Below are 45688 nucleotides of genomic sequence, written 5' to 3'. Positions count from 1 at the left end.
AGATGCTACTTTAGCTGTATAAGGGTGTTTGGAAAGCATGATAGGCAATGAATCCACCAAAGATACATTATCATAGCAATCATTAAAATTCATTTGATTCATCAAATGGGAAATAATTACCTCAAAATGCCAGTATATTGCATTAATTCGTGCATTATAAGCTTGATATGACGGCAATTTTGGAAACCATGATGACCAATGATTGACCATATAATTATAAGTTGAGCGATGGCTATAATGGCCTTCGAAAATACCACATAGGTAAATCGTTATTGCCTCTTGGTCTGTAAATTCAGGACAATTATTATTGCTCTGTCTTTGGAAATGTAAACTCATGTGCGTATCATAGCACTCACAAACAAGGCTGTAAGTTTGTATTAATTGTAAAGGTCGCATTTTGCAATTTAACAAAATACTCCTTGTTTGTTTCTGATAATTTCAACCCTTGATTCACATTATTATGTCCTTTCTACAACGAAACACTTATCACATCTGTAGATTCTAAATAGACTACCATCAATTGGAGTTTTTCAGAACCCATTTGTTGGTAAAGCCTGCCAAAATCCCGGATTTCTTTCATATCTCTCTCTTTCTGAAAAAAATCATTGCTACGACCGGGTTTGTAATTGATGATATACACCATATCGTCTTTAATAACTACACGGTCAGGTTTTACTATTTCTCCATTGGGCTGTAAGATTTCTCTTTCATTTTCAATAATCAGGTCTTCGTCAAAAAGCGGAGCTATCGGAGGTAAGCTGATAATTGTTTCAATCGCTTCTCTTATTGTATTTCCTTCTTTGGGGCTGATGATTCCCTCAAACTCTAATTCCCTTAACGCATTAGGTATATCATTCCGGGTACGGATTTTGGCAAACGCTACCCTCACTTTATTGTATTTATCTTTACTCTTTTCAAGGGTTTCGGTATCAAATATTTTTTCAGAAATTCTTCTAAGCCTTAAGCGGTCACTCCGGTCTTCGCTGATAATTCTGTTTAACTGTATCTTAGCTTCGTTCAAAGGTTTATTGTCTGGTTTCTTAATGAAACTGCCTTTATGTACTTCATAACTATTTAATTCAGGGTCAAAAAGCCCTTCCATCGTCAGAAAATCTTTCATCAGTTCTCCCACTCCCTGTACTTTTTTATAATGGTTTTTCTGAGAAATGACAAAAAGCTTATCTGCAGCTCTTGTGAAGGCTACATAGAGCATATTCAGGTTTTCGAGAAAAGTTGCCTGTATTTCATCATTATATTGCCCAATCAGGTCGGTCATACTCAATTTTTCGCTGAATTTAATAGGCGAAGAAAGCAGTCTTGCAAAGCCATTCTCAGATTTAGAAGAGAGTTCTTCATAATCCAGTACTTCAAGGTCTCCCCACATTTCAGTATAATTCATTGGTTTTAATGGCCAATGAGCAAAAGGAATAATGACAACCGGGTATTCGAGCCCTTTAGAACGGTGAATTGTGGTAATGGTGATGGCATCCTGCTCGGCAGGAGACTTGACCGATAGTGTTGAACTATCTTTTTTATCTTCCCAGTAAGCCAGGAAATCCTGCAAGTGATTGCTTTCTTTCAGGCTATAATTAAGTACCACATCTAAAAATCTGAACAGATAATTTTTGTGGTCAGTACGGTTAAATAAATCAAAGGCATCAATAATTTTTTCAGCTAACTCATAAATTCCTGATTTTATCATCGTAATCGGGTCAAGATGATGCCCGTATTTAGCAAAAATCTGATAAAATATCATCGGGTCGCTTGCTTCTACCGCTTGCGCTATTTCAGTATTGGCCTCGCTGTCAGGAATACGATTGAGTATAGTCTGGTAGAATAAATAAGCTGCTTCTGACTTTACCAGTCGGTTATCAGGCTGATTGATAATCTGCATGAAAGCCACTAATAAACGAACCGATGAGGAGTTTTTCAGCAATAGAGAATCACGGGAAATAATTTGGTAGCCTTGCTCTGTCAGAAAATTAGCTACCATCGCAGATTCCTTGTTCCGACGACATAAAATAGCTATATCGCCCTGGCTATAGCCTTCTTGTAAAACTCCCTGAATAAGTTCAAGCGTACGATTAAGCATAGCCGTATTTTCTTTCTCATACTCTAAGAACTCTAACTGAATATGCCCTCCGGTAAGCGATTTAGGTGGTTTTTCCTGCCTGAAATCTTCATATACATCGGGCAGAAAATGGAAAGTATTGGTATGTATCTGTAAGATGGCATGAAAAAAACGATTGTTAAAATCAATAATTTCCTGCGCACTCCGGTAATTGATTGTGAGCGATTTAGGTGCCAGATAGTGCCCGATAGAGATAAACTGGTCTATCTGATGTGTCTGTATCAACGGATTCTCAACAAGTGCTCTTATATTGCCTTTAAACAAATGCACAATCAGTTCCATTTTACCCCCTCGCCATCGGTAAATAGCCTGCTTGGCATCGCCTACAATCAGGTTGAAATTATTGCCTGCCAATGAGTTTTCGATGAGCGGAAGCAGGTTATAAAACTGCATATCAGAAGTATCCTGAAATTCATCAATCAGCATGTGCTTGTATTTCTCACCGATTCGCTCATAAATAAAAGGCACTGGTTCTGACAGAATAATATGCAGAATCTTACGGTTAAACTCAGCAATAAAAACCTGATTTTTTTCTCCTAATATTTTGTCAAATTCGGTCTTTATCTTTTTCAATAACGCAAGTTTGCGCAGGTTGGGTCTGATAAGATTATAGAGCGTATATTTTTTAAGATGATTATCCTTAAAGTCCTGCATTTCATAAAAAATGCTTCGCAATTCGTCTTTAATGTTATCAATACTTGCCTGAATAGGGGGCGGCGTACCTTTAGCACTATACCATTTATCGTCTCTGATGGCTGCCCAATGGTAAGTATTAGGCGACAAGTCTTTTTTAGAATAATATTCATTCTCAAAGTCTTCGCGCATATTATAAAAATAAGCCCCTATACCTTTCCCTTTTTGCGTAAAATCATCAATAATCAATTCTTCACTTTCAATCAACTCGGTAGCTTTGGTAGCCAAACCTACAATCGTATCTTCAAACCATTTCAGATAGGTATGAATATTGGCAGCTATTTCATTGAAATCTTTATCAGCAAGTCCGTCAAGTTTTATTAATAGAGCATAGTACTGGTCGTTAATCAGGTGATTGCCAAATCTGGCTAATTCTTCAGTTACAAAATTCCAGCTTTGGCCGTCGCCTACTTTTTCTTCTATGAAACTCTCTAAAATGCGGGTTATCTCTTCATATTCTTCATCTCCTGCTTTTTCAATCAGCCGTTCAGCCGCTTCGGTCATTACCCTATCGGTATCTAATACAATCTCATAGTTGAAAGGTAATTGTAATTCTTCGGTAAAAGCGTTTACCAATTGATTAACAAAGCTGTCGATGGTTTTTACTGCAAAATCAGAATACTCTAAAATGATGTTTTTGAAGATAAGTCCGGCTTTTTCCTGAATGAGTTCGCCCGATAGATTAGTTTCTTCTACAATCTTCTGAAACATGTCCCAAGATTTCGACTTTTCATTAAAGTTCTCGGTATCAGCTATTTCTTTTAAGGCCTGAAGAATACGGTCTTTCATTTCGGTGGCCGCATCATTAGTAAAAGTAATAGCTAAAATCTGTTTGAAATAAAAGGGCTTATCGCTATTGAGAAATACTAATTTAAGGTATTCGGTGGTTAAGGTAAAGGTCTTGCCAGACCCCGCAGAAGAACTATATATATTAAATTTAGACATTCAACAAGTGTTTAGGAAAATCATTGTTCGGGAGCAGGTTCTACAGCTACCCACATAGTCTGTAATTCCATATTCCCAAATTGTGTAGCCAAAGCCACATCTGCCGCATCACGCCCATAAGCTAACACTACTCTATTGCCTCTTGGTTCAGTCTGGGTGGCATCAAAGGTGTACCAGCGTCCTCCTAAATAAGCTTCAAACCAGGCATGTAAATCCATTGGCTTTAGTTCGTATAAATAGCCTACTACAAAACGTGCAGGTATATTCATGCTACGGCATAAAGCAACCCCTAAATGAGAAAAATCACGGCATACCCCAATGCGACTTTGGGCTGTATCCTGCGCCGAAGTAGAAGCATTGCTATGCCCGTATTCATAACGAATATTAGTGTTAATCCATGTTCTTATGGCTTCCACCTGTTCGTATCCTGTCTCTACATGTGCTACTATAGAAGCAGCCAGATTTCCTAATTTATCAGATTCGCAATAGCGACTGGGTAAAATGTAAATCAAACAATCATCAGGTAATTCTTGCACAGGTACAAAATTAGCACTAAAATCAACATCTATCTGGTCGGCAACATCTACTATGGCAGAAGTTTTAATAGAGAAACTGCCGTCTGGGGTAAATACTCTTTGACAGAGATTACCATACAAATCGGTGTATTCGGTTACAGGTACAGATGGTTCTAATAAATATTCTTCTTTTATTACCCACTGTCCGGCACCACTGCGTGGACGAAGCATCAGAACAAGAGGAGTCTGGTATTCGATTTTATAATCAAGTTGGCAACTGATGGCGAGTTTCATTAATTAATTTATGGATTAGCTGAGTTTGTACGAAATAACCTATAAAGTTAATAAAAAATAGCATGCCAAGCCTGTTTATGAGTATAATCTAAAAAAGGATTACAGATGTTTTTTTATCCAGGCCAGCATATCATTAAAAACGTGCTGTTTTTCAAATTCATTATGAATTTCATGGTAAAGACCTTCATAGCTTTTAAAAGTTATATCGCCCGAGAGTTGAGAAGCTAAAAGTTTACTGGCTTCATAACTGGTTAGTTTGTCCTGTGTTCCGTGCATGAGCAGGAGAGGAGCCGGTGTTTGTTTCGCATGTTGCAATAGCCATTCTCCCCATTCTATCAGTGTAATACCTACCATACCCGATACCTGATTATGTACCAGAGGGTCGGCTTTGTACTTTTCAATCACTTCCCGGTCGTGCGATAGATTTTCCAAATCGAGCGAATTGGCTTGTGTAAAAGAGGGAGCAATGGCACGGGCTATTTTGCCAATAATGAGCAATGGCTTAGGTAATTCAAAACCCGGACGAACCGCAGGAGCAGTAGCAATAACTCCGCTGATAGCAGGTTTGTATCTGAATAAGTAATTCAGTACCAAAGCACCACCCATACTATGGCCGTATAAAAAAACAGGTTTGTTGGGTATAGTTTGTGTAGCTAATGCAAGCAAACGACCGATTTGTTCCATATAAGCCTCCATAGAGTCAGCATGGCCTCTTTTGCCTGTGGTTTGTCCGTGTCCGTAAGTATCAACCGCTATCATACCTAAACCCTTTGAAGTAAAAAAATCCGCTACATGCGTGTATCGGGTGCTATGCTCACCTAAGCCATGTACCAAAGCAATAATGCCAATGGCTTCCTGCTCAGGCAACCATTGCTGAAAGAAAATTTTACGTTGCTTATTATCGGTTTCGAAGAAAGATTTATGAGTCATGAATAGGGTTATTTAGTCTATCAAATGTATTCAAATTCTCTGAATAATTTATGATTTCATTTATCGATAAATGTACTCTTAAATATGCAAAATGCGTCTGCATTATACATTTGAAAATCAATCAGAAACGATATATTTGTTTTCAAATCTATTCAAACCATAAACAGCATGAAATACTTCTATACTTTCATTTTTACTATTCTGTTTCATCATTTTTCTTTTTCACAAACTTTAGGCGTGGGTACTCCTGAAAGTCAGGGGATGAGTACGCAAAGATTGCAACTCATAGATAAAGTAGTAAATGAACATATTGATAAATCTTATCTTTCAGGAGTGGTTGTTTTAGTAGCACGAAATGGTAAAATTGTGTATCATAAGGGTTATGGATATGATGATATATCAGCTAAGATAGCTATAGAAAAAGATGCCATTTTTCGCATTGCTTCTCAAACCAAAGCCATTACCAGCGTTGCCGTGATGATGTTGTATGAAGAGGGCAAATTCCTTTTAGACGACCCCATTTCCAAATATATTCCCTCATTCAAAAATCCGACAGTATTAGACAAGTTCAACTGGAAGGATAGCTCTTATACTACTGTTCCAGCTAAAAGAGAAATTACTATCAGAGATTTACTTACACATACTTCAGGCATTAGTTATTCAGGTATTGGTACGAGAGAGGCCATAGCTATGTACGCAAAAAATAATATTCCGGGTGGTGTCGATACACCCTTTTATACCTTGGAAGATGCCATTAACCGATTGGCAAAACTCCCTTTAGTACATAACCCGGGAGAGAAATGGACTTATGGATTGAGTACTGATGTATTGGGGTATTTGGTCGAGGTAATTTCAGGAATGAGCTTCGATGCGTTTTTGCGTGAGCGTATTTTTAAGCCTATAGGAATGAATGATACCTATTTTTATCTGCCAGAGGCTAAATTTAATAGATTAGCTTCTTTATATACCGAAGATAAAGATAAAAAAGTAATGAAAGTTACCTTAGACTATGGAAACTATTCTAAGAAAAAAGGTACCTATTTTTCAGGTGGCGGCGGATTGGTTTCTACCACTACTGACTACGCCATGTTTTTGCAAATGTTGCTCACTGGAGGTAAATATAATGGAGAACAATTATTAAGCCCTGTTACTGTAAACATGATGATTCATAACCAGATTGGAGATCTTAGTCTGGGAAATAAAAAGTTTGGTTTAGGCTTTGCATTGACTACAGAAGCAGAAGCAGCAAGACTGACACCTTCAGTAGGTACTTTTGATTGGGGAGGGGTCTATAGTACCGCTTATTGGGTTGACCCGAAGGAGGGAATTATAGGTATGATTATGACTCAGAAAATACCCAATAGCTACGCAAACATAGGAGATAAATTCAAAGTTTTGGTTTATCAGGCTATTACAAAACCTAATCAGAAGTAATACACTTTAAAAAACATTGTCTATTCAAACTATAAATACTATGAAATATTTTTATTCGCTTATTTTTACTATTCTATTAACTCATTTTTCCTTTTCTCAAACCCTAACACCTGCAACGCCTGAAAGTAGGGCATGAGTACAAAAAGATTACAAAGGATTGACAAAGTAGTGAATGAATACGTTGAAAAATCTTATACCGCAGGGGCAGTAGTACTGGTAGTACGTAATGGCAAAATAGTATATAACAAAGGGTTAGGCTACGATGACTTATCAACTAAAAAAGCAATGTCGAAAGATGCTATTTTTCGTATTGCGTCTCAAAGCAAAGCCATTGCCAGCGTAGCCGTAATGATGTTGTATGAAGAGGGTAAGTTTTTATTAGATGAACCTATTTCTAAATATATTCCGTCATTCAAAAATCCGACAGTATTAGATAAGTTCAACGAAAAAGATACTACCTACACGACAGTTCCTGCTAAAAGAGAAATTACTGTCAGAGACTTGCTGACACATACTTCAGGCATCAGTTATGCAGGTATTGGTACCAAAGAAGCCGTGGCAATTTATGCCAAGAATAAAATTCCAAGCGGCATAGGTACGCCTGATTATACATTGGAAGATGTGATGGCCAGGTTAGGAAAAATGCCATTGATGCATAATCCGGGCGAAAAGTGGACTTATGGTTTAAACACCGATGTATTAGGCTATCTGGTAGAAGTATTATCAGGCATGAGTTTCGACGCATTTTTGCGTGAGCGTGTTTTCAAACCTATCGGCATGAACGATATCTATTTTTATCTGCCTGAATCTAAATTTGGTCGTCTGGCGGCTTTAAATACAGAAGATAAAGATAAAAAAGTAATGAAAGTAACAGGCAATCAAGGCAATTATCCTACAAAAAAAGGTACTTACTTTTCAGGTGGTGCAGGATTGGTTTCTACAGCTACCGATTATGCTATGTTTCTGCAAATGTTGTTGAATGGAGGAAAGTACAACGGGCAACAATTATTAAGCCCGGTTACGGTAAATATGATGATTCATAACCAGATTGGGGATCTTAGTTTAGGTCATAAAAAGTTTGGTTTAGGGTTTGGATTAACTACTCCTGCTGAGGCAGCAAGAATTACTCCGTCAGAAGGAACTTTTGATTGGGGAGGGTATTACGGTACTACTTACTGGGCTGACCCCAAAGAAGGAATTATTGGTTTGATTATGACTCAGAAGGTGCCTAACAGCTATGGAGATTTAGGAGAAAAATTCAAAGTTTTAGTTTATCAGGCCATTACCAAACTCAACTGATTGGATAAATAATATTTGATATTAGAATAGTGATTTTTTGCGTGCCGAAAATCACTATTCTAAAAAAAATACAATTATTTTTGCGAAATCCTTGCCAAATTGTAAGATTTGTATTAATTTTGCAAAAGTTTTAAAAAGGCACATCCGTATGGGCCTCTGCAGTAATAAAAATTCGACACAAAGAGTTTCTCTTTCTTTCAAATTCCTTTCAGAGCAGGCAACGGATGGTTCTCATCGTTCGCTTTATTATTTTTTCGGCATTCGGGGCAGTCACGGTTATGCGTGAGAACGGCAGTGTAGGTTCCGACTTAACAAATATCTTATCCTTGATGGAAGTAGTAAAATTTTCCGAGCTCCCGCTTTCGGAGTATGTTCTTCGTGCGGTCGAAGAACTGGGTTTTGAGTATGCAACACCTATACAGTCAGCCGCAATCCCAGTAGTTATGCGTGGTGGCGATGTAATCGGTCAGGCGCAAACAGGAACAGGCAAAACTGCAGCCTTTGGCATTCCGGCCATAGAAGCAGTTGATGAAACAGATAAAAATACGCAGGTATTGATTATGTGCCCAACCCGTGAGTTGGCACTTCAGGTAAAAGAGCAAATCCAGAAATTAGCCAAGTACAAAAAAGGATTGAACGTAGCTGCCATTTTTGGTGGTGAGTCTTACGAACGTCAGTTTTTGGCACTAAAAAAAGGTTCACAGATTGTAGTAGGTACACCCGGTCGTATCATGGACCACATGGAGCGCAAAACCTTAGTATTGAGCAATATTAAATTGGCTATTCTTGATGAGGCTGATGAAATGTTGAACATGGGTTTCCGTGAAGATATTGAGAAAATCTTATCTTTTTCTCCGGCAGAAAGACAGACTATCTTGTTTTCGGCAACTATGTCGCCTGAAATTCTTTCAATTACTAAACGTTTTCAGAAAAACCCTGAAATTATCAGGACATTGAAGAAAGAAGTATCAAATGCCAACATTGAGCAGTTTTTCTTTGCGGTACGTAAAGAAGCGAAAATGGAGGTAATGACACGCTTGATAGATGTACATGATTTGAAATTGATGCTGGTGTTTGCGAACACAAAATCGAAAGTAGATGAAATCGTTAGTGATTTACAAGTACGTGGTTATGCGGCAGAAGGTCTTCATGGCGATATGCGTCAGCAGGTACGTACACAAGTAATGAGTAAATTCCGTGCAGGGGTAACCACTATTTTGGTTGCTACTGACGTTGCTGCCCGTGGTATCGACGTATCTGGTGTAGATGCAGTATTTAACTTTGATGTACCACAGGATTTAGAATATTATGTACACCGCATTGGCCGTACAGGTCGTGCAGGTAAAACCGGAAAAGCTTTTATGCTTATCTCTGGCCGTGATAAATATCGTTTACGTGACATTGAGAATTATACTAAAGTAAAAATTGAACAAGGAGTTATTCCTACCTTCAATGAATTGGTAAAAACTCGTCATCGTAAATTCTTAGAGCAAGTAAGAGAGTCACTTATTTCGGGTGTCGATAATTTCTATGAAGATATTGTGGGCGAATTGAGCGAAGAAGGTTATTCAGACGCTCAAATCATGGCAGCTTTGATTAAGATGCAGGTAGGTGCAGTGAAGAGTGAGTTCTCTGATGCACAATTATCTGACAGCTATCGTGAGCCAAGAACGCAGGATTCAAGATTCGACAGAAAAGATTCAAGAAGTAGTAGCTATGGTAGCAGAGACGGTGGACGTCGTGAGTATGGAAGTGGTAACAGAGACCCACGTGGTGGCGAACGTCGTTTTGAACCAAGAGAAAGACGTCAGGAAACTGGCGCTCGTGGGTCAGGCAGAACAGACATGGTACGTTTATTTATCAGCTTAGGCCGTAAAGATAACGTTGCCCCTAACCACATTGTAGGTGCCATTACTTCAGAAGCTCGCATTGCAGGTCGTGCTATCGGACAAATCGATATTTATGACAAATTCAGCTTTGTAGAAGTGCCTCAGCAAGATGTAAAACGTGTATTAGATGGAATGCAAGGCAAAACCATCAATGCACGTGAAGTGAATATGGAAATTGCAAAGTAATTTTTCGTATTGAATATAAAAAAAGCACGAGGTTGTAAGGCTTCGTGCTTTTTTGGTTTTTGAATATAAACTCCCTGTTATTCCTCCTCTTTGAGAATACCTGCCCAGATTCTGCCAAAGTCAAATTCATCTTTAGGCCACATATCTAAGTTTACGTTTTTAGTAACTTTGGTGGTACCATTCTGCAAAACACGTTTACTCTGCAAGGTATTACTCAATAAAGCACGTACATCAATATTAGCACGGGCGTAATGGCTCTTAGTGAATGGGTCGTCTAATCGTTTTAAAATTTCTTCTTCGTTGAGTTCTAAAGGTTTATTAGAACCTACGAGCATAAAGCCACCAAATTCGTAAGTATAAGGGAATACACTCAGAAAACTATTCTTGATACGCTCGGTTGCGCCCCAGGTAATTGCCAAGCCACCATCTTTTAGTTTTGATTGTAAGAGTTTGAAGTACTCCAGCGAATACAAATTGCCTGAATAAGACGATTTAGGTCTAAGGGCATCGGCTTCAATAATATCATACTTTTTATCATTTCTATGTAAGAAATACCTGCCATCCTGCAAAATCAGATTCACCCTTTTATCATTCATGATATAGTAGACCGAGCTGTCTCCACTACGCTCTACATATTCATAAACTGCATCGGGTTGGTTAATAATGACCTCAAAGCAATCTAAATTTTTAGTAACCTCTCTGCCTCCGGCATTGTAGAGTGTACTTGCCGAACCTAAGCCGATAATGCCTATATCCTCAGGATTAGGGTGTATCAAGGCCGGAATAGCCCCTAAAACAATATGTGTATTATCCTGATTAAAAGGAAACATACTTTGCCCCAGACCATTGGTATATACAAAAGCATTGCCACCGAAAGACTTAATGAATGACAAGGCAGTTTCGTCTTCTCTGATAATGAAATCTTTTTCGCTGGTCATACCACCCAGTTTCATCCAGAATTTTTCGTTTGAGGGTAATAAAAATACAGCTAACACAAGCCCGGCAGCCATACCTATGCGCATAAATAGCGTATTGAACTTATGCCTATGTAAAACATAAATATAAACCAGACCAATTAGACTAATGAGCTTGATAGTAAGTGAGGTACCTAAATAATTGAACCCTATTAAGGTAACAAACCATGCTCCGGCAGTTGAACCGACTATATTCATAAACTGCAACCAACCTACTTTACGACCCACTTCTTCAAACTTATCCTGAATAATTAATTGAGAAATAGTGAAACTAAAGCCCATAATAAAGGTAGGAATAGCCATCAGAAACATCGGAATGATGAACATGGTAGCAATGGCTATGTTGGTAGCAAACGAGGTTTCATAGCTTTTGAAATAATCAAATAAAAACGGAAAGGCAGGGACGCCCCATTGTAAGATAACGATTGAGCCGATGGTATAAAAATACAGCAGATACTGCGCATTAAGGAACAGTTTTAACCGATTGCCTTTATGGTTTTTAGCAAAGCGTACCCCAAAATAAGTACCTACGGCCATCATGCCTAAATAAATAGCTAAAATAATGGAAAAAGTCAGGGCTATAGATTTCATCATGGTTTCAATCATGCGGAACCACATGATTTCGAAGCAGATAGCCATAAATCCTGACATGGTGTATTGAAGAATCCAGTAGAGAAAGTTCCGGTTCCACGAGAATCCTTTTGCTTGCGAATCAGGTATAAAGATGGGTTCTTCTTTGGTCTGATTGCCTGCCTTACGCTTAGTTTCGAGATAGTAAATAATAATGGATGTAATGGCACAGGCGAAGTTAAAAAAAGCACCTAAACGAACCGCATTTTCGAAACCCATGACACGGATAAGCACAAAAGAAGTAACAAAAGTACCTATAGCTGCCCCAAGTGTATTGGTAAAATATAACAAACTGATGTAGTTAGCCTGATTTTCTGATGTTTTCTCTTCAAATGCCTTAGACAGGAGCGGTAATGATAGCCCCATCAGAAAAGTCGGGAAAAGCAGCACCAGAAAAAGCACAAGATATATCTGAAAGTCAGAACCGGCCTGTAGCGCATTAGACAGATACAACCAGTCATAAATAATGCTTTTGCTGAATAAAGCAAATAGACCAATTCCTGACTCAGCTAATACAAACAATAATAACGGACGATTTTTGCCTGCACGGTCGGCTAATTGCCCTCCGGCTAAATAGCCCAAACCCAATCCTGCCATAAAGGCTGATACAATAAGGCTGATGCTAACAGAACTGATTCCGGTATAGAATACTAACCAACGTTGCCAGATTACCTGATAAATAAGGGCCGCAAAACCAGAGAAGAAAAAGATGAATAATAAAAGCAAAGAACGGAATTTATCAGATTTCGTTTGTGAGGTCATTGGTAAATGTTAGTAAGACCACAGCGAACCACCGATAATTGACGAAAAAAAATTCGGCCAGTGAATTGACGGAAGCAGTGATAGATTATGCATAAAAGTTTTGGAAGGCTAAAATTACACGCTTTTTTTATTAAAATACTAAATTTTTTACGAAGAATAAATTATATTTGGTAATCTTACCCTTTAAATACTAACCCCTTATGAAAACATGTAGTTTAATTGCTAACATCATTATGCTCGTCATACTGATTCCTGCTGCATTTGGCGCAATTATGTCTCCTTTTGTATTTGACTCAGGTGCCAGTAGAAGAACATGGTGGATTTTCGGAACTCTTGTTGCTTTACCTATCTTAATTATCCTTTCACAAATTGTTTCGTGGATAGCATTTTTACGCCACAATTATGACTTTGCTTTTAAAGTAAGTTTATTGCCCGTGTTAGATATTTTAATGATAATCTTCCTCTTTTCGGTTAGTAGTGATTTGAAGTAGAATTGTAGAAGAATTAAAAAAGCCTGAAAACAACGAGTGTTTTCAGGCTTTTTTGATATTGAGTGATTTTGTCTGAACTGTGATTTAACTGATTGGTCTGATTTCACTGATTTGTATTGTGGTTTTTTAAAACCTTTCTATCCTTGTAATCTATCAATTCTATCCTGTAATCTATGCAATAGGCATTTTCAGTGAAATCAGGTTAATCAGTTAAATCACAGTTCTGACAAAAACACTCAATCGCTAAATCACTAAATAGATTTACTCCTCAAAATAATACCCAAAAATTATCCCCATTTCATCTTCGGTTGTCAGACCAAATCTTACGGTTTTATCGGTTGTATTATTGTAGGTGATTCTTGAGGTGAGTCCTTCGCCTTTTTTTAGTGAGATATAAGGTGTATAGTTAATCTTTTCGGGGTGTTCCCAGTTGGTGGAGGTATAAACTACTTCGCCGTCACGACTACCGCCTTTGATGAGTATTTCAAACTTTTCGCCCATTTTATGCGTATGGGAGAATAACATGGCTACTTTGATGTTTTTATCAAACGTGAATGATTTTGAAATAACCGTTTTTTGTTTGGGCGGAATCGTCAGGTTGTTATTGGCTAAATCAAGCACTTTCAGCGTGTTTTTTACATTAGCCTTATTGGTTGTATAAAGATTAATATAAACTTCACCGGGAATGGCGCTGGTACCTTTGTTAAAATAATGGGAGTTCATGTCGAAAGTGGCATTAGGGGCTATCGCTACTGCTGTTCCCTCCGGGAAAGTATAGTCCATATTCGCTTCACTTCCACCAAAATTAAAAATATGGTTACCCATTTGTTGAAAGGTAACAATATTGAGCGACCCATCAGGGTTGCGTAAATCACGAACCTGATTTAAAGGAGCCAGATTTTCAGGATTTCTGAACCCATATAATATAAAATGGTGGCTGCCCGGGCGCATTTTTATCTGAATCCTGTTTATATAGGCTGTTTCAGTATTTCCCAGAGGCTTTCTCACAAAAAGCTCCCTTTCAAAATTTGGGGCAACATCAAACTTATCTAATTTCATCTGGTAGCCATTTCCGGCTGCTGGTGCGGCTAATGCTTCAAACGGTTTGGTATTACTTGGGGTAGTATCATCTAACAGGCTGGCATCTGCTACATTTCCTTTCTCAGGCGCCCCTGCTTCAATCCATCTTCTGATAAACTCTATTTGCCCGGCATATAGTGGCTCGTTGCCTAATGGCATTACACTGCCATAATTTTTGCCACCGTGGTGGCTGTTGTCTGAATTGAGTTTATGAAAAAATAAACTTTGCAGCGAATTAAAGGCTTTTATCAATTTTAAACCATCTGCTCTGGCTTCATTATTTTTTGGTTCAATTTCGTACAGATTATTGTAGGCTTTGCCTTTGGTTAATACTAAACCATGTTGGGCAAAAGAACCATCGTTTTCAGAAAAATGGCACCCCTGCACTGCACACGATTTGGTCAATATTTTATCCTGTATTAAGTCAAAGCTTGATATGACTGAATCAACTGGGTCTTGTTTGCTGCAAGCATTCATCAGCGAAAGGCAAAAAACCGTAGCGATAGCAAGGGTAGTAAAAATAGTATATCTCATAAATTAAGTCGAATAGCTTATCTCTTAACGAAAATATCAGATTTTAAAATGTAAAAACCTCATAAATACTTTTATGCAAACTACTTGCCACTTTTTTGCGTTGCTTTCTCACGCTGCCCTACATATAGCCCTATAATTACCAGAGCAGTACCTAAAAAAGTATGATACGTAATAGGTTCATCAAGCAATAAATAAGAATAAATAAAGCCAAAGATAGGGCAGAGGAATAAGAAAAAAGAAGCTTTCACAGGGTCAACTTCTAACAGATATAACCATAATTGTACGGCTAATATAGAAACAGGAAATATCAGCCAGAGAACTGATAATGTGAAGTTAAGGTCGAAAAGATTAGGTTCTTTATGTAATAGAATTGTGAGAGGAAGCATCAGCATGCCACCTAAAAACACCTGCCAGCCATTGATAGCTGTTCGTGATAGCTTCCAGTCTATTTTAGAATAATAAAGCGTACCTACTGAGTACGAAATCATACTCAGAAACATATAAAAGAGTCCCAAAGGCGTAGCATAACTTTTTTGAAGAAGAGGGTAGGTTGCAATGCCTACGCCTGTTAAACCCAATAATACAGCCATCCACTCAGCTCCTTTTACATGACGCCCAATCCAGAAGGCTGAAATAATGCTGATAAATAGTGGATTAGTTGCTGTAGAAAGGCTGCCAATACCAGCAGCCACCTCTTTGATACCTAATACAAAAAAACTCAGGTAAAGCGTAACGTTTAATAAACCAAACAAGGTTAGCTCTCTCCATTCTTTCCCTTTAGGCCAGCGGTCTTTCTGAATGATAAACGAATAGCCAAGCATAATAAGCCCTGCTGCCAGAAAGCGTACCTGAAAAAGCACTAATGGCTCTACAGAACGAAGTCCGAATTTTGCTGCTGCCGAAGCCGAAGCCCATGAGGCAGCAAATAAAATGCCCAGTAAGAGGAGTTTCAGGTTCAATGTTCAGGTATTATTTGTGTATCAAATGTAAAGCATTTTCAGTAGTTTGTTGCACTACTTCCTGAAAAGATACCTGCTTTAGTTCGGCTATTCTCTGGGCTACTAATTCTATATAGGCTACCTCATTTCTTTTACCTCTGTGAGGCACGGGTGCTAAATAAGGCGCATCAGTTTCGAGTACGATATGCTTTAAGTCAATCGAAGGAAGTACTTTATCCATGCCTCCGTTTTTAAAAGTAGCTACTCCGCCAATGCCTAACAAAAAGTTAAGACCGATTACTCTTTGGGCTTCTTCTAAATTGCCTGAAAAGCAGTGAAAAATACCTCTTAAATCGCTCCAGCCAAATTGTTCAATCAGTTCAATACATCGCACAATAGCGTTTAATTGCCCATCTTTCGAGTTACGTGAATGGATACAGATAGGTAAATTGTATTGCTGTGCCAGGCGTAGTTGTGCAATAAAGGCTTCTTCCTGCTGTGGTACGTAGTTTAAATCCCAGTAGAAATCTATCCCTATTTCTCCAATCATCGGGAAAGGCCTTTTGCTAAGTAAAGCTTCAACTATATATAGCTCCTGCTCGTAGTTTTCTTTAATATAACATGGGTGAACCCCTATCATGGGAATACATACACCTGGATATTGATTTTCCAGTGCTAACATTCCGTTAATGGTTTCATGGTCGCAGTTGGGCATCCAGATTTGTTTTACGCCTGCATCAAAGGCTCTTCTGAGCATGGCATCTCGGTCTTCTTCAAATTGTTCGTCGTAAATATGTGCGTGGGTTTCTATCATTATGAATCATTTTTTTGCAAAATTACGATGTTAGCACTGCAAACAATATTACTTTTGGAATTAAAAACACAGCCAATGCCTCTTTCAGTAGTTATTCTTACTTTCAATAATACCCGAACAATCAGACAAGTACTGGAAGCAGTAGCAGGCTGGGCCAATGAAATAGTAATAGTGGATAGTGGCAGTACAGACGAAACGCTATCTATTGCCCAGGAGTTTGGCTGTAAGATTTACCACCACACATTTGCAGGCTTTGGCAAACAGAAACACTTTGCAGTAGAACAAGCTACCAACAACTGGGTATTTGTAGTGGATTCTGATGAGGTAGTTACAGAGGCATTAAAGCAGGAAATAGATGCAAAGGTTGTAGAAGGTACCGAGTATCGGGGGTTTATGGTACCCAGAATATTGATATTTTTAGGTAAGAAACTAAAATATGGCCGAGAGTCAAAGCTCCCGACCCTGAGAATATTCAACAGAAAATTCGGGAATTATAATGATAAAGATGTGCATGAAGATGTAGTTTTAGATGGGAAAACGCTTATTTTAGAAAACGAAATGCTGCATTATAGTTTTTCTGATATGGCTGAGTTTTTCCAGAAAATGAATGATTACTCTTCCAGAAGCGCTATTGAACTTTATAAAAAAGGCAAACGAACCTCTGTACTGAAAGTAGTTACCAAGTTTCCGGTTACGTTTTTTGTGGAATATTTTATCAGGCTTAACTTTCTTAATGGATACCCGGGTTTTGTATGGGCTTTTACACAGGCAGTTTATGCGAGCCTGAAGTATATTAAACTGAGGGAACTACAAAGAAAAGCTATGCTTCAATCTTAAAATAACACTTGTAATGACCCATATCGGCCTTATATCAGATACACACGGGTATTTAGATGAACAAGTTTTTGAGCATTTCAAAGATTGTGACGAACTATGGCATGCTGGCGATGTGGGTTCAGTGAAAATTATAGAGCAATTACAGACCTTTAAGCCAACCCGATTTGTGTTTGGCAATATTGACTCAAAAGAAATACAGTGGCAGTTACCCGAACACCAGTTTTTTACCCTTGAAGGTTTCAGTATCTGGATGACACATATCGGGGGCGCACCGCCGAATTATAATCCGGCAGTAAAGAAAAAATTGAAAGAACAAATACCTGATATTTTTGTCTGCGGACATTCGCATATTCTGCGTGTAATACGTGATGAAAAAATGAATAATATGATGTATCTGAATCCGGGAGCGGCAGGGAATGAGGGCTTTCACAAAGTAAAAACTTTATTAAAATTTACCTTAGATAATCGAAAAATGTCTAACTTAGGGGTTATAGAGTTAGGGAAACGAGGTGCAATACCCCGAGGAGACATAACCCGTCGATTTTAAGATTAGCTATTATGAAAAGCATAGATAAACGTTATTTACTGATTTTTACTTTTTTGCTACTACTACCTTTTTCAATCTCTGCACAATTGGTTCAAGGTAAAAGGATAGAGTTTGAGCGGAACAACAATACCGAAGAAGACCATCAACTGTTTTCTCTGAAAGAAAATGGTGTTTTGCTATTTCATTCAGCAGAAGATTTGTACCGCCGGAAAATAACGTTAGATTTTCATAAATACGATAGTACCCTTACCGAATTGTGGAAAGCTGATTTTGTTCCGGAAGAGGAATTTCTTTTAAACAAAACCTTTCAGAACGACCGCTTTTTATTTATTCTTTTCAAGAAAAGAGAGAGAACAGATATTGGTGTATTAAGACTGGATTTAGAAACAGGGGATAAAACCTATGTGGAAGGCAATTTGCTGACCAATATGGATATAGACCATTTTACGGTTCTGCAAAGTAAGGCTTTTATAGGAGGTAAATACAACGACCGCCCCGTAGTAGTGATGTTCAGTTTTTTCGATAAAACTTCTAAAGTATTACCGGAAATACATGCTAACCACCTGATGATTAGCGAAATGGATGTAAGTGCGCAAAATGAGGTAATATATGTGATGCTGAAAAATGAAAGAAATTGCCAGTATATCGTAAAAACTTATTCTTATGAAGGCAAACCCCTCAAAACAATGGGTTTAGGAGATAAGCAAAGAACTCCTATTTCGGGCAAAATATTGAATACAGATAATGGTGCGCCATTACTATTAGGAAATTATGCCGAGGGTTGCTCGCCGCTTTCAATTGGTATTTATTTGCAAAATCTATCAAATGATTCTAAAATACAGTACATTGATTTTTCTGAACTACAGAATTTCTTCAGCTTTATGGCTCCGAAAAGAGAAGAAAAAATAAAGGAAAAAATAAGACTTAAAAAAGAAAGAGGTAAAGAAGTAAAGCTACGTAACCGATTATTGCTTCATGATATAGTTTCTACGTCTGAGGGGTGGATAGTCATTGCCGAAGTATTTTATCCTGAATATAAGACACCTGCCAACAATGGTTTTAATAACTGGCGCAGCTATCGCATAGGCAACGATTCGTATAACAATTTTCGCTATACGCATGCTATTCTGTGTGGTTTCGACTACAATGGTAAACTACTGTGGGATAACAGTGTTGCACTCAAAGATGTTGAAGGCAGTGAACTGAATGCGAAAGTGCAGATTACCCAGCAGGATGATTTCCATATACTGGCGTATCCTAACGAAGACCTGATTAAAGCAGTAGTTGTGAAAAAAGACGAAAAAATAAAAGATTTAGAGAGTTTTGATTTAAAAGCTAATTCGGATAACGAAAAAATTACAGATACAGACCGCACTAATCTGATTGCCTGGTATGGGCATAGTTTTCTGGCTTATGGTTATCAGAGCATCAGAAAGGACAATTTATCAAACAGAGAAGTTTTTTCTATCAATAAACTGACGTATTCACTGAAAAACGGAAAGCAATAGCTATTATGGTGCTTTTGCTTTCATTTTCTTTACCAATTGTCTCCCTTTTTCTTTATCCATCAGATATACTGCTGTCGATAGCCAGTCAGCGCTTGCACCATCTTTAGCAATAATTGTTATCTGACGCAATTCGGTAACACCTATGCCTGTTTTAGGATCTACTATATGCGAGTATTTCTTTCCGTCTATTTCTACAAACTGATACATATCTCCTGAAGTAGATACCCCACAGTTTTTCAGCCAATAGTCTTTATTGTTAATGATTATCTTCCACCCTTTTTCTTTTGGTGGCGCATCTGAAACGACAATATTCCCCCCAGCTTCAATCATAGCAGATGTAATGCCGTTTTCCAGCAATGTTTTCATCATCTCATCTTCTGCATAGCCTTTTCCTATTCCGCCAAAATCAATGCGCATGCCTTGTTTTTTCAACATAATTGATTGATTCCGGCTATTCAGAGAAATATTATCAATTCCTACTTTGGCTCTTGCCTGTACAATCTGGCTATCGGTTGGCAATTGTTTCTGGCGTTTCATCCGCCGCCACAATTGTGTCATAGGCCCTATAGTAATATCAAAACTATTATCAGACTTATGGGCTGCTCTTATAGATTCCTGAGTTATTCTCCAGAGGTCATTACTTACGCTTATATATTCGCCCGTACCGGAGGTCCGGCATAAACGATTAATTTCGCTGTCTTCCCGATAATCGCTTAAAATAAGATTCAAAGTATCTAAACGACGGAAGGCTTGCTGAGAGGCGGTCATTGCCTGAGCCGAATCAAGTGCGTAAAGCATGATTCTGAACATAGTACCCATTTGTGGGTAAGTAAACTCAAAACGTTTTTGTGCGTGGGTATAATGGCAAAAAAAGAGGAATAATCCTAAAAGACTATTCCTCTTATTCAAAAAGTGTATCAACATATTACTTGATTTCAAATAAAGAATCTGCCAGATTAGTATTCGCTTCTACTTTAGAAGCTGATAAGGCTAATTGCATCATACCCAAATCCTGATTCAGTTTATGAGCAAACATTACACCATTAACAATTTTATAATCAGTATAATCAGAGGTAATAGTTTGCGAACCCATCGGCGTTTCTGCTGTAATCACCTGACGAACTTTCATGCCTGAGGCAACATCGTAAAATTCAGTCATTTTAACAGTTCCGATAGTTACATCTATTTTATGTGCATCTGCATTGTTTACTTTTTCTTTGCCTACATAGGTTAATTTAGCACCCATAGTACCGTACTCTGACTCCGGTACAATTACTGCCTGCATTGCTACAGCTTTTACTTTTTCAGCGTCAGTAATATCCTCTGAGCCTTGCATGCCACTTGCACGAACTTTGGTACCATCACATACTTGTTTTTGTACTTCGCCCATACCTGTTACACTTACAGACTGTAAGAATTTATTAGGTGCTTTTTTCTGGATGAGAATTTCCAGGTTGGCTCCTTGTGCTTCTCCAGTAAAGGTCATGCTTAAATCTTTTATTTTTGATATGGCATCTTTGCCACCAATAGCCGTCACATAATTATTAATTACTTCTTCAGCAGTTTGCGCAAATGAGAGTGTGCTTATAAACAAAGCAGCTACAAAAAGAACTGTTTTTTTCATCGGTTAATAAAGTTAATGTTTTAAAACTGTTGTAAAGGTGTGAAAGGATTTGAAAGTTTCCTAATAATTTTATGATAATTGGCTTTAAGTAATGAATTATGGTAGAGTAAACGCTGAATGTGATTTAATTATTTCGGATAAGTGAAATTACTTGTTATTTTTGGAGATATGATAATTATTAAAGGCATACCATTCAGAAAAATAAACGGGATTACGCTTTTTCCATTTATTATTGTCAGGCCCAAGAAACCTAACGAGATTCTGTTGAATCATGAACGGATTCATATCTGGCAGCAGTTAGAATTGCTGGTGTTGCCATTCTATATCTGGTATATAGGCGAATGGATTTATCACTATGTAAGATGCAGGAAATGGTGGGTGGCTTATCGAAGAATCAGCTTTGAGAAAGAAGCCTATGCCAACGAAACAGACTTGAAATACCTGAATAAGAGGAAATTATGGGCTTTTTTGAAATACAGGTAGAGGCATCTGTCAGATACCTCTACCTACTATAAAATTATTCGCTGTCAAATACTTTTTTGAATTGAGAAAGCAAGCCCGACCATGAGTTATCTTCTTTTTGTTGAGAGATAACTTTTACTTTCGGAAACTCTTCTTTTACTTCTTTCTCTAAAATGCGCTTTGCCAGTTCAGGTAAGATTAAACCACCAAACGTGCCAGACGACATCATCAGTAAATTAGTCTGAAACCAGTTTTGCTCTAATAAAAAGTCAACAATCTTTTCTCTTTCTGTAAATACTAATAATTTATCATCACCAAAAGCTTGTTTAATTTCTTCCGGCGAAATAGCAGGAAGACGTTTCATTTCAAGTGTATGCGGTGAGTAAAAAACTACAGCCGTATCGGCATCGTTCATGGTGCCTTCATATTGTGGCAGGAAGTCTTTATTCAGGCTACTGAATGTATGCAGTTCATAGCAGGCAATCAGGCGGCGACTGCTGTAAAGCATTTTGGTAGCATTGGTAGTAGCTTTTAATTTAGATGGTGCATGCGCAAAGTCTCTGAATATAAGTGTATTGGCATTCTCACCTAATTTCTCCAGGCGTTTTGATGCTCCCTTGAAATGCCTGATGGCTTCGTAGAACTCTTCGTCGGTAATACCCAAGCGGTCAAGAATAAGCTTGGCACCATTCAGGTTTTTCATATTATGCTCCCCAAAAATCTCTAAAGGGACTTCTGTTTTACCTACCTGCAGAATACATTTACCATTTTCTACTTTATATGGGTGTGCTTTATACGGGAACTTGCTTACATCTGTACGGTCTTTTGCTCCTATTACCTTTACAATATCATCGGTTTCGTCATAAATAATAGCTCCTGCTTTAGGTAAACCATCGGCCAGTTCTTCAAAAGTCTGTACATAGCTGTCAAAAGTCTTGAAGATATTAAAGTGATCCCAGGCAATGCCACTAATCAGACATATATGCGGATGATAAAACAGGAATTTAGATTTTAAATGAACTTTTGATTCAGGGTACTCGTCTCCTTCAATAATAATCACCGGCGACTCATCGTCCAGATTTACCATTACATCAAAGCCCTCAATCTGAGCTCCTACCAGATAATCAAATTTGCGGTTATAATATTTCAGTACGTGCAGAATCATACTGGTGATACTTGTCTTGCCGTGGCTTCCGGCAATAACCACACGTAGTTTATTAAGGCTTTGCTCGTAGATATATTCCGGGAAAGAATACACTTTTACGCCTAATTCCTGTGCTTTGGCTAATTCAGGATTATCAGCAAATGCGTGCATGCCTAAAATAACAGCATCTAAATCTTTGGTTATTTTTTCAGGAAACCACCCTAATTCAGCAGGTAGAATACCTACATCAGCCAGACGGCTTTTTGAGGGGTCATTTATTTCATCGTCTGAACCGGTTACGATATATCCTTTTTTATGAAGTGCAAGCGCCAGGTTGTGCATCACAGCGCCCCCGATAGCAATAAAGTGAATTTTTTGGCTCATTTATAACAAGAATTTCACAAACCCAAACGTTTTTAAATGGCTTATCTTTTGGGTTTTGTATGATGATAGCAAAATTTGAATGAATAAAAATTTGTGAACCACAGCCCTAAAAACTGTGTTACAAATATCAGTTGCAAAGTTGTTAAATTTATATCACATTTGCACACTATTTTCAACAGAGATAGTCTCTATTGTATCCGGAAACTATCTGTATAAGTGGTAGGGTATTCAAATAATTCCAAAACCTTAAAAGTTTTTATGCATTTTACTTAGAGATGAAACGTTACATAGACCTTATAGAGCAAACCTTTGAGTTTCCGACTCGGGAATTCGGTGTTGATGAAGCCCACACACTGATGTTTAACAATGTTCCGCTGATGGATATTATTAAGCAGTATGGTACTCCACTAAAAATCAGCTATCTGCCTAAGATTTCAGAGCATGTAGAAAATGCCAAGCTGCTTTTCAGAAATGCCATGAAAAAATATAATTATAAAGGAAGCTACACCTACTGTTATTGTACAAAATCATCACATTTCAGGTTTGTTATTGAAACAGCATTAAATAGTAATGTTCACCTCGAAACCTCGTCGGCATTTGATATGGATATTATCAGAGCTTTGTATGAAGAAAATAAAATTAATCAGAATACTTATGTTATCTGTAATGGCTACAAACGCCCGAAATATTTAGAGGGAATTGCTGCCTTACATAATGAAGGTTTTGTGAATTGTATTCCGATTTTAGACAATCTGAAAGAGATTGATTATTATCTGCAAAATTCTACGGCTGAAACCGTAAATCTTGGCATTAGAATTGCGACAGATGAAGAGCCAAACTTTGCGTTTTATACCTCTCGTTTAGGGGTTAGGTATAATGATATCAATGAATTATACAGGGAGAAAATAAAGCCGAATCCAAGGTTTAAGCTGAAAATGCTCCATTTCTTTATCAATGCGGGTATTAAAGATAATGCTTATTACTGGTCTGAACTGACTCGTTTCATGTTTAAATACTGCGAAATGAAGAAGCTATGTCCGGACCTTGATTCGATTGATATTGGTGGCGGATTACCGATTCAGACCTCACTGGTATTTAACTATGATTATCAGGCAATGATTGATGAGATTATAGAAAATATCCAATGGATTTGTAATAAAAACAATGTGCCTGTACCTCATATTTTTACCGAGTTTGGTAGCTATACAGTAGGAGAGAGCGGTGCGGTGATTTATAAGGTGATTGATAAAAAACAACAGAATGACCGTGAGTTGTGGTATATGATTGATGGTTCGTTCATCACACAGTTACCGGATTCATGGGGTATTGGTCAGAAATATATCATGATGCCTGTGAATAATTGGGATAGCCCCTACGAAAAAGTAAATTTAGGAGGCCTGACCTGTGACTCACAGGATTTTTATAATACAGAAGCACATTCAGAAGACTTGTATCTGCCTGTGTTTGACATCGAAAATGAAGACCAGTATATCGGATTTTTTCATACAGGTGCCTATCAGGAATCTTTGGGGGGCTATGGAGGTATTCAACACTGCCTGATTCCGGCACCACAGCACGTACTGGTAAACTTAGATGCCGAAGGTAATATTATAACTGAACTTTTTGCTGAAGAACAAGACAGTAATTCGATGATGGAGATTCTAGGGTATAAGTCGCAGAAAAAGAAAGAAACGCATACTTTACCCGGAAATGGTTCGGCAAAAAAGAATAAGAAAACTACAGAAGAGGCTTTAGTATAAAATAAACCAGTTTGTAGAACGTTTTATAAAGAACCGAAAATTATATTTTAATGAGACCTAAATTACTGATTCTTTTTCTTTTGGTAGGAGCCACAATGACGGCTTGTCGTAAACAGCAATGCCCGGCTTATGGTAAAGTTTCACCAAAAAGTATAGCAGAGAAGAAACATTGTTAGTGATATAGATGGTTCATAATGTGCCTATACACATTATGAACCATTATTGTATTAACTGGTAGGATTATCAATAATAAATTTTGACGCTTCTAAAAGGCTGCCAAAACGGTAGTCGGCCAGTTCAGTATTCTCTTTTCCTGTGGCAATGTGTATTGTTTTTACACCTGCTTTCATACCTGCTCTTACGTCTCTCTCGGCATCACCAATCATATATGAGTGAGTGGTATCTATGTTATATTTAGCAATGGCTTTTTCAAGCATCAATGAATCAGGCTTACGCAAGAGTGATTCAGAAGAATGTAAAGGATGGTGTTTACAGAAATAAATGTCGTCAATGACACCGCCACATTGGCTTTGGAGAAAATCATGACAGTTCAGTACATCTTCCCGGGTATATAAACCTTTGGCAATACCTGCCTGATTGGTAACTACAATTAATAAATAACCTGCTTTTTTTAGTAAATTCAGGCCATCTACTACTCCTTCTGGAATGATATAGTCTTCTATTTTATAAACATAATCAACTCGATCTTCATTGAGTACTCCGTCACGATCAAGGAAAATGCACTTTTGCATATATTAAAAATCAGGTTAGTAATGTGTGAATATTTAATATTACAATATTAAGAAAAAATATAATAAATTGTAGCTAAAATTTTGTGAAAATTTTATTTATGACTAACTTTTGTTCTCAAAATTCATAACATCTAAGACCTTACACAAAAAAAGTACTATGGATCAAATTGTTGAATATTTCAGAACTATACCCTCTTCGCACAGAAGTGTTATTCTGGTAGGAGGAATAGCTTTTTTCTGGATAATTGAAAGTGCTGTTCCTTTATTCCATTTTAAGTATAGCAAAGTCAGGCATGCAAGGATTAATATCTTTTTTACGCTTACAACCATTATTATCAATTTTGCTTTAGCTTTTGTTCTGTTAAAGTCATCTGACTGGGCTGTCGCTAATCATTTTGGCATTTTACAATGGCTGCCTGAAATGCCCTTATGGCTTTTTGCTATTGTAGGTTTGCTGTTATTAGACCTGATAGGGGCATGGCTCGTGCATTGGGCAGAACACAAAATAAAATGGATGTGGCGTTTTCATTTAGTGCATCATACCGATACGCACGTGGATACTACTTCGGCTAACCGCCATCACCCAGGTGAAAGTGTTTTTCGCTTTGTATTTACTACTGCTGGCGTAGTATTGGCAGGTGCGCCCATGTGGTTGGTTTTTATGTACCAGTCAATATCTGTACTGCTTTCGCAGTTTAATCATGCGAATATCGTGATTCCTAAATGGTTGGATAATGCCATGAGTTGGATATTGGTTTCACCTGATATGCACAAGGTGCATCATCATTATGTTCAGCCTTATACAGATTCTAATTACGGCAATATCTTCTCTGTTTGGGATAGATTATTTGGTACTTTTATGACAATTGAGCGTGATAAACTGATCTATGGGATAGATACACATATGAAACCCGAAGAAAATGACCGTTTAGGTAATTTACTGAAAGTTCCTTTTCAAAACTATCGGCCTCCGGTGGGGGCAAAGTTTGGTGAGGAAAAAGTTCATTAAAGCGTAAGTACAAGAATCTAACCGTGGCAGGGCTATATTAGGACGAGTATAGCCGTGGCACGGTTCAGTTAAACATTAAAAAAAATCCTGCCTCGTGAGAAGCAGGATTTTTTGTTATGATAACTATACACAATCTTAGTTGAAGATATAACGAAGCGTTAATTGACCATTCCAAACATCAGTTGCTGAACTTCTTGTCTGGAAAGTATCTTTCAACAACTCTGTTTTAGAAGTAACAGTTTTACCATCAGTGGTTCTTGAAGTTTGTGTATTCAATCTATACTGTGGAACACCGTCAGCCGTAACACTTACATAAGCTAAAGGCGATGTATTGCTTACAAATCGGCCAATACCCCAGTTCCCATTCAATAGGTTACCGAAGTTTTGAATATCAGCTCTTATCTGAAGCGTATGGCGTTTGCCTTTTACATTTACATAGAACTCCTGAATAAATGATAAGTCAAACTGGTGTAGCCAAGGTAAGATAGCGCCGTTACGTTCGGCATATTTACCACGCATGGTACTTAGATATGGGTCCTGGTCGATGAACTTATCAAAAGCGGCTGCTTGTTCTGCCGGAGAATAAGTAACACCACTTACAGTTGTGTTAACAAATGTCAAATCGGTGGCTTTGTTTGGTACAAATAATAATTCGTTACCGGCAATACCGTCACCATTCATATCACCTGCAATGGTGTAAGAGTATCTGGCAACACCAGTTCCACCAACATAACCTAATGAGATTTGCGAAGAACCACCGAACATTCCACCATATTCTATTCTGTAGCTGGCTGCACCAACTAAACGATGAGGAATGTCATTATCGCTATAAGTAAGACCTAATTTATTGTTACCGTTTACACTTCTTGCACCTGTGAATGAACCGGAAGCGATTGAACCTGCACTCATCAAGTCACGGGTTCTGGCATAAGTATAAGCAAACATGCCATAGAAACCTTTAGTCCAAGGTTTTTCTAATTTGAATGTTAACATTACGTTTTCACCTGCGCTTTTGCTGGTAAGTACTGCCGCACGAGATACGTTATCGTTGATACGAATAGCGCTGTTCAGGTTAGAACCTGTTAATCCTGAGCCAGGGAAACGGTCACGTGTATCAGGGCCTGAGAATTTACCTGTGGCAGTTTCTAAATTTGCATCAAAGTAATAGGCCGAATTAAGAAACTTGTTATACAAGAAGTCAATTGAACCAACTAAGCCCAACGGAAGTTTTTGGTCAATAGCGATATTAGATTTCCAAACCTGAGGGAATTTATAGCTTGCATCAGTTCCTGCTATATCAAAAGTAGAGGGTAGAGTAGGAGTGGCAGGTGTATAAACACTGGCATCTTGTACAAATGGGAAGGCTGTTGTGTTTCGTTGTTCGATAAAACCTGTCAGGATACCGTTATTACCAATCTGGTTAGAGATAAAAACATAAGGAGGGCGGCCTGTGAAAACACCAGAACCTCCACGCACCTGAGTACTTCTTGTTCCTGTTACATCCCAGTTAAAACCTACACGAGGTTCCCATAAGATTTTGGCATCTGGTAACGTACCTGTGTTTATTTTGTACGGAGCTCCGTTTAAATCTTTATAAGTCTGACCAGATATTACGGTGTTTTCAAGGGCTGTATTGCCAAATGCAATCATACTTGCTCTTACACCATAAGATAATTTGAAGGTATTGGACACTTGAAAATCATCTTGTGCATATAAGTCAAACTTATTTACTTTCAATACTTGCAATGGTGCAATACCACCCGGCAAGGCAGAATAACGATATTGGAACAGATTCACTACTACGCTATTATCACCATTTACGGCTTTGGTGAAATCTTCCAAAGAGTTATATACCCATACACCATTAGAAGCAGGGAAGAACAAGTTGTTCGATTTGTAATTTTCGTAATTAGTACCAAAAGTAAGCGTATGCTTGTTCTTGAAAAGTGTAAAGTTATCCGTAATATGGAATGTTCCGTAATTTAACTTATTGTTAGGTGTGAATGGGTCGAAACCTACTGAAATATAGGTAGCGTTATTATTCAGGATATCAACCGTAGGAAACATAGCGCCTGCATAAGCACGGTCTTCATTTTGGCTATCATAACCAATAATAAAATTATTAGCAGATTTACCACCAAAAGTTGAGTTTAGCTCAGCAACAATCGAACGAGTGTTATCCTGAATTAAATAACCTGAGTTTTTGAATGATAAAGAGTTGGCAGTTACACGGTTACCAAAACCTGCTGATGAACTATTACTGATAGGTACATAGTCTTGAGAGTTATGGAAAGTATAACGGAGAGTTGCTTTGTGTTTATCGTTAATATTATAGTCTAAACGTGCTAAAAATTTATCAGACTTGGTTTCATCGTCAAAATTTTCGTATGGGCCTGTTTCATAACCGAATTTTTGTTTTACCAAGGCACTAACAGCTTCGATATCTGCTTTTTCAACACGGGTAGGGTTACCAGCATTAGAAGAACCTTTAGCTACAAAAGATGAACCCGGAACGGTTCTTCTTTGAAACTCACCATTGACGAAAATGAATAGTTTGTTTTTAATAATAGGTGCACCTAAACGGAAACCTAATACTTTTTCATCGAATGTACCTACTGTAACAGGGAAACCTGCGGCATCTCTTCCAACAAATGTTTTGCTGTTGTTACGGAAACTGTGATAAATAGAACCTGAAACCTGATTGGTTCCTGAGCGGGTTACTGCGTTTAGACCTGCTCCTACAAAACCTGATTGACGAACATCGAAAGGCGCAACGTTTATCTGAACTTCTTCTATGGCATCTAAAGAGATTGCTGTTGAGTTTGTACGTCCACCAGCCTGAGCTTCCGAACCTAACCCGAAACCATTATTAAATACAGAACCGTCAACTGTAAAATTATTTAAACGGCTGTCAGCACCACCAAACGAACGGCCATTTCCTTGCGGATTATATTTAGTGAAATCATTAATTGAACGACTACCAATGGTAGGAAGTGCCTGTAATGCTTGTTTGTTAATAGTGGTAGAAGCTCCTGTACGTTCAGAACTGAAAATGTCACTTCTGGTTGCAGTTACACTTACTTCCTGAAGAAGAGCTCCTTCTTCTTCTAATTTAATATCAACATTAGAAGCAGTACCTAAACTTGTAATGATACCTTCTCTGGAAGTATCTTTGAAGCCAACAAAAGTTACAGTAACCTTAAAAGGTCCACCGATACGAACCGCAGGAAGCACATAGCGGCCAGCAGCATTTGTAACGGTACCGTATTTGGTGCCTGATGGCTCATGCACAGCCACGATACTCGCACCGGGCAGTGCCTCGCCTTTAGCGTCAGTTACTACACCACTAATAGAAGAGGTAGTAACCTGGCCGAAGCCTTGAAAAGCAAAGAAAATCCCTACGAGAAGTGTAAAGGCTCCCCGCAAAAAAGTAAATTTTTGCATCATGTTTTTTTTGGAGTTAGAAATGTTTGAAGTTAAAATCATCAAGCAATTATATTGCTGATACAAAGGTCTTAATTTTTCATCTAAAATAAACAAGTAGCAATATAATTTATTTTCATAAGTAACTGATTTATAGTAATTTATGAAATATGTAATAAAAAATATTGTTTAAGTGCTATGATTTGAAAAATCGGTATATAACAAAAAAATCCTGCCTCGTAAGAAGCAGGATTTTTTGATATATCAGGTAGGCTAAATCTTAGTTGAAGATGTAACGAAGACCAATTTGTGCTCCCCATGTATTAGTAGCAACAGGGTTAAGTTCGAAAGTTTCAGTTGGTAGTTTACCACCTACTTCAACCATCTGGAACATTGGCTGACCACTTGCATTTAGTCTGGTATATCTTAAAACAGCACCATTATTAACTACCTGACGGTAACGGTTACCCCAGCCTGAGTTTAATAAGTTACCAATATTAAGCACATCAACACTTAATTGAAGTGTGTTTTTCTGACCTTTTACATTGACATAAAAATCTTGTAATAATCTGAAATCAAAACGATGAACCCATGGCATAAGACCAGCATTTCTTTCTACGTATTGTCCTTTGATGCTGCTCAGGTATTTATCGTTATTTACCAGATTGAAGAAGGCAGTTGCTTGTTGTTGTGCAGTATATTTAACTGCGCCACTTGCTACAACATCTTCAAAGATAATTTCTGATTCGTTGGCAGGCACATATAATAAGTCTGCACCATTGATACCATCAGCATTCAAGTCGCCATTGTAAACATAAGATACGCGGCCCTGGTGTGAACCCTGATAGAATAATGAAACAGTAGTAGCAAGGAATTTTGTATATTCAAATTTGTAAGAGGCTGAACCTACTATGCGGTGGGGAACAGCATACTCACTGAATGCCAATGGCAAATCGTTCAGGCTTCCGACAGCTCTGTTGTTAGACCATGCAGAGGCTGCTTGTGAACCAGGGTTACCTGTAAGGTCTTTTACATTATTGAAAGCATAAGCTATGCTACCAAAGAAGTTTCTGTAACGTTTTTTAGCTTCTGCCGTAATTGTCCAGCCACCACCGTTTTTAGTGTTGTCAAGTACCATTGCTTCAGAAATAGCCGAATTTACTCTTCTGGTTGATGAACTGTAAAGAGGTCTTTTATCAGGTCCGGCAAGATTTCCAATCGGATTATTTAAGTTTACGTTTCTTTGGTAAACCGTTACTAAATCTTTAGAGTAAATGGCTTCAACTGTTAAATCAATATCGCCAATAATTCTTTTATCTACTGCAAGGTTTGTTCTCCAGATTTGTGGCATTTTAAAGTCAGGAGAAACCGCCGCTATACTGCTTGGGGCAGTTTGACCTGCCACTTTAGGTAATTTATCCAGATGTGCCGCAGGGTCTTTGCTGAATGGGAAATTTGCCAAAGCTGAAGTACTAACAGTTTCATAAGTAAACTGAACCATACCACTATTGGTAGGTTGGTTAGTAAACCATACAAATGGAAGACGACCGTTGAAAATACCTGTTCCTCCACGCACCTGCCAGCCTTTGTCAGACCAGTTGAAACCTACACGAGGAGAGAAAGCTGGTTTAGATTTTGGCCACAATCCGGTATTAATTTTCTCGCCATCTTTAAAAGTAAGCGCTGTAATAGCCGGGTTCTCTACAGGAGCTACAGGGTAGAAAGGCATATCTACACGTACACCAGCCGTTAATTTTAATTTACCGTTTACTGCAAAATCATCTTGCAAATAAGCAGAACCTTGTCCGAATGTTAAGTCAGCAATCGGAGTTTTACCACCAGGTAGCAAGCTATAAGTATAGGCATAAGCCGCAGGAGTAGCACCATTGATAAAATCATCTACAGAGTTGTAACGATAGTAGCTTGTACCATAACGTAAGAAACTATTACCAAAATACATATTCTCGTAAGCAACACCAGCCAAGATAGTGTGTTTGCCAGCGTAATACGTTAAGTTATCGATGATATTAAGTGTTGGATTTTTTACATCGTTATTGTATGAGAAAAGTTCATAACCGAAGCTGATGTAAGAATCGTTATCTTTTTTAATATCAACAAAAGGGAACAAAGAGCTTTTTGAAGTACGGGTGTCTTGTACCAACGTATAAGTAGCCAACAATTGGTTTGACAACTTGCTACTGAATGTAGAGTTCAACTCAGCCGCTAATGAATTTACTTTGTTTAAGAAACCATAATTAGAGTTTGCATAAGTCAAAGAGTTCTGGCTGACACGGTTTGAAGTAGAACGTGGGTTTGGTGCACTTGTACCATTGATTAACTGGTCATCAGTATTATTAACAGTCGAATAACGGATATTGAATTTATGATTGTTACTGATGTTCCAGTCTAAACGAGCCATTATTTTGTAGTTCTGAAGCGTGAAGTTATCACCATAACCTTCATAAGGGCCAGTTTCGTAACCATAAGTATTTCTCAGGAAAGTAGAAACTCTCTCTAAATCTTCAGCTGTAGTTCTTGATACGTTTGAGCCTGTAACACCCGGGCGAGAAGCAATCCAGTTGAAACCTGGTCTTACGTTTTTCTCATATTCACCACTTACAAAGAAGAATAATTTGTTTTTGATGATTGCGCCACCGATTGTTCCACCATAAATATTGTTGGTAGTTTTGGCTGCTGCAGGTAGCTCTGTATCACCTACTTTGGTTCCGTTGAATGACTGGTCTCTGTAGTAAGTGTATAAACTTCCTTTAAACTGGTTTGTACCACTTTTGGTTACTACGTTTATACCAGCACCGGTAAAGTTTGCCTGACGTACATCATAAGGGGCAATATTTACCTGAACTTCTTCAATAGCATCTAAAGAGATTGGTTGCGCCGAACCACCCGGTAGGTTGGCATCACTCAGACCAAAGTTGTTGTTGAAGTTAGCACCATCAATAGTAATATTGTTGAAACGACCATCACGTCCGGCAAAACTTGAACCATTTGATTGTGGTGTAAGACGTGTAAAATCGTTGATACTTCTGCTGATAGTTGGTAAGCTACGCAATTGAGTACCATTGATATTGGTGGCAGCACCCGTTCTGTTTGTGCTGAAAACATCACTTCTTATAGTAGATACTGTAACCTCCTGAAGAGCAGTTCCTTCTTCAGAAAGTACGGCATCAACGTTAGCCGCTGTTCCTAAACTTGCAGTAATTCCGTCTTTTACTACATCTTTATATCCTACAAATGTGAAAGTAACTTTGTAAGGACCACCAATACGTACCGAAGGAAGCGTATAAAGACCAGAAATGTTTGTAACCGTACCGTATTTTGTACCAGAAGGTTCATGTACAGCAACTACCGTCGCACCGGGCAATGCTTCACCCTTGTTGTCAGTTACAGTACCCGTAATAGAAGAGGCCGTAACCTGAGCAAAGCCTTGAAAAGCAAATAAAATTCCTACAAGAAGTGTGAACACCCCTCGCAAAAAAGTAGATTTTTGCATCATGTTTTTTTTGGAGTTAGAAATGTTTGAAGTAAAATTCATCAAGCAGATTATATCATTATTGGTACAAAGGTCTTAAAAAAATCGCCTAAAAAAAAACAAGCACCTATGTGTTTTGGTAACATAAGTGCTTCGTTTATAGTAATTTATATAATATTTAATAGGAAATATTGTTTAAGTACTATTTTATTGTGTTAAGAAATTGTTATGCTTGCCTAATACTTTTAAGAACCCATAATATTATGACCCATTTTGTCTCTTTTGGTTTGTAGGTATTTTTCATTATATGGATTAGCAGAAACTTCGATAGGAATAGTGTCAACAATCTCCAAACCATAGCCGATTAGCCCAGCTCTTTTCTTAGGGTTATTAGAAATCAATTGAATCTTTTTCACTCCTAAATCTCTCAATATCTGAGCCCCTACACCATAGTCTCTTTCATCCATTTTAAAACCTAATTCAAGGTTGGCTTCTACGGTGTCTCTGCCCATTTCCTGTAGCTTATATGACTTCAGCTTATTCAGCAACCCAATACCGCGCCCTTCCTGGTTCATGTATAAGACAATGCCTTTACCATTTTTTTGTACCATTTCCATAGAGGCGTGCAATTGTGGGCCACAATCACAACGGCATGAGCCAAAGATATCTCCGGTAACACAAGAAGAATGTACACGCACCATTACAGGTTCATTAGGCTCCCATGTGCCTTTGATTAAAGCCAGGTGTAACTGGTCATTGTCTAACTGGCGGTAGGCTATCATATCAAAATACCCAAATTCGGTAGGCATTTCTACCCCAATTTCTCTTTTGATTAACGATTCTTTTTTCAGCCGATACTCTATCAGGTCTTTTATGCTGACTAATTTCATACTAAACTTGTCGGCAATTTCACGCAATTGTGGTAAACGTGCCATTGTACCATCTTCATTCAGAATTTCAATCAAGACACCTGCGGGTTTTAATCCTGCCAGAACTGCTAAATCAATTGTAGCTTCGGTATGCCCGGTTCTGCGTAAAACACCGCCATCAACGGCTTTCAAAGGAAATATATGCCCTGGGCGTCCAAAGTCTTCGGGCTTCGTATTTGGGTCAACCAATGCCTGTATTGTCTTGGCACGGTCGCTGGCAGAAATACCCGTGGTACAGCCATTGCCTAATAAATCTATAGATACGGTAAAGGCGGTTTCGTGTTGGGCAGTATTTTTACCTACCATCATGTTTAATTCCAACTCTTCACAACGTTTGGCGGTTATAGGGGTACACATCAGGCCACGTCCCTCCTTTACCATAAAATTGACCATTTCGGGGGTCGTCTTTTCGGCAGCGCACACAAAATCACCTTCGTTTTCACGGTCTTCGTCATCTACAACTATTACTATTTTTCCATTGCGAATATCCTCAATCGCATCTTCTATACGGTCTAACATTATAATAAACAATTATGCTGGTTTTGTTTGTAAAACAGATTGTGTGGCGAAATCGTTTGTAAAGGTACGAGTTTTCGATAGAACAGTTGTAATATTGCCATAATTGCCCTTCTGAATTTTAAATAAAAGCGTATAATGACCCCGCAAAACCTGAAAATCAGTTTACTTGAACAGAAAGATTTTGAAAAACTACAGAGTTATCTGAACGCTCTGAGTGCCACTACACGTAGCAGATTTGCTCCTCATGCTTTTGATATGGCAACAATACAGCAGTTTTATTTGCCCGAAAACCACAACACAGCATTTATTATGATGAACGAATCCGAAGAGGAGATTATAGCATATGCCATTATTAAAAAAGGGTATGTGCTTAAAGATAAACTGCGCTTAGAAAATTATGGGATACCCTTGTATACTGAAACTGATTGTACTTTTGCTCCTTCAATCAGTGACGCCTGGCAGGGCAAAGGTTTAGGGAAAGTGCTATTTGCTTATATTAAAAGCGAATTGAAGGAGCAAGGTATGAAAAGAGTGATTCTTTGGGGTGGGGTACAGGCTTTAAACGAAAGGGCAGTGCATTTTTATCTGAATCTTGGATTCAAGAAATTAGGTGAGTTTGAAAAGAATGGAATGGGTAATTTTGATATGCTATTGGAACTATAATTAATGTTTTAAAAATAAACTTTCAAAAATTCTTGGAAGTTTATTTTCTGTTGCTTTATATTTGTACTATGAAAACTGAAGAAATCAGACAGCAATTTGTGCAGGCCTGGGGTGTGCTCGGAACCTCGTGGGGCATTAGTCGCTCTATGGCGCAGGTGCATGCTTTGCTTTTGTTGAGCAAAAGTGAGATGAGTACAGAAGAAGTAATGGAAGAACTGAAACTATCAAGAGGAAATGTGAATATGGTGCTAAGAGACTTGGTAGGGTGGAATCTGATATATAAACAAACTAAACCCGGAGACCGAAAGGAGTACTTTATAGCAGAGCACGATATATGGCAAATAGCAGTAAGGGTAATTACTGAGCGCAAAAAGCGAGAAATAATGCCTGCCAAACAGACAGTAAAAATGCTGATGGCTAATGCAACAGATACCAAAGATGCCGACCAATTGCACGTGAAAAATATGCTGAGCGAACTGAACAGTTTTATTGAGCAGATGGATACTTTAAGCGATTTATTATTGAAAGCAGAAAAAAATGCGCTTCTGAAAAATGTATTGAAATTGATGAGTTAATTTTTTTTGTAATGAACTTCCGAAAATTCTTGAAAATATGAGAACTTTAAATAATCATAAACTATTACTCGATGCAGATTGTCCTATGTGTCGGATGTATGGCAAAGGTTTTGAAAAAGCAGGATGGGTTGACAAAGAAACATACAGCCCTTATCAGTATTTTTCTGTTTCAGATGAATCTCCTATCGACATGGACAAGGCTCGTAACGAGATAGCTTTATTTGATACCCGGCACAATGAAGTAAAATACGGTATCGATGCACTCGAATATATAGTTACCCATAGATTTCCGGCACTTGGCCCGGTATTAGCATGGAAGCCTGTTGATTGTTTCTTACGCAAACTGTATAAGTTCATTTCGTTCAACCGTAAAGTAATTGCTCCCAGTGCAACAAAAGCAGGAGTAAAAGCCTGTGTTCCTGACCTGAATATTAAATATCGTTTACTCTATATTTTGTTGGTGGTCATTGCTTCATCAACGGTACTCTATTATTACACCCAACCGATTAATGCCGTTTTGGGCTGGCAAAATCATCTGGGTAGAGAGTTGATGATTTGTGTCGGGCAGATTCTCTGGCAGACAGTATTCTTATTCAGGCTGCTCAAAGACAAACTATTGGAATATCTGGGAAATATGATGACTGTTTCGATGATAGGCACTTTGCTCTTGTTGCCCATGCTCATCATCAAAGATTTATGGCCTTTTTATTACCTGATTTACTTTATGGCCGTAGTAAGTTTCATGCTTTGGGAACATGCCCGACGAAGCAAAGTTTTAAAAATTGGCTTTTGGCCTACTATTTCCTGGTTGGTGTATAGAATATTTGCTTTAGCCTTAATTATGCTTTTGAATGAACTTTAAACACGCAAACTGATGAAAATCGTGATTGCCGGAGGAACAGGCTTTTTAGGAAAGGCACTCCAAAAGTATTTTTCAGAGAAAAATAACGAGGTATTTATTTTAACCCGAAATCCCAAACAGCCTGATGAAATTTATTGGGATGCGGTATATTTAGGTGAATGGACTGAAATATTAGAACAGGCAGATGTATTGATTAACCTGACGGGCAAATGTGTTGATTGCAGATATACAGACGAGAACAGGAAAGCCATTCTTGAATCGAGAGTAAAGAGTACAGAAGTTTTGCAAAAGGCTATCAACCTGTGTAAAAATCCGCCGGACGTGTGGCTGAATTCAAGCAGTGCAACTATTTATGTACATGCTGAAACACAGTTGATGGATGAAGACAATGGTGTGATAGGAGATGATTTTTCGATGAATATCTGCAAAAACTGGGAACAGGCTTTTTTTGCAGATAATAGCGTACCCATCAGGAAAGTAGCTTTAAGAACTTCTATTGTATTGGGCAACGAGGGTGGGGGATTTCCTAAAATGAAAATGATAAGCAGATTAGGTTTAGGGGGAAAACAAGGGAACGGTCAGCAGATGATGAGCTGGATACATGAAAAGGATTTTTGCAGAGCCGTTGAATTTATTATTGAGCATCAAGAGTTGACTAAAAAAGTAAATATTACAACACCAAATCCTCTGAAAAATGAGGACTTTATGAAACATCTGCGCCAATCAATAGGTATGCCTATTGGCATCAATAGCCCTGTTTTTCTTTTAGAAATGGCTTCTTTATTTATCAGAACCGAAACAGAGTTGTTGTTAAAAAGTAGAAATGTATATCCTAAAAGATTATTAGAAAACGGATTCAAGTTCGAATTTCCGACTATCAATCAGGCTTTTGCAGATTTGAACTAACAAAAAATGGAGCAATAACAATCACCTGATTGACATCATATTGTCTCCGAACTGTGTTATCAAGTACACAGATAATAGACATAATTTAAGTACCGTTTAATAATGACAAGCTATTTAACTTGTCATTTATTTTTTTAATATATAACATTGAACCGTTAAAATAAAAGAGTGATAGATACTGATATTTGCTGAAAATCCACTTTTTAAATATAAAACCGGGCTTTCCCATCTACAATTTTATGAAAACTACAATTCTAATAGGCTTCTTAGCTTTTACACTGACAGGTTGCTCATTTATTAAGTCTCTTAAACCTAAAGAAACCTTTTTTTGCAAAGTAAATGGCGAGAAGTTTAAACCTGATAAAGATACCTCTCCGGTTGGAAGTATAGGGTCAGACCCTTTAAGTGTTCAATTTGATAGAACCAATGGCTGGTTCTCAATTGTAGTTAGAAAGGTACCAAATGCAATATCTTTAATAATTAAAGTAATTCCTAATGAACCGTTGGAGTTGAAGGAGTATAAATTATCGGATAATACTCAACAATCAAAAGCCTATTATAATTTAAATTATGCAGAACAGTACTCAGAAGCCTTAATTTCAAATTCAGGTATATTCAGAATAACGAAAATAGATGGTTATAACTTATCAGGTACATTTGAATTTATATGTAAGAGTGCCAAAACTGGGAAGGAGTACAAAATAACTAATGGAGAGTTTAACGATATTTCCTATTATTAGTCATACTTTTTATATTAGTCTCACTGCTAATCTTTACTCTGATGAAAATGATTTTTACTTTTACTCTATGCACTTTGTGCTATTTTGCTCATGCCCAGCAGCCATGTCCGCCTGACGTTCCTTATAAAGAAACTGCATATCATATACTAAAAAATCTTGACAAATCGCAGATTCCTACAGGGGTTCTTTATGAGAATGTATTACCTCTTGCCAATATTTATCAATATACTGGTAATAGCAATACAGATACCTCTAATACTGCTCATTTTTGCAAGCATATTCTGAAATATACTTATCTGCATCTATCAATGTAGGTATGAAGCATTATTTCACAAGCAATGCAATTTTTTGCTCGTCCGCATAATCAACCAAGCAATCTTTTGCAAGGATTTTTAGGCTATTGCAACTAAATAATCGAAATATTAACAAAGCAGATTTGAACTAACAAAAAATGGAGGTCTCAGACCTCCATTTTTTATACACGATTTTTTAAGAACGCTTATTTTTTGTCAAAATCTCTGTGATTGGCTTCTTCATACAATCTTTCTTTCGGAAGACTTTTGAAATAATCATAGGTAATGGCTAAACCTTCTGCGCGGGTTACTTTTGGCTTCCAGCCTAATATTTCTTTGGCTTTGGTAATATCGGGCTGACGTTGCTTAGGGTCGTCTTTGGGCAATGGTTTATACACAATCTTCTGGTCAGTACCTGTCAATTTTATGATTTCTTCCGCAAATTGTTTAATCGTAATTTCTGCCGGATTACCGATATTAACCGGATAAGCATAATCAGATAATAACAGGCGGTAGATACCTTCAACTAAATCGGCTACAAAACAGAAAGAGCGTGTTTGTGAGCCATCTCCGAAAATCGTTAAATCTTCGCCACGCAATGCCTGACCAATGAACGCAGGTAATACACGACCATCATTCAGACGCATACGAGGTCCATAGGTATTAAAAATACGCACAATTCTGGTTTCAAGACCATGATAGGTATGATAGGCCATTGTCATGGCTTCCTGAAAGCGTTTGGCTTCGTCGTACACCCCACGAGGGCCAACCGGGTTTACGTGTCCCCAGTACTCTTCTGTTTGTGGGTGTACCAATGGGTCGCCATAGACCTCAGAAGTAGAGGCAATAATAACACGAGCTTTTTTTACGCGTGCCAGTCCAAGACAGTTATGGATACCCAATGACCCCACTTTCAGGGTCTGAATCGGGATTTTCAGATAATCAATCGGGCTGGCCGGTGAGGCAAAATGCAGAATATAGTCTAATTCGCCCGGCACATGAATAAACTTGCTTACATCGTGGTGATAAAATTCAAAATTCGGATGTTTAAACAAGTGTTCGATATTGCGCAAATCTCCTGTAATAAGATTATCCATCGCAATTACGTAGAACCCTTCTTTGATAAACCTATCGCAAAGGTGTGAGCCTAAAAATCCGGCGCCACCAGTAATGAGAACTCTTTTCATAGAAATTATAGTTAATTTCCCCTGTATGCTAAATAATAGGAGGGAAAGCAAAACCGGATAGGGGAGGTTTATACCTGATTACTTTCCTGCTGAGTTTATTAAGCTTTTGCTGTTTCTCTACCAATACTGAAATACGTATAACCTAACTCTTTCATGTCTTTCAACTCGTATAGGTTACGACCGTCAAATATTACCTTGTTTTTTAAAGTACCTTCCATTTTCTCAAAGTCAGGTGTACGGAATTCAGGCCATTCGGTCATAATCATTAAGGCATCAGCACCTTGAAGTGCTTCGTAAGGATTTTTGGCATATTTTACTTTTTTGCCTACTACCTCACGAACATTTTCCATAGCTTCAGGATCATATACTACTACTTTAGCGCCTGCTTTTCTTAGTTCTTTAATGTTGTACAAAGCCGGTGCTTCACGAATATCATCCGTATGTGGTTTAAATGCCAATCCCCACAAAGCAATGGTTTTACCTTTTAAATCGCCATTGAAATATTTTTTCAGGTGCGGCATTAATTTGGTTTTTTGCTTCTCGTTTACTTTCATTACCGATTTCAGAATCTTGAAATCATAATCATAGTCGCTGGCCGTTTTTTCCAAAGCCTGTACATCTTTCGGAAAACAACTACCGCCATAACCGATTCCGGCAAATAAGAAACGTTTACCAATACGGCTATCTGTACCAATTCCTCTGCGAATATCATCTACATTGGCATTTGTTTTTTCGCAAAGGTTAGCAATCTCATTCATAAATGTAATTTTCATTGCCAAAAAGGCATTTGCGGCGTATTTGGTCATTTCAGCCGAACGTTCATCCATAAAGATAATCGGATTGCCCTGACGAACCAAAGGAGCATACAATTTCTCCATTACCCTTTTGGCTTTTTCTGACTTAGTGCCAATTACTACACGGTCAGGTTTCATAAAGTCTTCTACGGCTACACCCTCTCTCAGAAACTCAGGATTTGAAACTACATCAAATTCAACTTTAGCGTTTTTGGCAATACGCTCGTGCACTTTTTCGGCAGTACCTACAGGTACAGTACTTTTATCAATAATAACTGTATAGTTTTCTAATATCGGACCTAAGTCGTTGGCAACGCCTAAAATGTATTTCAAGTCAGCAGAACCGTCTTCACCCGGAGGGGTTGGCAGGGCTAAGAAAATAACCTGTGCTTCTTTAATACCTTCGGCAAGATTGGTAGTAAATTTCAAACGACCTTCTTTCGTATTACGCTCAAAGATAACATCAAGACCCGGTTCGTAAATAGTCAATTTACCTTTATTTAGTTTTTCAACTTTACGACTGTCAATATCTACACAAGTTACCTGATTACCTGTTTCAGCAAAACAGGTACCTGTAACTAAGCCTACATAGCCTGTTCCAACAACTGCAATTTTCATATGATATGTGTTTCAGAATTTAGAAATTTGTTTACTGTTTTTTAAAGCAAAAAATATGCCGTAAAATTAGATTTTTTTTTGACAATACTTACAAGTGTCATTATTAAAAAATGAAAAATTATTTTCAAAAATAGGTACTTAAGAGATAATTGCCTCAATTAAGTCTATATTTTTAATAACCAAAGGTGGTTTTTTTATTGAGTGGCATTATTGGCTTTATGAGAAAAAAACAAGATTGCATTTTTAACTGTCGAAGCCTTCTGAAATTCGTCTGATAGTTAAAATTCACTAAGCGTTTCTGATAGCTTATACTTAAGCCTGAGGATTTATCGTTTTTAATGGAATTTTCATGAGACCAAACTTGCATTGAAAAGTTTTTCTTGCGTAATTACATTGTCCAATTTATTGACAACCCTTAAAATTATACTACGACATTGAATAGAAGAGATGCCATGCAAAGAGTGGCCTTCCTGATGGGAGGTGCTTTGTCTGCCCCTACAATGATTGCCATGTTGGAAGGTTGTACGCCTAATACAGCCACAGAAGCAGCCAATTCAGCTTTTTCTTTTTCTACTGATTACAAAAGTTTAGTTTCTGAAATTGCCGAAATAATTATTCCTAAAACCTCTACCCCCGGTGCTAAAGATGCGGGCGTAGGGCCGTTTATTGAAATGATGCTGAAAGATTGCTATACAGAGGCGCAACAGAAACATTTTATAAAAGGACTGGATTCGCTGGAGGAAAGTTCTAAAGAACAGTTTGGGAAAAAATTTCTTGAGGCTACACCTGAACAACAAACAGCTCTTCTGAAGAAGTTTGAGCAATTGTCTATGACCGAACTGAAAGAAAACGAGCAGCCTAAGAAAATAGTAGATAACGAAACAGGTCTGGTAAAAGACCCGAAAGACCCTGATCCTAAAAAAAGTGAGAAAACCAAGCAGGTGCCTCCTCCGGTACCTTTCTTCAAATTAATGAAAGAATTGACTTTATTGGGGTACTTTACGTCGGAAGCAGGTGCTAAAAACGCATTGGCCTATGTAGCAATACCGGGTAGATATGAAGGCTGTGTGAAGATGACTCCGGGACAAAAAGTTTGGGCTTTGTAAAAATTTAAAGACATTCAACCTACGACAAATGAATATTCAAGGAAAATCAAAAGAACAAATGACTTACGACGCCATCGTTGTAGGGTCAGGTATATCAGGTGGTTGGGCTGCCAAGGAACTTTGCGAAAAAGGTCTCAAAGTTTTAATGCTTGAGCGTGGACGTGATATTAAGCACATAACAGGCTACGAAACAGCAGGGAAAAATCCATGGGATTTCCCTCACAGAGGCAAAGTGGATAATATGGCGAGAGAGGAGTATTGGGCCAATGTACGTACAGGATATACAGCCAACGAAGAGCACCGCCATCATTTTGAAAACGATAAACAAAATCCTTATCTTGAAAAACGTGGTTTCGACTGGATACGCGGGTACCATGTAGGAGGCCGTTCTTTAATGTGGGGCCGGCAAAGCTATCGTTGGAATGAGAAAGATTTTACAGCTAATATAGAAGATGGACATGGCATTGACTGGCCTATCCGTTACAAAGATTTAGCACCTTGGTATAGCTATGTAGAGACTTTTATAGGCGTAAGTGGTTACAAAGAAGGGCTTGATGTATTGCCTGATGGTAATTTTCAGCCGGGTATGGAAATGAACTGCGTAGAAAAAGAAGTACGTAACTCTATTCAGAAAAAATTCAATGGCCGCCATGTAACCATTGGTCGTACAGCGCATATAACCAAGCCTACACAGATACAGACCGAATTAGGACGGGTTTCGTGCCAGTACCAGAATGCCTGTATGCGTGGTTGTCAGTTTGGCGCTTATTTCAGTACACAATCGGGTACTTTACCTGCTGCTAACAAAACGGGTAATCTGACTTTAATGGCTGATAAAATTGTATATGAAGTAATATTTGATGATGAAAAGGGTAAGGCAGTGGGTGTAAAAACCATTGACCAGAATACCAAAGAGCAAATGGATTTCTTCTCAAAAGTTATCTTCCTGAATGCTTCGGCTATTAATTCGGCATGGATACTGATGCAGTCGAAATCTAAAACTCATCCGAATGGTTTAGGTAATGAGTCTGACCAGTTAGGGAGAAATATCATGGACCACCACCTGAGTGTAGGAGCGTCGGGTACTTTTGAGGGTATGGAAGATATGTATTACTATGGCCGTCGTGCCAATGGTGTATATATTCCTCGCTTTACCAACTGGGGTAGTGATAAGAAAAGAGACTTTGTAAGAGGATTTGGCTATCAGGGTGGTGCAAGTCGTGAGGGTTGGGGTAGAGGAAACTACAAAGATGGCTTTGGTGCTGAGTTTAAGGAAATGATTACGCAACCAGGCCCATGGACTTTTGGTATTGGAGGTTTCGGAGAAACATTACCTGACGAAAACAACCGTTTCACGCTTTCGAACCAGAAAGATAAGTGGGGCTTACCTGTGGTTGAATTTGATGCAGCCTGGGGTGAAAATGCCTTGAAGATGCGTGTAGCCATGATGAACGAAGCCGCAGAAATGCTGGAAGCTGCAGGTCTGAAAAATATCAATGCTTACAATAATCCGGGGCCGAATCCGGGTATTGGTATTCACGAGATGGGTACGGCTCGTATGGGTAGAGACAAGAAAACATCAGTATTGAATGCGAATAATCAGGTTTGGGGTGCTCCGAACGTATTTGTTACTGATGGTGCAGCTATGACCTCTGCCTCCTGTGTAAACCCCTCTTTAACTTATATGGCATTGACTGCCCGTGCAGCAGATTTTGCAGTGAAAGAGTTGAAGAAAATGAATATCTGATGTATTGTATCACGATTTTTTAAATCGTTTACTACAGTTATTAAAAGACGATTTGGAAAATCGTGTTATAAAGCAAAACATGAGTCATCCCGAATTTTGGGTAATACTTAAATGAATTAATGCATTCAAACAATTGGAGATGGCTAATCTCAATCTGTAAATCGGTATCGAAGCATTTCGGTACCGATTTCCTGTTCTATGACACCAGTTTTTGAGCAGGATAGGGATAAAACTACTCCAGTTTCTGAGCATCGATAGTAAGAAGTCATAGACAAGTGTCACAATGGCCATTAATTTGAGTCTATTTTCCCAAAACCAAAGTCTGGGTGATTCTAACCCCAATTCTGCTTTCCCTACTCTGAAAGTCTGTTCTATGTTCCATCGATGCATATAAGAATGGAGCATCTGCCAGGCATCTTTGTTGGATAAAACAATACAACAAGTAAGCAGATACATAGGTGCTTGCCGTCCTTTTTTGTCTCTTACTACAATCAGGTAAAGTTCTTTATCAGGGAATTCAGGATGAATCACTGCACAGAAAGCAATACCGATGTGTTTAGTAATTTTACGTTGGGTATCCAATACTACTTTTCTGGCAGAAGATTTTAAATACCGAGCAATCTGATGCGTCTGTTTAGTACCTTTTTGTGGATGAATGAGCAAAATATTCTTTTTCCAACGAACCAGAAAATCCTGTTCAAAGTGCATCATCCATTCAATAGTCCATGCAGAAGCATAGCCTCTGTCAAGTACATGTAAAACCTTTACGATGAGTGACTTGTTGAGTTTTTTGAGCATTCGGAACATGATATTCGAAGCCAATTCCTTGTATTTACCTCTACTGGTCCACCAACTCATTTGACACACCGAGGGGATTTCTCCCAAAGCTGATACCATCGTAGCTGTCCAATGAAAACCTGGTACACAAATCCGACTGGCTGGTGGATGGTAAAAACCTTTCTTGATTTTGGTTAATCGTTTCCCTTTGCTACTTTCTACACTACATAAGCCCTCCATGAACCAAGACTCTGGTTTTTCTATCCGACTATCATCCCACAATAACAGTGGACGAAGACCTCTTGCCTGTAAATCTCTGATGCGTTCTTTGGCCTTTGCAAACAAAAAATTGTCAACTAATTTACTTTCCCATTTCTTACTCCGAAGTAGATTACTGATGCGTTTGGTGCCTGCTGGGGCATGGGCAAAACCACAGATGTAAGCCCCTAACTCGCTTAATAATAAACCCATTTTCTGATTGCGGAAAACCAGT

The 45688-nt window shown here is 38.1% G+C and carries 36 protein-coding genes and 1 pseudogene; 19 read left to right on the top strand and 18 right to left on the bottom strand.

All coding sequences use genetic code 11. The annotated features are described in order from the left end of the window. The 4 genes and pseudogenes from EWM59_RS23210 to EWM59_RS23195 form a co-directional block, all read right to left on the bottom strand. Window positions 1–336: pseudogene (locus tag EWM59_RS23210) on the bottom strand (hypothetical protein); the annotation flags it as partial. A gap of 133 nt (window positions 337–469) precedes the next feature. Further along, window positions 470–3769: a UvrD-helicase domain-containing protein gene (locus EWM59_RS23205; RefSeq protein WP_130023640.1), complete on the bottom strand. Its 3300-nt coding sequence runs from the start codon at window positions 3767–3769 to the stop codon at window positions 470–472. Window positions 3770–3789: 20 nt separating this feature from the next. Continuing rightward, entirely contained in the window at window positions 3790–4578 is a 789-nt protein-coding gene (locus tag EWM59_RS23200) for a transglutaminase domain-containing protein (protein ID WP_130023639.1), read from the bottom strand. Window positions 4579–4677: 99 nt separating this feature from the next. After that, a complete protein-coding gene (locus EWM59_RS23195; protein WP_130023638.1) occupies window positions 4678–5508 on the bottom strand; it encodes an alpha/beta hydrolase in 831 nt (276 codons plus the stop codon). A gap of 168 nt (window positions 5509–5676) precedes the next feature. Between EWM59_RS23195 and EWM59_RS23190 the strand changes: the two genes are divergently transcribed. From EWM59_RS23190 to EWM59_RS23180, 3 genes are all read left to right on the top strand, one after another. Continuing rightward, window positions 5677–6942, top strand: coding sequence for a serine hydrolase domain-containing protein (locus tag EWM59_RS23190; protein WP_130023637.1), 1266 nt, complete (start codon window positions 5677–5679; stop codon window positions 6940–6942). A 132-nt stretch (window positions 6943–7074) separates the two neighbouring features. Beyond that, window positions 7075–8241, top strand: coding sequence for a serine hydrolase domain-containing protein (locus tag EWM59_RS23185; RefSeq protein WP_130023636.1), 1167 nt, complete (start codon window positions 7075–7077; stop codon window positions 8239–8241). Window positions 8242–8465: 224 nt separating this feature from the next. Then, complete coding sequence (locus EWM59_RS23180; RefSeq protein WP_229239418.1) at window positions 8466–10316, top strand: DEAD/DEAH box helicase; 1851 nt, start codon at window positions 8466–8468, stop codon at window positions 10314–10316. Between the two features lie 77 nt (window positions 10317–10393). Here the strand turns inward: EWM59_RS23180 and EWM59_RS23175 are convergent, their stop codons facing one another. After that, complete coding sequence (locus tag EWM59_RS23175) at window positions 10394–12682, bottom strand: fused MFS/spermidine synthase (RefSeq protein ID WP_130023635.1); 2289 nt, start codon at window positions 12680–12682, stop codon at window positions 10394–10396. A gap of 233 nt (window positions 12683–12915) precedes the next feature. Here EWM59_RS23175 and EWM59_RS23170 point away from each other — a divergent pair, with 233 nt between their 5' ends. After that, the gene (locus EWM59_RS23170; protein ID WP_130023634.1) at window positions 12916–13173 is read left to right on the top strand and encodes a hypothetical protein; all 258 of its coding nucleotides are present in this window, start codon (window positions 12916–12918) and stop codon (window positions 13171–13173) included. Window positions 13174–13434: 261 nt separating this feature from the next. Here EWM59_RS23170 and EWM59_RS23165 read toward each other — a convergent pair whose 3' ends face one another. The 3 genes from EWM59_RS23165 to EWM59_RS23155 form a co-directional block, all read right to left on the bottom strand. After that, a complete protein-coding gene (locus EWM59_RS23165; RefSeq protein ID WP_130023633.1) occupies window positions 13435–14787 on the bottom strand; it encodes a monooxygenase in 1353 nt (450 codons plus the stop codon). A gap of 80 nt (window positions 14788–14867) precedes the next feature. Further along, on the bottom strand, window positions 14868–15746 hold the full coding sequence (locus tag EWM59_RS23160; RefSeq protein ID WP_130023632.1) for a DMT family transporter: 879 nt from the start codon (window positions 15744–15746) through the stop codon (window positions 14868–14870). Between the two features lie 10 nt (window positions 15747–15756). Beyond that, window positions 15757–16539 (bottom strand): TatD family hydrolase, encoded by a 783-nt coding sequence (locus EWM59_RS23155; RefSeq protein ID WP_130023631.1) that lies wholly within the window; start codon window positions 16537–16539, stop codon window positions 15757–15759. A 75-nt stretch (window positions 16540–16614) separates the two neighbouring features. Between EWM59_RS23155 and EWM59_RS23150 the strand changes: the two genes are divergently transcribed. The 3 genes from EWM59_RS23150 to EWM59_RS23140 are packed head-to-tail and all read left to right on the top strand — an operon-like array spanning window position 16615 to window position 19431. Then, window positions 16615–17376 (top strand): glycosyltransferase family 2 protein, encoded by a 762-nt coding sequence (locus tag EWM59_RS23150; protein WP_165372274.1) that lies wholly within the window; start codon window positions 16615–16617, stop codon window positions 17374–17376. Between the two features lie 13 nt (window positions 17377–17389). Beyond that, a complete protein-coding gene (locus EWM59_RS23145; RefSeq protein WP_130023629.1) occupies window positions 17390–17923 on the top strand; it encodes a metallophosphoesterase family protein in 534 nt (177 codons plus the stop codon). An 11-nt stretch (window positions 17924–17934) separates the two neighbouring features. Further along, window positions 17935–19431, top strand: a complete 1497-nt coding sequence (locus EWM59_RS23140; protein ID WP_130023628.1) for a hypothetical protein — start codon at window positions 17935–17937, stop codon at window positions 19429–19431. 3 nt (window positions 19432–19434) lie between these two features. Here the strand turns inward: EWM59_RS23140 and EWM59_RS23135 are convergent, their stop codons facing one another. Together EWM59_RS23135 and EWM59_RS23130 are read right to left on the bottom strand one after the other, a co-directional pair. Beyond that, window positions 19435–20355: an FAD:protein FMN transferase gene (locus EWM59_RS23135; RefSeq protein ID WP_130023627.1), complete on the bottom strand. Its 921-nt coding sequence runs from the start codon at window positions 20353–20355 to the stop codon at window positions 19435–19437. A 1-nt stretch (window position 20356) separates the two neighbouring features. Beyond that, a complete protein-coding gene (locus EWM59_RS23130) occupies window positions 20357–21055 on the bottom strand; it encodes a hypothetical protein (RefSeq protein WP_130023626.1) in 699 nt (232 codons plus the stop codon). A 168-nt stretch (window positions 21056–21223) separates the two neighbouring features. Here EWM59_RS23130 and EWM59_RS23125 point away from each other — a divergent pair, with 168 nt between their 5' ends. Continuing rightward, complete coding sequence (locus tag EWM59_RS23125) at window positions 21224–21538, top strand: hypothetical protein (protein WP_130023625.1); 315 nt, start codon at window positions 21224–21226, stop codon at window positions 21536–21538. A gap of 34 nt (window positions 21539–21572) precedes the next feature. Here the strand turns inward: EWM59_RS23125 and EWM59_RS23120 are convergent, their stop codons facing one another. After that, the gene (locus EWM59_RS23120) at window positions 21573–23045 is read right to left on the bottom strand and encodes a UDP-N-acetylmuramate--L-alanine ligase (RefSeq protein WP_130023624.1); all 1473 of its coding nucleotides are present in this window, start codon (window positions 23043–23045) and stop codon (window positions 21573–21575) included. Between the two features lie 275 nt (window positions 23046–23320). Here EWM59_RS23120 and EWM59_RS23115 point away from each other — a divergent pair, with 275 nt between their 5' ends. Both EWM59_RS23115 and EWM59_RS28610 read left to right on the top strand, forming a co-directional pair. Continuing rightward, window positions 23321–24805, top strand: a complete 1485-nt coding sequence (locus EWM59_RS23115; protein ID WP_229239417.1) for a type III PLP-dependent enzyme domain-containing protein — start codon at window positions 23321–23323, stop codon at window positions 24803–24805. A gap of 50 nt (window positions 24806–24855) precedes the next feature. Then, window positions 24856–24981, top strand: coding sequence for a hypothetical protein (locus tag EWM59_RS28610; RefSeq protein WP_262709304.1), 126 nt, complete (start codon window positions 24856–24858; stop codon window positions 24979–24981). Window positions 24982–25032: 51 nt separating this feature from the next. On the opposite strand, the gene EWM59_RS23110 is transcribed toward EWM59_RS28610, so the two are convergent. After that, entirely contained in the window at window positions 25033–25557 is a 525-nt protein-coding gene (locus EWM59_RS23110) for a D-glycero-alpha-D-manno-heptose-1,7-bisphosphate 7-phosphatase (protein WP_130023623.1), read from the bottom strand. 157 nt (window positions 25558–25714) lie between these two features. Between EWM59_RS23110 and EWM59_RS23105 the strand changes: the two genes are divergently transcribed. After that, window positions 25715–26566 carry a sterol desaturase family protein gene (locus EWM59_RS23105; RefSeq protein WP_130023622.1) on the top strand — a complete coding sequence of 284 codons (852 nt, stop codon included), beginning with the start codon at window positions 25715–25717 and terminating at the stop codon, window positions 26564–26566. Window positions 26567–26701: 135 nt separating this feature from the next. On the opposite strand, the gene EWM59_RS23100 is transcribed toward EWM59_RS23105, so the two are convergent. The 3 genes from EWM59_RS23100 to EWM59_RS23090 all read right to left on the bottom strand — a co-directional run bounded on the left by EWM59_RS23100 (window position 26702) and on the right by EWM59_RS23090 (window position 34927). After that, the gene (locus EWM59_RS23100) at window positions 26702–30013 is read right to left on the bottom strand and encodes a TonB-dependent receptor (protein WP_130023621.1); all 3312 of its coding nucleotides are present in this window, start codon (window positions 30011–30013) and stop codon (window positions 26702–26704) included. A gap of 256 nt (window positions 30014–30269) precedes the next feature. Next, window positions 30270–33503, bottom strand: a complete 3234-nt coding sequence (locus tag EWM59_RS23095) for a TonB-dependent receptor (RefSeq protein WP_229239416.1) — start codon at window positions 33501–33503, stop codon at window positions 30270–30272. Between the two features lie 221 nt (window positions 33504–33724). Continuing rightward, a complete protein-coding gene (locus EWM59_RS23090) occupies window positions 33725–34927 on the bottom strand; it encodes a bifunctional 3,4-dihydroxy-2-butanone-4-phosphate synthase/GTP cyclohydrolase II (protein ID WP_130023620.1) in 1203 nt (400 codons plus the stop codon). Between the two features lie 135 nt (window positions 34928–35062). Between EWM59_RS23090 and EWM59_RS23085 the strand changes: the two genes are divergently transcribed. The 6 genes from EWM59_RS23085 (at window position 35063) to EWM59_RS23060 (ending at window position 38987) form a co-directional block, all read left to right on the top strand. Further along, on the top strand, window positions 35063–35590 hold the full coding sequence (locus tag EWM59_RS23085) for a GNAT family N-acetyltransferase (protein ID WP_130023619.1): 528 nt from the start codon (window positions 35063–35065) through the stop codon (window positions 35588–35590). A gap of 68 nt (window positions 35591–35658) precedes the next feature. Then, window positions 35659–36165, top strand: coding sequence for a GbsR/MarR family transcriptional regulator (locus tag EWM59_RS23080; protein WP_130023618.1), 507 nt, complete (start codon window positions 35659–35661; stop codon window positions 36163–36165). A 37-nt stretch (window positions 36166–36202) separates the two neighbouring features. After that, a complete protein-coding gene (locus EWM59_RS23075) occupies window positions 36203–37027 on the top strand; it encodes a thiol-disulfide oxidoreductase DCC family protein (protein ID WP_130023617.1) in 825 nt (274 codons plus the stop codon). A gap of 12 nt (window positions 37028–37039) precedes the next feature. Further along, window positions 37040–37933 (top strand): TIGR01777 family oxidoreductase, encoded by an 894-nt coding sequence (locus EWM59_RS23070; RefSeq protein ID WP_130023616.1) that lies wholly within the window; start codon window positions 37040–37042, stop codon window positions 37931–37933. A 239-nt stretch (window positions 37934–38172) separates the two neighbouring features. After that, window positions 38173–38673 (top strand): Riean_0653 family protein, encoded by a 501-nt coding sequence (locus tag EWM59_RS23065; protein WP_130023615.1) that lies wholly within the window; start codon window positions 38173–38175, stop codon window positions 38671–38673. Between the two features lie 41 nt (window positions 38674–38714). Next, complete coding sequence (locus EWM59_RS23060) at window positions 38715–38987, top strand: hypothetical protein (protein WP_130023614.1); 273 nt, start codon at window positions 38715–38717, stop codon at window positions 38985–38987. Window positions 38988–39172: 185 nt separating this feature from the next. On the opposite strand, the gene EWM59_RS23055 is transcribed toward EWM59_RS23060, so the two are convergent. Both EWM59_RS23055 and EWM59_RS23050 read right to left on the bottom strand, forming a co-directional pair. Continuing rightward, window positions 39173–40153, bottom strand: a complete 981-nt coding sequence (locus EWM59_RS23055) for a UDP-glucuronic acid decarboxylase family protein (protein WP_130023613.1) — start codon at window positions 40151–40153, stop codon at window positions 39173–39175. A 98-nt stretch (window positions 40154–40251) separates the two neighbouring features. Continuing rightward, the gene (locus EWM59_RS23050; protein ID WP_130023612.1) at window positions 40252–41565 is read right to left on the bottom strand and encodes a UDP-glucose dehydrogenase family protein; all 1314 of its coding nucleotides are present in this window, start codon (window positions 41563–41565) and stop codon (window positions 40252–40254) included. Window positions 41566–41999: 434 nt separating this feature from the next. On the opposite strand from EWM59_RS23050, the gene EWM59_RS23045 reads away from it, so the two are divergent. Both EWM59_RS23045 and EWM59_RS23040 read left to right on the top strand, forming a co-directional pair. Further along, window positions 42000–42671, top strand: coding sequence for a gluconate 2-dehydrogenase subunit 3 family protein (locus tag EWM59_RS23045; protein WP_130023611.1), 672 nt, complete (start codon window positions 42000–42002; stop codon window positions 42669–42671). Between the two features lie 28 nt (window positions 42672–42699). Continuing rightward, a complete protein-coding gene (locus EWM59_RS23040; RefSeq protein ID WP_130023610.1) occupies window positions 42700–44418 on the top strand; it encodes a GMC oxidoreductase in 1719 nt (572 codons plus the stop codon). Window positions 44419–44502: 84 nt separating this feature from the next. Here EWM59_RS23040 and EWM59_RS23035 read toward each other — a convergent pair. After that, a partial coding sequence (locus EWM59_RS23035) for a transposase (protein ID WP_445447092.1) occupies window positions 44503–45688 on the bottom strand: 1186 nt, incomplete at its 5' end.

The organism is Emticicia agri (genome assembly GCF_004168285.1).
GTDB classification, from domain to species: domain Bacteria; phylum Bacteroidota; class Bacteroidia; order Cytophagales; family Spirosomataceae; genus Emticicia; species Emticicia agri.
This window is presented reverse-complemented; position numbering and strand designations above follow the sequence as displayed.

Excerpts from the sequence above, each read along its gene's own strand:
- EWM59_RS23080 (WP_130023618.1), top strand. The coding sequence starts at position 35,659 with ATGAAAACTGAAGAAATCAGACAGCAATTTGTGCAGGCCTGGGGTGTG.
- EWM59_RS28610 (WP_262709304.1), top strand. The coding sequence starts at position 24,856 with ATGAGACCTAAATTACTGATTCTTTTTCTTTTGGTAGGAGCCACAATG.
- EWM59_RS23130 (WP_130023626.1), bottom strand. The coding sequence starts at position 21,055 with ATGAAAAAAACAGTTCTTTTTGTAGCTGCTTTGTTTATAAGCACACTC.
- EWM59_RS23150 (WP_165372274.1), top strand. The coding sequence starts at position 16,615 with ATGCCTCTTTCAGTAGTTATTCTTACTTTCAATAATACCCGAACAATC.
- EWM59_RS23180 (WP_229239418.1), top strand. The coding sequence starts at position 8,466 with ATGGTTCTCATCGTTCGCTTTATTATTTTTTCGGCATTCGGGGCAGTC.
- EWM59_RS23125 (WP_130023625.1), top strand. The coding sequence starts at position 21,224 with ATGATAATTATTAAAGGCATACCATTCAGAAAAATAAACGGGATTACG.
- EWM59_RS23205 (WP_130023640.1), bottom strand. The coding sequence starts at position 3,769 with ATGTCTAAATTTAATATATATAGTTCTTCTGCGGGGTCTGGCAAGACC.
- EWM59_RS23175 (WP_130023635.1), bottom strand. The coding sequence starts at position 12,682 with ATGACCTCACAAACGAAATCTGATAAATTCCGTTCTTTGCTTTTATTA.
- EWM59_RS23115 (WP_229239417.1), top strand. The coding sequence starts at position 23,321 with ATGAAACGTTACATAGACCTTATAGAGCAAACCTTTGAGTTTCCGACT.
- EWM59_RS23190 (WP_130023637.1), top strand. The coding sequence starts at position 5,677 with ATGAAATACTTCTATACTTTCATTTTTACTATTCTGTTTCATCATTTT.
- EWM59_RS23120 (WP_130023624.1), bottom strand. The coding sequence starts at position 23,045 with ATGAGCCAAAAAATTCACTTTATTGCTATCGGGGGCGCTGTGATGCAC.
- EWM59_RS23070 (WP_130023616.1), top strand. The coding sequence starts at position 37,040 with ATGAAAATCGTGATTGCCGGAGGAACAGGCTTTTTAGGAAAGGCACTC.
- EWM59_RS23065 (WP_130023615.1), top strand. The coding sequence starts at position 38,173 with ATGAAAACTACAATTCTAATAGGCTTCTTAGCTTTTACACTGACAGGT.
- EWM59_RS23145 (WP_130023629.1), top strand. The coding sequence starts at position 17,390 with ATGACCCATATCGGCCTTATATCAGATACACACGGGTATTTAGATGAA.
- EWM59_RS23090 (WP_130023620.1), bottom strand. The coding sequence starts at position 34,927 with ATGTTAGACCGTATAGAAGATGCGATTGAGGATATTCGCAATGGAAAA.
- EWM59_RS23040 (WP_130023610.1), top strand. The coding sequence starts at position 42,700 with ATGAATATTCAAGGAAAATCAAAAGAACAAATGACTTACGACGCCATC.
- EWM59_RS23100 (WP_130023621.1), bottom strand. The coding sequence starts at position 30,013 with ATGATGCAAAAATTTACTTTTTTGCGGGGAGCCTTTACACTTCTCGTA.
- EWM59_RS23095 (WP_229239416.1), bottom strand. The coding sequence starts at position 33,503 with ATGATGCAAAAATCTACTTTTTTGCGAGGGGTGTTCACACTTCTTGTA.
- EWM59_RS23060 (WP_130023614.1), top strand. The coding sequence starts at position 38,715 with ATGAAAATGATTTTTACTTTTACTCTATGCACTTTGTGCTATTTTGCT.
- EWM59_RS23135 (WP_130023627.1), bottom strand. The coding sequence starts at position 20,355 with ATGTTGATACACTTTTTGAATAAGAGGAATAGTCTTTTAGGATTATTC.
- EWM59_RS23075 (WP_130023617.1), top strand. The coding sequence starts at position 36,203 with ATGAGAACTTTAAATAATCATAAACTATTACTCGATGCAGATTGTCCT.
- EWM59_RS23085 (WP_130023619.1), top strand. The coding sequence starts at position 35,063 with ATGACCCCGCAAAACCTGAAAATCAGTTTACTTGAACAGAAAGATTTT.
- EWM59_RS23165 (WP_130023633.1), bottom strand. The coding sequence starts at position 14,787 with ATGAGATATACTATTTTTACTACCCTTGCTATCGCTACGGTTTTTTGC.
- EWM59_RS23110 (WP_130023623.1), bottom strand. The coding sequence starts at position 25,557 with ATGCAAAAGTGCATTTTCCTTGATCGTGACGGAGTACTCAATGAAGAT.
- EWM59_RS23050 (WP_130023612.1), bottom strand. The coding sequence starts at position 41,565 with ATGAAAATTGCAGTTGTTGGAACAGGCTATGTAGGCTTAGTTACAGGT.
- EWM59_RS23195 (WP_130023638.1), bottom strand. The coding sequence starts at position 5,508 with ATGACTCATAAATCTTTCTTCGAAACCGATAATAAGCAACGTAAAATT.
- EWM59_RS23200 (WP_130023639.1), bottom strand. The coding sequence starts at position 4,578 with ATGAAACTCGCCATCAGTTGCCAACTTGATTATAAAATCGAATACCAG.
- EWM59_RS23105 (WP_130023622.1), top strand. The coding sequence starts at position 25,715 with ATGGATCAAATTGTTGAATATTTCAGAACTATACCCTCTTCGCACAGA.
- EWM59_RS23185 (WP_130023636.1), top strand. The coding sequence starts at position 7,075 with ATGAGTACAAAAAGATTACAAAGGATTGACAAAGTAGTGAATGAATAC.
- EWM59_RS23140 (WP_130023628.1), top strand. The coding sequence starts at position 17,935 with ATGAAAAGCATAGATAAACGTTATTTACTGATTTTTACTTTTTTGCTA.
- EWM59_RS23170 (WP_130023634.1), top strand. The coding sequence starts at position 12,916 with ATGCTCGTCATACTGATTCCTGCTGCATTTGGCGCAATTATGTCTCCT.
- EWM59_RS23055 (WP_130023613.1), bottom strand. The coding sequence starts at position 40,153 with ATGAAAAGAGTTCTCATTACTGGTGGCGCCGGATTTTTAGGCTCACAC.
- EWM59_RS23155 (WP_130023631.1), bottom strand. The coding sequence starts at position 16,539 with ATGATAGAAACCCACGCACATATTTACGACGAACAATTTGAAGAAGAC.